At 58.6% G+C, this 56368-nt stretch carries 59 protein-coding genes, 1 other RNA gene and 1 pseudogene (2 of these 61 cut by a window edge); 31 read left to right on the forward strand and 30 right to left on the reverse strand.

What is annotated here, in order from left to right; translation table 11 throughout:
- The 4 genes in view from C7436_RS09710 to C7436_RS09725 are tightly spaced (at most 41 nt apart) and all read left to right on the forward strand, a layout consistent with a single transcriptional unit that may run on beyond the window.
- Window positions 1–837: the 3' portion of an ABC transporter substrate-binding protein gene (locus tag C7436_RS09710; RefSeq protein WP_121207689.1), read on the forward strand. The gene continues 336 nt to the left of window position 1, outside the view; only the last 837 of its 1173 coding nucleotides appear in the window; the start codon falls outside the window, past its left edge; the stop codon is at window positions 835–837.
- A gap of 41 nt (window positions 838–878) precedes the next feature.
- Window positions 879–1853 carry a YVTN family beta-propeller repeat protein gene (locus tag C7436_RS09715; protein WP_121207691.1) on the forward strand — a complete coding sequence of 325 codons (975 nt, stop codon included), beginning with the start codon at window positions 879–881 and terminating at the stop codon, window positions 1851–1853.
- On the forward strand, window positions 1850–2572 hold the full coding sequence (locus tag C7436_RS09720; RefSeq protein ID WP_121207692.1) for an ABC transporter ATP-binding protein: 723 nt from the start codon (window positions 1850–1852) through the stop codon (window positions 2570–2572). The genes C7436_RS09715 and C7436_RS09720 overlap by 4 nt, the downstream gene beginning before the upstream one ends.
- Window position 2573: 1 nt before the next feature.
- Window positions 2574–3377, forward strand: coding sequence for an ABC transporter permease (locus C7436_RS09725; RefSeq protein WP_121207693.1), 804 nt, complete (start codon window positions 2574–2576; stop codon window positions 3375–3377).
- Here C7436_RS09725 and C7436_RS09730 read toward each other — a convergent pair.
- The 5 genes from C7436_RS09730 to C7436_RS09750 form a co-directional block, all read right to left on the reverse strand.
- Entirely contained in the window at window positions 3315–4103 is a 789-nt protein-coding gene (locus C7436_RS09730; RefSeq protein WP_121207694.1) for a metal ABC transporter permease, read from the reverse strand. The genes C7436_RS09725 and C7436_RS09730 overlap by 63 nt on opposite strands.
- Window positions 4090–5010 (reverse strand): metal ABC transporter substrate-binding protein, encoded by a 921-nt coding sequence (locus tag C7436_RS09735; protein WP_121207695.1) that lies wholly within the window; start codon window positions 5008–5010, stop codon window positions 4090–4092. Before C7436_RS09735 ends, C7436_RS09730 begins: the two co-directional genes overlap by 14 nt.
- A 1-nt stretch (window position 5011) precedes the next feature.
- Window positions 5012–6127, reverse strand: a complete 1116-nt coding sequence (locus C7436_RS09740) for a hypothetical protein (RefSeq protein ID WP_121207696.1) — start codon at window positions 6125–6127, stop codon at window positions 5012–5014.
- Between the two features lie 85 nt (window positions 6128–6212).
- Window positions 6213–7532: a hypothetical protein gene (locus tag C7436_RS09745; RefSeq protein ID WP_228198090.1), complete on the reverse strand. Its 1320-nt coding sequence runs from the start codon at window positions 7530–7532 to the stop codon at window positions 6213–6215.
- Window positions 7533–7573: 41 nt separating this feature from the next.
- Window positions 7574–8209, reverse strand: coding sequence for a DUF1826 domain-containing protein (locus C7436_RS09750; protein WP_121207697.1), 636 nt, complete (start codon window positions 8207–8209; stop codon window positions 7574–7576).
- 140 nt (window positions 8210–8349) lie between these two features.
- On the opposite strand from C7436_RS09750, the gene zigA reads away from it, so the two are divergent.
- Both zigA and dksA read left to right on the forward strand, forming a co-directional pair.
- Entirely contained in the window at window positions 8350–9552 is a 1203-nt protein-coding gene (zigA, locus tag C7436_RS09755) for a zinc metallochaperone GTPase ZigA (protein ID WP_023009628.1), read from the forward strand.
- A gap of 6 nt (window positions 9553–9558) precedes the next feature.
- Window positions 9559–9966, forward strand: a complete 408-nt coding sequence (dksA, locus tag C7436_RS09760) for an RNA polymerase-binding protein DksA (RefSeq protein WP_211329866.1) — start codon at window positions 9559–9561, stop codon at window positions 9964–9966.
- A 73-nt stretch (window positions 9967–10039) separates the two neighbouring features.
- On the opposite strand, the gene hisI (C7436_RS09765) is transcribed toward dksA, so the two are convergent.
- The 6 genes from hisI (C7436_RS09765) to C7436_RS09790 form a co-directional block, all read right to left on the reverse strand.
- Window positions 10040–10555, reverse strand: coding sequence for a phosphoribosyl-AMP cyclohydrolase (gene hisI, locus C7436_RS09765; protein ID WP_121207698.1), 516 nt, complete (start codon window positions 10553–10555; stop codon window positions 10040–10042).
- A 30-nt stretch (window positions 10556–10585) separates the two neighbouring features.
- Window positions 10586–11962, reverse strand: coding sequence for a dihydroorotase (locus C7436_RS09770; RefSeq protein ID WP_121207699.1), 1377 nt, complete (start codon window positions 11960–11962; stop codon window positions 10586–10588).
- 87 nt (window positions 11963–12049) lie between these two features.
- Window positions 12050–13471 carry a cysteine--tRNA ligase gene (gene cysS, locus C7436_RS09775; protein ID WP_121207700.1) on the reverse strand — a complete coding sequence of 474 codons (1422 nt, stop codon included), beginning with the start codon at window positions 13469–13471 and terminating at the stop codon, window positions 12050–12052.
- Window positions 13471–14385, reverse strand: coding sequence for a GTP cyclohydrolase FolE2 (folE2, locus tag C7436_RS09780; protein WP_121207701.1), 915 nt, complete (start codon window positions 14383–14385; stop codon window positions 13471–13473). Before folE2 ends, cysS begins: the two co-directional genes overlap by 1 nt.
- Before the next feature lies 1 nt (window position 14386).
- Entirely contained in the window at window positions 14387–14809 is a 423-nt protein-coding gene (locus C7436_RS09785) for a Fur family transcriptional regulator (protein ID WP_023009622.1), read from the reverse strand.
- A 54-nt stretch (window positions 14810–14863) separates the two neighbouring features.
- Window positions 14864–15913, reverse strand: coding sequence for a zinc ABC transporter substrate-binding protein (locus C7436_RS09790; protein WP_023009621.1), 1050 nt, complete (start codon window positions 15911–15913; stop codon window positions 14864–14866).
- Between the two features lie 162 nt (window positions 15914–16075).
- On the opposite strand from C7436_RS09790, the gene C7436_RS09795 reads away from it, so the two are divergent.
- The 3 genes from C7436_RS09795 to C7436_RS09805 are packed head-to-tail and all read left to right on the forward strand — an operon-like array spanning window position 16076 to window position 18980.
- Window positions 16076–16807, forward strand: coding sequence for an ATP-binding cassette domain-containing protein (locus C7436_RS09795; protein WP_121207702.1), 732 nt, complete (start codon window positions 16076–16078; stop codon window positions 16805–16807).
- Entirely contained in the window at window positions 16807–17634 is an 828-nt protein-coding gene (locus tag C7436_RS09800; protein ID WP_023009619.1) for a metal ABC transporter permease, read from the forward strand. Before C7436_RS09795 ends, C7436_RS09800 begins: the two co-directional genes overlap by 1 nt.
- A 26-nt stretch (window positions 17635–17660) precedes the next feature.
- Window positions 17661–18980 carry a peptidoglycan DD-metalloendopeptidase family protein gene (locus C7436_RS09805; RefSeq protein WP_228198091.1) on the forward strand — a complete coding sequence of 440 codons (1320 nt, stop codon included), beginning with the start codon at window positions 17661–17663 and terminating at the stop codon, window positions 18978–18980.
- Between the two features lie 19 nt (window positions 18981–18999).
- Here the strand turns inward: C7436_RS09805 and C7436_RS09810 are convergent, their stop codons facing one another.
- The 3 genes from C7436_RS09810 to C7436_RS09820 are packed head-to-tail and all read right to left on the reverse strand — an operon-like array spanning window position 19000 to window position 21444.
- On the reverse strand, window positions 19000–19656 hold the full coding sequence (locus tag C7436_RS09810) for an ATP-binding cassette domain-containing protein (protein WP_121207703.1): 657 nt from the start codon (window positions 19654–19656) through the stop codon (window positions 19000–19002).
- Complete coding sequence (locus tag C7436_RS09815) at window positions 19649–20425, reverse strand: ABC transporter permease (protein WP_121207917.1); 777 nt, start codon at window positions 20423–20425, stop codon at window positions 19649–19651. Before C7436_RS09815 ends, C7436_RS09810 begins: the two co-directional genes overlap by 8 nt.
- Window positions 20422–21444 carry an ABC transporter substrate-binding protein gene (locus C7436_RS09820; protein ID WP_121207704.1) on the reverse strand — a complete coding sequence of 341 codons (1023 nt, stop codon included), beginning with the start codon at window positions 21442–21444 and terminating at the stop codon, window positions 20422–20424. The genes C7436_RS09815 and C7436_RS09820 overlap by 4 nt, the downstream gene beginning before the upstream one ends.
- Window positions 21445–21709: 265 nt before the next feature.
- Here C7436_RS09820 and C7436_RS09825 point away from each other — a divergent pair, with 265 nt between their 5' ends.
- Complete coding sequence (locus C7436_RS09825; RefSeq protein WP_031210333.1) at window positions 21710–22387, forward strand: response regulator; 678 nt, start codon at window positions 21710–21712, stop codon at window positions 22385–22387.
- Between the two features lie 54 nt (window positions 22388–22441).
- Here the strand turns inward: C7436_RS09825 and C7436_RS09830 are convergent.
- From C7436_RS09830 to C7436_RS09845, 4 genes and pseudogenes are all read right to left on the reverse strand, one after another.
- Window positions 22442–24722 (reverse strand): annotated as a pseudogene (locus tag C7436_RS09830) (NahK/ErcS family hybrid sensor histidine kinase/response regulator).
- A complete protein-coding gene (gene nosP, locus C7436_RS09835; protein ID WP_023009614.1) occupies window positions 24694–25857 on the reverse strand; it encodes a nitric oxide-sensing protein NosP in 1164 nt (387 codons plus the stop codon). Before nosP ends, C7436_RS09830 begins: the two are co-directional and overlap by 29 nt.
- A gap of 243 nt (window positions 25858–26100) precedes the next feature.
- Entirely contained in the window at window positions 26101–27204 is a 1104-nt protein-coding gene (locus C7436_RS09840; protein ID WP_121207706.1) for a porin, read from the reverse strand.
- Window positions 27205–27378: 174 nt separating this feature from the next.
- Entirely contained in the window at window positions 27379–28737 is a 1359-nt protein-coding gene (locus C7436_RS09845; RefSeq protein ID WP_121207707.1) for a WS/DGAT domain-containing protein, read from the reverse strand.
- Between the two features lie 347 nt (window positions 28738–29084).
- Here C7436_RS09845 and C7436_RS09850 point away from each other — a divergent pair, with 347 nt between their 5' ends.
- Window positions 29085–30008: a hypothetical protein gene (locus C7436_RS09850; protein WP_011786824.1), complete on the forward strand. Its 924-nt coding sequence runs from the start codon at window positions 29085–29087 to the stop codon at window positions 30006–30008.
- Between the two features lie 81 nt (window positions 30009–30089).
- On the forward strand, window positions 30090–30839 hold the full coding sequence (locus tag C7436_RS09855; protein ID WP_121207708.1) for an FFLEELY motif protein: 750 nt from the start codon (window positions 30090–30092) through the stop codon (window positions 30837–30839).
- Window positions 30840–30845: 6 nt separating this feature from the next.
- Here the strand turns inward: C7436_RS09855 and C7436_RS09860 are convergent, their stop codons facing one another.
- A complete protein-coding gene (locus C7436_RS09860; RefSeq protein WP_121207709.1) occupies window positions 30846–31124 on the reverse strand; it encodes a polyhydroxyalkanoic acid system family protein in 279 nt (92 codons plus the stop codon).
- Between the two features lie 116 nt (window positions 31125–31240).
- On the opposite strand from C7436_RS09860, the gene ubiE reads away from it, so the two are divergent.
- The 9 genes from ubiE (at window position 31241) to C7436_RS09905 (ending at window position 37369) form a co-directional block, all read left to right on the forward strand.
- A complete protein-coding gene (ubiE, locus tag C7436_RS09865) occupies window positions 31241–32023 on the forward strand; it encodes a bifunctional demethylmenaquinone methyltransferase/2-methoxy-6-polyprenyl-1,4-benzoquinol methylase UbiE (RefSeq protein ID WP_014422685.1) in 783 nt (260 codons plus the stop codon).
- Window positions 32023–32664, forward strand: coding sequence for a ubiquinone biosynthesis accessory factor UbiJ (locus C7436_RS09870; RefSeq protein WP_121207710.1), 642 nt, complete (start codon window positions 32023–32025; stop codon window positions 32662–32664). The genes ubiE and C7436_RS09870 overlap by 1 nt, the downstream gene beginning before the upstream one ends.
- Window positions 32661–34304: a ubiquinone biosynthesis regulatory protein kinase UbiB gene (gene ubiB, locus C7436_RS09875; RefSeq protein WP_121207711.1), complete on the forward strand. Its 1644-nt coding sequence runs from the start codon at window positions 32661–32663 to the stop codon at window positions 34302–34304. The genes C7436_RS09870 and ubiB overlap by 4 nt, the downstream gene beginning before the upstream one ends.
- Before the next feature lie 27 nt (window positions 34305–34331).
- Window positions 34332–34748: a phosphoribosyl-AMP cyclohydrolase gene (gene hisI, locus C7436_RS09880; RefSeq protein WP_121207712.1), complete on the forward strand. Its 417-nt coding sequence runs from the start codon at window positions 34332–34334 to the stop codon at window positions 34746–34748.
- 12 nt (window positions 34749–34760) lie between these two features.
- Entirely contained in the window at window positions 34761–35090 is a 330-nt protein-coding gene (locus tag C7436_RS09885) for a phosphoribosyl-ATP diphosphatase (RefSeq protein ID WP_022993078.1), read from the forward strand.
- Window positions 35091–35176: 86 nt separating this feature from the next.
- Entirely contained in the window at window positions 35177–35404 is a 228-nt protein-coding gene (gene tatA, locus C7436_RS09890; protein WP_014422690.1) for a Sec-independent protein translocase subunit TatA, read from the forward strand.
- An 11-nt stretch (window positions 35405–35415) separates the two neighbouring features.
- The gene (tatB, locus tag C7436_RS09895) at window positions 35416–35871 is read left to right on the forward strand and encodes a Sec-independent protein translocase protein TatB (protein ID WP_023011245.1); all 456 of its coding nucleotides are present in this window, start codon (window positions 35416–35418) and stop codon (window positions 35869–35871) included.
- Window positions 35868–36650, forward strand: a complete 783-nt coding sequence (gene tatC / locus C7436_RS09900) for a twin-arginine translocase subunit TatC (protein WP_023009606.1) — start codon at window positions 35868–35870, stop codon at window positions 36648–36650. Before tatB ends, tatC begins: the two co-directional genes overlap by 4 nt.
- On the forward strand, window positions 36650–37369 hold the full coding sequence (locus C7436_RS09905) for a 16S rRNA (uracil(1498)-N(3))-methyltransferase (RefSeq protein WP_121207713.1): 720 nt from the start codon (window positions 36650–36652) through the stop codon (window positions 37367–37369). The genes tatC and C7436_RS09905 overlap by 1 nt, the downstream gene beginning before the upstream one ends.
- 21 nt (window positions 37370–37390) lie before the next feature.
- Here C7436_RS09905 and C7436_RS09910 read toward each other — a convergent pair whose 3' ends face one another.
- The 5 genes from C7436_RS09910 to C7436_RS09930 all read right to left on the reverse strand — a co-directional run bounded on the left by C7436_RS09910 (window position 37391) and on the right by C7436_RS09930 (window position 42833).
- A complete protein-coding gene (locus C7436_RS09910) occupies window positions 37391–38305 on the reverse strand; it encodes a DUF808 domain-containing protein (RefSeq protein WP_121207714.1) in 915 nt (304 codons plus the stop codon).
- A 92-nt stretch (window positions 38306–38397) separates the two neighbouring features.
- Window positions 38398–39624, reverse strand: coding sequence for a UbiH/UbiF/VisC/COQ6 family ubiquinone biosynthesis hydroxylase (locus C7436_RS09915; protein ID WP_121207715.1), 1227 nt, complete (start codon window positions 39622–39624; stop codon window positions 38398–38400).
- Complete coding sequence (gene ubiH, locus C7436_RS09920; RefSeq protein ID WP_121207716.1) at window positions 39614–40900, reverse strand: 2-octaprenyl-6-methoxyphenyl hydroxylase; 1287 nt, start codon at window positions 40898–40900, stop codon at window positions 39614–39616. The genes C7436_RS09915 and ubiH overlap by 11 nt, the downstream gene beginning before the upstream one ends.
- A gap of 4 nt (window positions 40901–40904) precedes the next feature.
- Window positions 40905–42224, reverse strand: coding sequence for a Xaa-Pro aminopeptidase (pepP, locus tag C7436_RS09925; protein ID WP_121207717.1), 1320 nt, complete (start codon window positions 42222–42224; stop codon window positions 40905–40907).
- 12 nt (window positions 42225–42236) lie between these two features.
- Window positions 42237–42833: a UPF0149 family protein gene (locus C7436_RS09930; protein ID WP_121207718.1), complete on the reverse strand. Its 597-nt coding sequence runs from the start codon at window positions 42831–42833 to the stop codon at window positions 42237–42239.
- Window positions 42834–43017: 184 nt separating this feature from the next.
- Here C7436_RS09930 and C7436_RS09935 point away from each other — a divergent pair, with 184 nt between their 5' ends.
- Window positions 43018–43605 carry a ZrgA family zinc uptake protein gene (locus C7436_RS09935; protein WP_121207719.1) on the forward strand — a complete coding sequence of 196 codons (588 nt, stop codon included), beginning with the start codon at window positions 43018–43020 and terminating at the stop codon, window positions 43603–43605.
- A 4-nt stretch (window positions 43606–43609) separates the two neighbouring features.
- Here the strand turns inward: C7436_RS09935 and C7436_RS09940 are convergent, their stop codons facing one another.
- The gene (locus tag C7436_RS09940) at window positions 43610–44125 is read right to left on the reverse strand and encodes a DUF3299 domain-containing protein (RefSeq protein WP_114433951.1); all 516 of its coding nucleotides are present in this window, start codon (window positions 44123–44125) and stop codon (window positions 43610–43612) included.
- A gap of 69 nt (window positions 44126–44194) precedes the next feature.
- On the opposite strand from C7436_RS09940, the gene C7436_RS09945 reads away from it, so the two are divergent.
- The 5 genes from C7436_RS09945 (at window position 44195) to ssrS (ending at window position 47045) form a co-directional block, all read left to right on the forward strand.
- A complete protein-coding gene (locus C7436_RS09945) occupies window positions 44195–44908 on the forward strand; it encodes an ABC transporter ATP-binding protein (protein WP_121207720.1) in 714 nt (237 codons plus the stop codon).
- A complete protein-coding gene (locus C7436_RS09950; RefSeq protein WP_121207721.1) occupies window positions 44905–46182 on the forward strand; it encodes an ABC transporter permease in 1278 nt (425 codons plus the stop codon). The genes C7436_RS09945 and C7436_RS09950 overlap by 4 nt, the downstream gene beginning before the upstream one ends.
- A 118-nt stretch (window positions 46183–46300) precedes the next feature.
- Entirely contained in the window at window positions 46301–46507 is a 207-nt protein-coding gene (locus tag C7436_RS09955) for a TIGR02449 family protein (RefSeq protein WP_011786845.1), read from the forward strand.
- Entirely contained in the window at window positions 46507–46803 is a 297-nt protein-coding gene (locus tag C7436_RS09960; RefSeq protein WP_023009596.1) for a cell division protein ZapA, read from the forward strand. The genes C7436_RS09955 and C7436_RS09960 overlap by 1 nt, the downstream gene beginning before the upstream one ends.
- A 61-nt stretch (window positions 46804–46864) precedes the next feature.
- Window positions 46865–47045, forward strand: a non-coding RNA gene (gene ssrS, locus C7436_RS09965) — 6S RNA.
- Between the two features lie 7 nt (window positions 47046–47052).
- On the opposite strand, the gene C7436_RS09970 is transcribed toward ssrS, so the two are convergent.
- Window positions 47053–48837, reverse strand: a complete 1785-nt coding sequence (locus C7436_RS09970) for a tetratricopeptide repeat protein (RefSeq protein ID WP_121207722.1) — start codon at window positions 48835–48837, stop codon at window positions 47053–47055.
- A 118-nt stretch (window positions 48838–48955) separates the two neighbouring features.
- Here C7436_RS09970 and C7436_RS09975 point away from each other — a divergent pair, with 118 nt between their 5' ends.
- Window positions 48956–49591 carry a 5-formyltetrahydrofolate cyclo-ligase gene (locus C7436_RS09975; protein WP_121207723.1) on the forward strand — a complete coding sequence of 212 codons (636 nt, stop codon included), beginning with the start codon at window positions 48956–48958 and terminating at the stop codon, window positions 49589–49591.
- Here the strand turns inward: C7436_RS09975 and C7436_RS18830 are convergent.
- The gene (locus tag C7436_RS18830; RefSeq protein ID WP_022993092.1) at window positions 49573–49737 is read right to left on the reverse strand and encodes a hypothetical protein; all 165 of its coding nucleotides are present in this window, start codon (window positions 49735–49737) and stop codon (window positions 49573–49575) included. The two genes, C7436_RS09975 and C7436_RS18830, sit on opposite strands and share 19 nt — an antisense overlap.
- A gap of 150 nt (window positions 49738–49887) precedes the next feature.
- Window positions 49888–51423, reverse strand: coding sequence for a threonine ammonia-lyase, biosynthetic (gene ilvA / locus C7436_RS09980; RefSeq protein ID WP_121207724.1), 1536 nt, complete (start codon window positions 51421–51423; stop codon window positions 49888–49890).
- Between the two features lie 134 nt (window positions 51424–51557).
- Between ilvA and rpiA the strand changes: the two genes are divergently transcribed.
- From rpiA to ppa, 3 genes are all read left to right on the forward strand, one after another.
- Window positions 51558–52235, forward strand: coding sequence for a ribose-5-phosphate isomerase RpiA (gene rpiA / locus C7436_RS09985; RefSeq protein WP_023009592.1), 678 nt, complete (start codon window positions 51558–51560; stop codon window positions 52233–52235).
- Window positions 52236–52381: 146 nt separating this feature from the next.
- Window positions 52382–53521 (forward strand): acyl-CoA dehydrogenase family protein, encoded by a 1140-nt coding sequence (locus C7436_RS09990; protein ID WP_121207725.1) that lies wholly within the window; start codon window positions 52382–52384, stop codon window positions 53519–53521.
- Window positions 53522–53618: 97 nt separating this feature from the next.
- On the forward strand, window positions 53619–54146 hold the full coding sequence (gene ppa / locus C7436_RS09995; RefSeq protein ID WP_014422707.1) for an inorganic diphosphatase: 528 nt from the start codon (window positions 53619–53621) through the stop codon (window positions 54144–54146).
- A gap of 87 nt (window positions 54147–54233) precedes the next feature.
- On the opposite strand, the gene C7436_RS10000 is transcribed toward ppa, so the two are convergent.
- Together C7436_RS10000 and C7436_RS10005 are read right to left on the reverse strand one after the other, a co-directional pair.
- Window positions 54234–55286, reverse strand: a complete 1053-nt coding sequence (locus C7436_RS10000; RefSeq protein WP_014422709.1) for a DUF2333 family protein — start codon at window positions 55284–55286, stop codon at window positions 54234–54236.
- A gap of 22 nt (window positions 55287–55308) precedes the next feature.
- Window positions 55309–56368, reverse strand: the 3' portion of a protein-coding gene (locus C7436_RS10005) for a bifunctional diguanylate cyclase/phosphodiesterase (RefSeq protein WP_121207726.1). It continues 932 nt past the right edge of the window; 1060 of the gene's 1992 nt are visible here — the last part of the coding sequence; the start codon falls outside the window, past its right edge — the gene reads right to left on this strand; the stop codon is at window positions 55309–55311.

Genomic DNA, 56368 nt, shown 5'->3' on the forward strand with positions numbered 1-56368 from the left:
CTGAAGACCCTCACTGAGAAAGCCGGCGACAACACCCTGATTTTCAATGCCGGCGCCGAAGACGATGCCCTGCGCACCGGCCAGTGCCATGTAAACCTGATACACACCATACCCAGCTATTCCATGCTCACCGATGCGCTCGGCCAGTGGCTGAACCAGCGGCGGTGGGATGAGGTTTTTCTGATTACCGGCCCCACCGAGGCGGATAGGAACTGGGCCAATGCCTTCCGCCGTTCTGCCAGGCGCTTCGGGCTCGAGATTGTCGAGGACAAACCCTGGACCTTTGACGCTGATCTCCGCCGCACGGCCTCCAAAGAGCTGCCCCTGTTCACTCAGGCCAGAGATTACGACACGGTGGTGGTGGCCGATGTGCGGGGCGATTTTGGCGAGTACGTGCCATTCAATACCTGGCTGCCACGCCCGGTGGTGGGCACCCAGGGCATGTCGCCAGTTACCTGGCACCGGGTAGTGGAGAGCTGGGGCGCAGCGCAACTGCAGAACCGGTTCCACGAACTGGCCAATCGCGACATGAACAGCGAAGACTACGCCGCCTGGGCCGCCATTCGCGCCATTGGCACTGCCGTGACCGACCTGAACTCAGCCAATGCCACCGAGATCCGGAATTTTCTGTTCAGCGACAAGTTTCAGTTGGCGGCTTTCAAGGGCCGAAAAGTGACCTTTCGGGACTGGAATGGCCAGATGCGTCAACCCATTCCGATGGTTCACCCCAGAGGGCTGGTGGCCACCGCCCCGTTCGAAGGCTTTCTTCACCCGAATACCGAACTGGATACCCTCGGCTTCGACCAGCCCGAGAGCGAATGTCGGAACAACGGCTGAACCAAAGATTAGCCACTCATAAAACAATAAGGAGTACCAACATGAAATCCCTGTTAAAGCACACAGCCCTGGCGGCGATGATCGGCCTGTCGACACCGGCTCTGGCCAGCGTGGCCTATGTCTCCAACGAGAAAGACAATACTCTATCGGTGATTGATACCGAAACCCGGGAAGTGATCGAAACCATTGATGTTGGCCAGCGGCCCCGGGGCATCCTGCTCTCCAAGGACTACACCAAGCTGTACATCTGCGCCAGTGACGACGACACGGTGCAGGTACTGGACCTGGCCACCCGAAAAATCGTGGACACCCTGCCCTCGGGCGAAGATCCCGAGCAGTTTGCGCTGCACCCGAACAACAGGCACCTGTACATCGCCAACGAAGACGACGCCATCGTGACGGTGGTGGATGTGGACACCAAGGATGTTCTGGCCCAGATCGATGTGGGTATCGAACCGGAAGGCATGGCGGTGAGCCCGGACGGCAAGTGGGCGGTGAACACCTCCGAAACCACCAGCATGCTGCACTGGATCAATACCGAGACTTTCGAGATCGAGAAGAACATCGTCGTGGGCCAGCGCCCGCGCCACGTGGAGTTCTCCAAAGACAGCAAGATTGCCTGGGCGTCTGCCGAAATCGGCGGCACCGTGCACATCATCGACGTGGATAACCTGGAGCAGATCCATGAGATGTCCTTCAAGGTGCCCGGCGTAAATCAGGATCGGGTCCAGCCGGTGGGCATTGAACTGACCTCCGATGGCAAATACGCTTTTGTGGCACTGGGGCCCTCCAACCACGTGGCCGTCGTAGACGCCCAGACCTATGAGGTTCTGGACTATCTGCTGGTCGGCGCCCGGGTGTGGCAGTTGGATCTCGACAAGGACGAAAAACATCTCTACACCACCAACGGCGTGTCCGGCGATGTCTCCGTGATCGATGTGCAAGACCTGAAGGTGATTAAATCCATCAAGGTAGGCCGCTACCCCTGGGGTGTGGTCATCGACCCAACGTCATGACCATTGAAGCGAGCAACCTCAGCTTTCGTTACGGCGACAGGCCGGTGCTCCGGGAGGTCAGCTTTGCGCTGACCTCTGGCCGTTTTCATGCCCTGCTCGGGCCAAACGGCGCGGGGAAATCCACCCTGTTTGGCTTGCTCACTCGTCTGCTGGCCTTGCAGCAGGGAGAACTCCGGTTGGCCGGGCAGTCCCTGAAACACCAGCCGGCCGAGGCCATGCGCCAGATCGGCGTGGTGTTCCAGCAGAACGCGCTGGATCTGGACCTGACCGTTCGCCAGAACCTGCAATACCACGCCGCTCTTCACGGACTGTCCCGCAAAGAAGGCAGAGCCAGGGGTGATCGGGAACTGGAACGCTTCAACCTGCTGGAGCGCGCCAACGATGCCGTCCGCCAGCTTAACGGTGGCCATCGCCGGCGGGTGGAAATCGCCCGGGCTCTCCTGCATGAGCCCTCGCTGCTGTTGCTCGACGAACCCACGGTGGGCCTGGACGTTGCAAGCCGCAAGGCGCTCAACGAACACGTTCGGACCCTGTGCGAAGAGGACGGCCTGACCGTGCTCTGGGCCACTCACCTGATCGAAGAAGTCCGTGAAGAGGACCGGGTGCTGATCCTGCACCAGGGCCAGTTGCTGGCCGACGGCAATGGCCAGGCCATCTGCGACGCCGAAGGCACCCGCGATCTGGCCGAAACCTTCCACGCCCTGACCGGAGCCGGCTGATATGAAAGCAGCTCACTACTGGCATTGTTTTGTAGGTATCCAGACACGGGAATGGCTCCGGTTCTGGCAGCAGCGCACTCGCTTTGCCAGCGCTCTGGTCCGGCCACTGCTCTGGCTGGTGGTCTTCGCCGCCGGTTTCCGGGCTGTGCTGGGCATTTCCATCATTCCGCCCTACGACACCTACATCACCTATGAAACCTACATCGCGCCCGGTCTGTGCGGCATGATCATCCTGTTCAACAGCATGCAGGGCGCCCTGTCCATGGTGTATGACCGGGAGCTGGGCAGCATGCGGGTGCTCCTCATGAGCCCTCTGCCTCGCCCCTTCCTGCTGGTGACCAAACTGTTGGCCATGGGCGTGGTCTCCATCGGCCAGGTGTATGTATTCCTGCTGTTGGCCCTGCTGGTCGATGTCGAGCCGCCATTGTGGGGTTACCTGGCTGTGCTGCCGGCGTTGATTCTGACCAGCCTCATGCTGGGCGCTCTGGGCCTGCTGATCGCCACCTGGATAAAGCAACTGGAGAACTTTGCCGGGGTAATGAATTTCGTCATCTTCCCGATGTTCTTCATGTCCTCGGCGCTCTACCCGCTCTGGCGCATGAACGAGGCCAGCCCCTGGCTTTACTGGATTTGCCAGTTCAATCCCTTCACCCATGCGGTGGAAGCCATCCGGTTTTCCCTGTACCTGGAGTGGAACCCGATGGCTTTCGGTATTACCGCGGGCGTGACGGCGATGCTGGCGTTACTGGCCACGGCCGGCTTCCGGCCGCAACGCACCCGGGTTCTGGGCAGCAAGCCCGCGTAGGACGAGCAACCAGAGCAGTGACATGGCGAGGCTCGCCACCACGATGGCCGGGCCGACCGGTACATCGAACATTACGGAAACCACCACCGCACACAGGTGCCCGGCAATGCCACAGCAAGCGGCCAGGAAAGGCCCTTTACCGACAAGGGAGCCGAGGATCAGCGGTGTCATAATCAAGGTCGCAAACACCACGTAGATGCCAGCCAGGGAGACCGAATAGGTCACCGCCACCGCGAACACCGGCATGAAAACCGCACCCGTCATCCAGCCAGGGCGCCAAAGGCTTAGCAACCAGACCAGCGCGGAGAGCATGCCAACGGCACGCACCGCAGGCCAACTGGCCCATAGCAGGTCACCCGACGCGGCTCTCTGGAGCGCCTGGGCGCCGTGGGGATCGCCACTGACCAGCAGCACCGCGAGACTCGCCCCGACCACGTAGAGGATACCGATCCACGCCTCCTTCGCATGTGCCAGACGACGGAAGATCAGGTGAACCACCACGGCCGCCAGTAGCGCAAACATCAGGCTGCTGACCGGTGCGCCAGCCAGGGTGTGGTTAGGCGGAAAATACACGCCGGCCAGGGTGCCCAATGCCGCCCACTGGGCAATGGCCAGATCCGCAAAGATCACGCCTCGGGCAATCACCTGGTAACCCAACGGGACCAGCAGCAGGCAGAGCATGGCACTGCCTGCTGCTGGCAGGAGCAGCCATTCATACTCCGTCATGGGAGGCTCCGGCTGCAGCCGACTCAACCTGGCGGATAATCTCGCTGATCAGCCCACCCAGGGTGTCCGCCGGCGCCTCGCCCGTGACAGTGCCGGGCACCACAACCACCGGCAGTCCGGTTTGCTCCGCCAGCCATTCTCCCGGCTGCGGATCCTGGTAGCTGGCAATCAGAATGGCGTTGGCATCCTCCAGTTCTGGATTAGCCAGCAACTGGCTCAAATGGCTGGCGCTGGGGGGCAACCCCGGTTTTGGTTCCAGATCCGCTGCCGTTTCCACACCCAGCCATCGCAACAGATAGCCGAAGTTGGAGTGCTGAACCACCACAGATTGTCCTCTGAGTGCCTCTGCCCTGGCCCGCCACTCGGCACGCAGGCCATTCCAGTCGCCCCGCCAGCGAATGTAGCGGCCCTGTATGGCGACAGCCCTCTCCGGTTCAATCTCTCCCAGGCGCTTTGCCAGGGCACGGACAATCTCTGGCAACTGATCCGGCGACAGGTGCACATGAGGATTACCTTCGGGGTGCACATCGCCCATGCTCCGATCCACGTGATCGTGGGGGGCGTGCAGCTGGGCATGGTCGGCGGCAAAGAACAGGCCCGGGCGCCCGGCCTGAATGTCCGGGTTCGAGGCCCGTTGAAGCAGCATGGGCAACCAGCCGGCTTCCAGCGAGGCACCGGTGCAGACAGCAATATCCGCACGCCGCACCGCCGCAATCAGGCTTGGCCGAGCCTCGATGTAGTGAGGATCCTGAAGGTGACTGGTGGCGGTGGTGAGCTCAGCATCCGGCACCAGCGCCCGAACCAGGGCCGCCCATTCCGGTTCACAGGCGAACACCCGAAGCTGGGCCTGGGCCGGCACGGCTGTCACGATCAACAACAGTGCCGCAACGGCGTTACGAAGTGTCATATCAGTACCCATGGGCGCCGTGGGCACCGAGGGACATGACGTACTGCACCATCACGGTATTGTCGGCGTTGCTGAACCCGGCCGCTTCCTGATGGGTGTACTGCAGCCGTACCGTGGAGAAGTGAGAACGGGACCAGGACAGCATCACGTCGGTCTCTTCCAGGGTCTGGTTGTGGAAGTGATCGCCGTGGGCTTCCTGAAGATCCACCTCACCGTAACGAACGCCCGCCGACCACTGGGGCGCAAACTGGTAAACTCCGGAAACGTACCAGCCTTCATTGGTATCGTCAGACGCCGCAAACTGGTTCAGCTCATCCGCATAGAGGTATTCGCCGCTGAGCGTCAGCTGTTGTTCACGGTTGTTTCCGTCGGGGGACCACTTCCAGACCAGATCGGCGATATAGAGGTTTTCGCCGGTGTAGGCCGCACCGTGGCTGTGGTCGTGCCCTTCCTCATGATCGTGATCGTGGCTGCCGTCCCCGGTTTCCGCCGATTTCGCATGGCGGTTCCGCAGCCAGGAGAGCCCCAGCTGCCAGCTTTGTGACAGACTGATATCACCACCAAGCCGGGTATTGACGGTGTAAACACCAATGTCTTCCTCACCCTCAGTCAACTGGTCACCAGCAAAGGCTTCCGCACCGACCTGCCAGAAAAAAGGCGTTGGCAACAACACGTTCAGGCGTGCCCCGGTGTCGTAATAGTGGCTGCCAAGCATCGCGCGATAGGCGGCCGGGCGCTCGACAAAGTCGTCCTCATGCATATGGCGCCCATTCAGATAGCCCACCTGCGACAGGAACCGCCCTGCCCGCACATTCAGTGCGTACGGCAAACCGTTCGTTTGCAGATACGCCTCTTCAATCAGTACCTCACTATCACCGTCGTGCTCTTCGAATACAGCGGTGAGTCGGCCGGAGAACAGGTCATCAATCGGGGAAGACAGGGACAGTTCTGTGTGGCCGAGGCCGAAGCCCTGCTCGCGATGGGACAGAGCGGTCTCGTTCTGTTTGTAGTATCCGTCCAGCGTCACACTGACGTCAGGATTGAGTTCGTTGGCGGTTGCGCCGCCTGCGGCCGCGGCCAAAGGAAGAATGGCAAAAGATGCAAAGCGTTTAAGCATAGTGACTCCGGAGATAAAGCGACACGGCGCGCCAACGGGTGTCGACGCGCCCTGCCGAAATCAGAACAGGTTGGTAAGACTGTGGTTATTCGTGATCGTGGTCGTGATCTTCATGATCGTCATCGTGATCGTGGTCATGCCCCTCTTCAGCAAGGCCCAGCCAAACAAGGCCGGAAGCACTGAATCCAAGATCGATGGTCCGGACCACATCACCATCGGTGGCATCCACCTCATGCACAGACTGGTTGTGCAGTACGAACAGGCGCTCCTGAGCCGCAGACACGGCGACAGCGAGGGTGTCATCTTCACCCGGCGCGTCCATCAGCTCAGCCGTGGTAATCAGTTCCCAGTCATCGGCAGGATCAAACAGCCGCAGGCCGCCGTCATCGCCGAGCACATAGAAGACCTCACCGTGCGTCGTGAAGCCCTGTGCCAGGCGGCCCACGTCCTCACCAATTTCCAGTTCGTGGTAAAACTCGGTGGTTGATTCAGGATGGATCACGAAAAAACGGTCACCGGCAATGCCAACAAGTTCCTCAACATCATGATTGGCAACGAGGGTACCGATGCGAGAGCCATCCGCCAGACCGTCGGGGTTGCCCAGTTTGGTAGCCGGGTAACCAGCTTCGTGCAGATCGATTACCAGAACACCATCACTGCAGCCGAAGCCAAGGCTGTGGGCGTTGGCGGCGGCACCGTGGAGGTCGGGGCACTTTTCGTCGTAGACGATTTCCTGCTCAAAAGTGTTGCCCTCCAGGTGGTAGCGTTCTACCGCTGAAGGCAATCCGGAGGTCGCGCCATCCATATTGGTTACGAAAAGATGGCCATCAATGACCTTGCCAACACCATGCATACCGATACCGAGACCCTGGCTGGCAACAACCTTATTGCCTCCGAGACTTTCATCCGATATCACGTCAATTCTGGAATCCGCGTTGGCATCGCCATCAAAAAAGACCACACCGTAGGCACCATTCACCGAATAATGCGTGGGCTTACGTGCCTCCAGTGTGAAATTAAGCATTTCCGGCGTTTCTGCGTAATCATGCATGTGATCGCCGTGGTCCTCGGTATAAAGCCCACCGTCAACAAACGACACCAGATCGTCGCCCCGCTGAATGGCGACGGCATACCGGTTGCCGGGGGATGCATAGAGTCGCGGGGCCTCGCCATCCATCGCCATGGATGCGAGCACTTCACTGTTGTCTAGGTCCAGAACCTTAAGCTGCGAAGCGTCGGTATCGAACAGGGCCAGACGACCCGCCGTGTCGATATCGGTATGCTCGTGGGGCTCGTCGCCACCGCTGCTACCGCCACAGGCTGCAAGCAGAGTTGCCGCGGCTATCATCAGCGAAGCGGCCAACGGACGAATTCGAAAAGGGAAGGGTTGGGATTGATCAGACATCAAGAACTCCTTTTAATGTTATAACGTTGCTTTTATTCGCTTCAGGAAAGCCAGTCCAGTCCCAGAACCAGCCTTGGCGTATCACCCGGCGCAGGTGAGCGGTGAACAAGGCCGCGACCTTCGTTGCCAATCCAGGCTTCTCCCTTGAGAATCGCAACCGAGCCGGTTGGCATGACTTGGATGCGGCTCTCCGCTACTGGCTGCTCCGGCAACGGGCCCGGGGTTGCAGGGCGCAGAACATCGGATTCCGCTAGCCACTCGGTTCCCCGTCCCGAATAGGTCACCAGCAATCGAGCCGGAACCCGGTCGGTGTGAAACCGGGGACACATGGTGTCAGCCAGCACATGAACCCGAATTCCCACGGCAGCAGGCTCGAACAGGCATCGATACATGGCGATCAGTTCCCTGACATCCGCCAGCCACGCCCGGGCGCCAGACAGCTCCAGTGCCCAGCCGGGAAGAATCTCATCAACAGGTTCGTCTTTCTCCTGCGCCACAAAGCGCTCGAAGCTGGACATCTCTGAGGCGAAATGGCGGGCAAACTCAAGGCATTCCGTGCGCGGTTCCCGGCGCCAGACCGCGAGATTGACCTCATCCCGGAATATCTCTGTCAGACATTCAGGCTTGCTCCCGTGAACAGCCACAGGACCGGACACTGCATTGGACTCTACTGTCATGGACAACCTCCGTGCCTGCAGGCTATCGGAACGAACTTAAAAACAGGTAACGTTTCAGGGTCGAAAATGTTATGTTATAACATATCTAAAGTAAAGCGCCGTGGACGCGGCGCGTAGCGGAAAAACGCAGGAGTTTACGAATGAAGCAATCTGACTCGCGGTTACCGGTTACGGTGCTGTCCGGCTTTCTGGGCGCCGGCAAAACCACCGTTCTCAATCACATTCTCAACAACCGCGCGGGCAAACGCGTGGCGGTGATCGTGAACGACATGAGCGAGGTCAACATCGATGCCGCTCAGGTCCAGCAGGAGGTCACGCTCAACCGTTCGGAAGAGAAACTGGTGGAGATGAGCAATGGATGCATCTGCTGCACGCTCCGGGAGGATCTGCTGGTCGAGGTCCGGAAACTGGCATCCGAAGGGCGCTTTGACTGCCTGGTGATCGAGTCCACCGGTATTTCAGAACCCCTGCCGGTGGCGGAGACGTTTACCTTTGCCGACGAAGACGGCGTTAGCCTGTCTGATATCGCACGCCTGGACACCATGGTGACGGTGGTGGATGCGGTGAACTTCCTGAAGGACTATGACGAGGCCCAGTCACTCCAGGAAACCGGCGAGAGCCTTGGCGAGGAAGACGAGCGCAGCGTTGCGGATTTGCTGGTTGACCAGATCGAGTTCAGTGACATCCTGCTGATCAGCAAGACCGACCTGGCCAGCCCGGAAGATCTGGAACGACTCAAAGGAGTACTTCGCAGCCTAAACACAGAAGCGGAAATTATTCCGATCTCCCAGGGCGCAGTGCCGCTCGACAAGGTGCTGGAGACCGGCCGTTTCAGTTTCGAGCGTGCTCAGCAGGCACCCGGATGGCTCAAGGAAATGCGCGGCGAGCACATTCCTGAAACCGAAGAGTATGGCATTTCGAGCTTCGTGTATCGCGCACGCCGACCTTTCCATCCCGCCAAGTTCTACGACTTCCTGCACGAGGGGACTTCGAAAGGCAAACTGATCCGCTCCAAGGGTTATTTCTGGCTCGCAACCCGCCCCGAATTTGCAGGCAGCTGGAGTCAGGCCGGCGGTATTGCCCGCTATGGTTTTGCCGGCATGTTCTGGAAAGCCGTGCCGGAAAGTAACTGGCCAGAAGACCCGGAATACCGAACGGCCATTATGGAAAGCTGGGAGGAACCCTTCGGCGACATGCGCCAGGAGCTGGTGTTCATTGGCCAGAACCTGGATCGCGACGTCATAACCCGCCAGCTGGATGCATGCCTGCTGGATGACGAGCAGTTGCTCGCGGGCAAGGAATTCTGGCAGACCCTCAATGACCCCTTTCCCGCCTGGAGATAAGCCATCATGACAATGACGCGAGATGAGATTCTGCAGGCACCGGCCGACGACTACATGAACAAGGCGCAACTGGCATTCTTTCGAAAATTGCTTGAAGATTTGCGCACCGAAACGATGGACAGCATTGAGTCTGCCAAACGGCAGCTGGCGAGCCCGCCGGAAATGAACGACGAGGCGGATCGCGCCGCTTACGAAGAGGAATCGAGACTGGCGCTGCGCATTGTCGACCGGGAACGACGCCTGCTCCCGAAAATCGAGGCTGCGATCAAGCGAATATTAAACGGTGATTACGGCTACTGCCGGGAATCCGGGGAACCCATCGGGATTCCCCGGTTACTGGCACGCCCGACAGCAGAACTGTGCGCAGAGGTTAAAACCCTGAACGAGCGAAAGGAGCTCAATTACCGACAATAAGCACGCCTGCCGATACGTTAAATTGCCGCATGGCCGACGCTGGCCGACTGAGCATGCAATCGCCCATTCCTCCTTAGAGTCTAGTAGGGTTGGGCGCATCACCGTACACGTCCATGGGATCAAACTGTTTTTCATGCTCAACAAACACCAGATCACTGCCGTTGTTTCGTTCTGCCGCAACCGGCACCTTGCGATAGAAACAGGAGCGGTAACCGACATGGCAGCTGGCACCCGAGCCAGCCACGCGAACCCTTAACCAGACCGCGTCCTGGTCGTCATCGATGCGCATTTCAACCACCTCCTGAACCAGCCCACTGGTAGCGCCTTTGTGCCATAGAACTTCACGGCTACGGCTCCAGTAATGGGCTTCACCGGTGGTAATGGTTCTCGCCAATGCATCGGCGTTCATATACCCCAGCATAAGCACTTCCCCACTTTCTGCATCTGTGGTTACGCAGGTAATCAAGCCATCAGCGTCGAACTTGGGCGCCAACTCTGCCCCTTCTTCCACCTGCTCGATTGAGGTTCTGGCAGCGAGCTCGACAGTGCCTGGGCCGGAATCTCTGGTGTTACCGGAATCGGTCGTCATGATATATCGTTCCTTTCTGATCAAATTAATTCAATCGGAGACAGAGATTGCCCCGAACGTTTCGAGAAATTGAATAGTCTTGCCCCGGGGAGCGCCCTCAAGTTGTTCCTCACGCACAACCACATGACCCCGAATCACAGTGTGGATTGGCCAGCCGGTTATCTTCTTGCCATCGTATGGCGTCCATCCGCTGCGGCTGGCTATCCAATCGTTCGTTATCGTGCGCTGCGCAGACAGATCAACGATCGTCAGGTCGGCATCGTATCCGAGTGCGATGCGCCCCTTACCCTCCAGGCCAAAGATCCGCGCAGGGCCAGCACTGGTCAGATCCACCAACCGCTGCAACGTGAGACGCCCGTTATCTACGTGGTCCAGCATCACCGGCAACAGCGTCTGCACCCCGGTCATACCGCTGGGCGATTGCGGGTATGGTTTCGCTTTTTCTTCCAGGGTATGAGGGGCGTGATCGCTGCCGATCACATCCACGGTGCCCTCTCGGATCGCCTGCCACAAAGCGTCCTGATGGCGCTGTTCCCGGACCGGCGGGTTCATTTGGGCCAGACTTCCCAGGCGCTGATAACACTCGGGGGCCGCCATGGTGAGGTGATGCGGCGTCACTTCCACAGTCACGCGCCGTTTATGCCGGGCCAGGTATCGCATTTCCTCAGCTGTGGAAACGTGCAGGACGTGCAGCCGACGCCCCGCTTCCTCCGCCATGGCTACGATCCGCTTCGTCGCCAGAAGCGCAGACTCCACATCGCGCCAGTCCGGATGCTGGCAAACATCGCCACTGGCCTCGACAATCGACTTGCGCTGGCGCAAGCGGGCCTCGTCCTCGGCATGGACCGCCATCCGTCGGCGCCCATGGCGCAGAATGTTTCGTAGCACGGTGTCATCGTCCGCCAGCAGGTCGCCAAACGAACTGCCCATGAACACCTTCACACCCGCACAGCCCGGCAGAGTTTCAAGAATCTGAAGTTGTTCGGCATTGACGCCCGAGCCTCCGATGTAAAAGGCATAATCACACCAGGCCCGACCTTGAGCCGCATCCAGCTTCGCCTGTAAATCCTCATGCCAGAGGGTCAGTGGATTGGTGTTCGGCATTTCAAAAACGCCGGTCACCCCACCCAGCACCGCGCCGCGAGTCCCGGTTTCAAGATCTTCCTTATGGGTCAGCCCGGGCTCGCGGAAGTGCACCTGACTGTCGATCACACCGGGCAAGATATGCAGCCCCCGGGCATCAATGGTCGAAACAGCGTCCCACTGCCCCTGCAAACATCCGAGGGCGACAATTCGACCGTCACGACAGGCTAAATCCGCCTGTTCGGAACCATTGGGCGTGAGCACGGTGCCACCAACAACCAACAGATCCGCGTATTTTTCAGGGTGGTAGCCCTCTACAGTCATGCGACTTTCCTCCAGCTTGAATTCAGCACCTTATGGCGATGAAGCACCTGAAGAGTAAGGAAACACATCTCTCTCGACGAGAAGGTGTCAACGCTCTTTTCCCCAACGCCAATGCGAGCCCTGAGCCGTATCCTCAATCACCACTCCCTCTTGCCTCAGTTGCTCCCTGATCACGTCGGAACGCGCGAAATCCTTCTGATCACGGGCTTCCTGCCGTTCACGGAACATTGCCTCAATGCATTCGGGTGGCAATTCCTCACGACTACTGCTCGATTCCAAGCCAAGCAAATCAGCAAGCGCCAGCTCGCTAGGCGAGCGAAGAAGGCCTAGCATGCCGGCCGAGGCACGGAAGGTCCGCGCCGCTTCCCTCGCCCGCTCGCGTGTATCGGCCTGCTGCACCTGATGACACAGCTCATGCAGCCGTTTCAACGCCCGGGACACGTTAAGATCATCACGAAGGGCTGCCAGAACTTCTGCGTCTGGCTCGCACTCAGCACCGACCTGCTGCCACACGTCATCCTCCGCGACAGCTAGACACTTATACCAACGGGCCAAAATTTCGACTGATTGAGTCAGGCGGCGCTCATTCCAGTCGAGGGGGTTGCGATAATTGGTCGACAGCAGGGCCAGGCGAATAGCCTCACCGGGAGCCTTGGCAAGCAGATCCCGAATCAACAGCACATTGCCCTGTGACTTGGACATCTTCTGCCCATCCACGGTGACAAAGGAGTTGTGGACCCAGCTTCGACAATAGCGGGTGCCATTGGCACAGGTACCCTGGGCGATTTCGTTTTCATGGTGTGGGAATATCAGATCCTGCCCACCACCATGAATGTCGATCGTTGTGCCGAGGTGCTTGCCGATCATCGCCGAGCATTCAACGTGCCATCCTGGCCTGCCTCGGCCCCAGGGGCTTGCCCAGCCGGGCTGATCGCCGGTTGATGGTTTCCAGAGCACGAAATCCAGAGGGCTACGTTTGTAGGGGGCGACCTCTACCCGGGCACCGGCAAGCATGTCCTCGGGTTTGCGCCTGGACAAAGCCCCATAGTCGGAATAGGAGGGCACATGGAAGAGCACGTGCCCCGATGCTTCATAGGCGTGCCCCCGAATCATAAGAGCCTGAATCAACTCTATGATGTCCGGAATATGCTCGGTGACTCGGGGCTCCAAATCCGGAGCTTCAACTCCCAGGGCTTCGAGATCCTCATGATAGGCATCAATATACCGATCCGTAAGCGTCTTGATGCTCACCCCTTCGGCAGCCGCCGCGGCATTGATCTTGTCATCAACATCCGTGAAGTTGCGGGCATAGAGCACACAGGGATAGTCGTGGCGCAGCAGCCGGGCCAGTACATCGAAGATCACCGCCGGCCGCGCATTACCGATATGCGCATAGTTGTAGACCGTGGGCCCACATACGTACATGGTCACTCGCCCGGGGAGCTCCGTGCTCAGTGGCTCTTTTTGGCCCGCCAGCGTATTGAAAAGCTGGATTCCATCGGCGCCCATCAGATCACCCCCTGAAAATCCCCGCTGGCCGATGCAACGGCATCGTGTGAATGCAGGCTCTCCAGATGCCGAACATGGGTTCGCAGATTATCGTAACGCCCGGATAAAGCGCTCTGGATCCGCCGTGCCGCATCCTCGACATACATCAGGTTTTGACCGTTCAACCACGCAAATGCCTGCTCATCGGCCCGCTTGACGGCGGTCTGGACGGGCGTTGCCAGGACTGCCTCGATCTGATCAATAAGCGCCATCAGGCCAAAGCTTTCTGACGAGTCGGAGATATCTACACTCACCGTTGCTTCGCTCCGCTGGCTGTGAGGCGTAGCGAGCGAGGCATTCTGTTGAAGCCAGGCGGCCACTTCCTCGCTCGTCAGCCCGGATCGGTCTGGAAAGTGTTCTCTGAAACCGTCAGCCACCAGCTGACGAGCCAGTGCCGCCGAGCACGGACACGTCGATGAATACTCCACCTGAACCGACGCTTTAAGCGCGAACCAAGTATGGTCCAGTGTGGCCTCAAGCCGGACCGGATAAGACTTCCAGCCGGCCAATTCCGGCGTCCGAAGCGCCGGTCGTCTGGCGAGAAGACTGAAGTCCAGCGCCACCCGCGCGCCATCTGTGTAACAGTCTTTGTGACTTGCTACCATCTGTTGGAGAAGCTCTCTCAGGTCTCCGGGCGCCAATCCCTCCACTCGGGTTAGCTCGTCCAGCATCCGATACAAGCGGGACATGTGGATGCCTTTCACCGTCAACGCCGGCAGATTGACCTGAAGATCCGCAACAGCATGAATGGTTCCCGGACACCCGGGCTCGTCCAGTTGAACCGGTATGTCTATCCGGCTCATTCCCACCCACTCTAGCGGCGCACGGATAGCTGAGATTTCATTACTGGCGACATCGGGTAAATCCTGATTCATGCTAAACCTGTCTCGATCTGTTAGAGGTTGATACTTTTTCAGCGTGAGTTTTCCGGCCGGCACACGAAGAACATATACCGTGTAATTCCACAACCGCTCGAACAACCTGAAAGTCCGATTGGCCGAGAGATGCCTGCAACTCCGCAATCTCCCGGGCATCGACGAATTCCCGGATCCATCCGCACTGATCACAAATCAAGAAGGCGGCGGGGGAGGCCTTGCCTCGATCCGAGCACGCAATGAAGGAGTTAAGGCTTTCCAGCTTCCTGACAAATCCGAGATCGCCAAGCCGGTCCAATGCCCGATAGACCTGGGTTGCACCGCGAAAGCCTGTCTCCTTTAAAATGGCGTAAGCACCCAACGGGGCATCCGCCTGCTGCAGGACTTCCAAGACCCTTCTTTGATTTGCGGTCAGCTTGTCCATTGGGTTAACCGTCCGAGAAGCTCTGACTGAATTGCTGGAAACCGTTCATCGCTTTTATCGGCATTTCTCAAGGCTGTTCATCAACGCCTCAAGCAGTAGCGAATACTGACCGCCACCAATTTGGAGGTCAGCACCCAACGGATCCATAACCCCGACGGTTTTCACTTTAGAACCCTCGAAAACCGTTTTCACAAGTCCGGGGTCGTACTGTGGCTCGGTAAACGCGCAGGTCACGCCAAGCTCAGAGACCATCGACTGAATCTCACGGATTCGAGCCGGACTGGGATCTGACGCATCGGACACCGAAATTGCACCAGCTGCCAGCAACCCGAAGCGACGCTCGAAATACTGATAGGCATCATGAAAAACGATAAAACGGATCCCCTCGATTCGATCTGCCCGCTCTTGCAATGAAGCGATCAAGTTGTCCATCGACTGGGCAAAATCCTTGGCGTTGTTCTGATAGACGCTGGCATTCGCCGGATCAACTTCCGAGAGGGCCTGGGCAATTTTAGCGGACCAGATTTTCGCATTCATCGGATCCAGCCAGGCGTGAGGGTCATGCTCTCCATGGTGGTGGCCGTCATGCTCGGCGTGGTGGTCCTCGTGATGCTCATCTTGATGTTCATCATGCGCATCTTGGTGTTCATCATGCTCATCATGGTGCTGATCGTGACCATCCTGCCCCTCGCCGTGCGAATCGTGGCCGCCTTCTGCACCATGTTCACCATGAGCGTGCGCTTCGAACGTTGCCCCTTCCCGGAACCCGTATTTGACCGTCTCGGACAACTCCAGCATTTCGACCCTGGTTGCTGAACCTGCCAGGTTCTCCAGAGAGTTCTCCAGCCAGGGCGTCAGCTCACCACTGATCCAGAAAACCACCTGCGCTTCGGCAAGTGCTTCGGCCTCTGATGGACGGAGGGAATAACTGTGAGGTGACGCCTCAGGCTGAATCAGCAGCTCTGGTTCTCCGACCCCTTTCATCACTTGAGTCACAACGGAGTGCAGCGGGGCGATATCGACCGCGACTCTGGGAGCGGATGCCCAACTGTTGAAGGGCAGGAAACTGAGCGCGGCGCCAGCTAGAATTATCGGTCGTATCATTGAAATCTCCTGGACAGCTTGAGGTTGGTTGCAATCAATTTGCAGAAGGCGGAAAATGTTATGTTATAACATAGCTTTTGGATTGAAAACTCACAGCGCGCCAACACTCTACTTATTATGCAGACAGCGAAACTGGGAAAACACGCCCACAAGGATTCATCGATGCTGATTCAAGCTCACAACCTGTCGGTACAGATCGGCAAAAACCGGATATTGAAAAATATCGACCTGCAGGTTGATCGCGGCCAGATCGTCACCGTCATTGGTCCTAACGGATCCGGCAAGTCCACCCTGCTGAAAACGCTCATTGGCGCTCTGCAACCTTCAGAAGGCGAGATCATCCGCGCACCCGGTCTTTCAATCGGCTATGTACCGCAGCGACTCCACATTGATGAAACCCTGCCGATGACCGTGCAACGCTTTCTGCAACTCCCGAACCGTGCCTCAACGGATGCGATCCGGGAGACCATGGCACAGGCCGGTTTGCCAGAACTTCTGCGCCAACAGTTGATGTCTCTGTCGGGAGGCCAGCTTCAGCGAGTATTGCTGGCACGGGCGCTGCTTGAAAAACCCGATCTTCTGCTACTTGATGAGCCGACCCAGGGGCTTGACCGCCGTGGTACGGCGGACTTCTATCGACAGATCGAGCAAATTCGGCAGTCCCTGAACTGTGGCGTGATCATGGTCAGCCACGACCTTCAAGTCGTCATGCGCCGGTCCGAGTGGGTGATCTGCCTGAACGGGCACGTCTGCTGCGAAGGTAAACCGGAACTTGTCAGTAGCTCCGCGGAGTATCGCGCGCTGTTCGGCTTCGACGAGGATGATGAATCGCTGGCGCTCTATAGCCACAGGGGGCATTACCAAGGAAGTGGCGACATACGGGAGGCGGGCTGATGCTTGACGATTTCCTGATGAGGGCCGCACTGGCAGGCGTTGGTGTATCTCTGGCCGCGGCGCCTCTGGGCTGCTTTATCGTGTGGCGGCGCATGGCGTATTTTGGCGATGCCACCGCACACGCGGCGATGCTGGGTGTCGCCCTGTCACTGACTCTCTCCACACCGATTTTCGCCGGCGTGCTGATGATATCGCTCCTGATGGCGGTGACCGTCTCGACACTGAGCGGCCGGGGATATGCCATGGACACCTTGCTCGGCGTTATGGCTCACTCTGCGCTGGCGGTAGGGCTGGTCGCCGTCTCGTTTCTGTCGGGAGTAAGAATCGATCTGATGGCCTACCTGTTCGGAGATATCCTTGCCGTGGGCAAAACAGATCTGGCCGTTATCTGGGGCGGTGCTGCCCTGGTTCTTGTTATGATCGGATATCGATGGTCTGCTCTGCTATTATCAACCCTGAGTCCTGACTTGGCACTTGCCAGCGGAATATCGCCGCGCCGGGAGCAGCTGGTGCTGACGATCGCTCTTGCGATTGTGGTGGCAGTGGCAATCAAGGTGGTCGGTGTTCTGCTGATCGCCGCCATGCTCATCATCCCCGCAGCCACCGCGCGTCGATTCAGCCGGACGCCGGAAGCCATGGCGGTCATGGCTGCCATAATTGGTGTTTGCGCCAATATTGCAGGTCTGGCGTTATCCTATCACTTCGATTCGCCAACCGGGCCAACCATTGTGTGCGTTGTCGCCTTCCTGTTCGTGGCCTTGAATGTGGTAAACGCCGTATTCCGTCGGACGAACCGTCAATTGTCGAACGGTCAGAACGTGGCATAGAGACTCAGAAAATGAAGATCTTCTCAATGTTTTCAACCCTTCAGAAAATTGCGCTTGCCCTGGCGGCCGCCATTCTGTTGACGGCAAACCTGTTGCCACTCAAATCGTCGCCGGCAATGGCCGCTGTGCCATCGGAAACGCCGGAGCTCGGGAAACAAACAGCTTCAGCTCCGGCCGAGGCCGTTGAACCCGCCGGCACAGAAGACCGGCAGGCGGCGGAGCGCCCTAAGGGGAAAACCGTTGATTGGCGTGTGGAAACTGGAGACACATTGAGCCGGATTTTCCGGGCAAGTAACGCACCCATGGACGATCTTCAGGAAATTCTGGCAGCAGACGCCGAGTATCTGCATCTGGAAACCCTGAGACCTGGAACCCGACTCGGTCTGCACTTCGATGAGCAAGGCCAGTTTTCAGAACTGATTCTGTTTCTCGACCCGGCGCGCCACGTGACCTACTCGCGCCAACCCGATGGCGCCTTCGTGCATCAGGCCTTTGAGGAAGAAACGTTTTGGGTCTCCGAGGTACTCAGGGGCACCATCAATGGCAGTTTCTACGCCTCGGCTATGCAAGCAGGCATAACCCAGTCGCAGATCCTTCTGATCGACCAGCTTCTGGGAAGCCAACTCAATTTCCGCAGGGATCTACGGGCCGGCGATCGGTTCTCCGTCATTGTTGGCCACGAAATGACGGCCACCGAAAGCACTGGGAAGACCCGCATCGAAGCCCTGTCTCTGGAACGCAGTGCCAGAACCCATTACGCCTTTCTTTATGACGACGGTAATTATTACGACGAGAATGGCGAGAGTGTGACGCCCGCTTTTCTGCGACTGCCCACCCAAAAGCGTTACCGTGTGAGCTCCCATTTCAATCCCAGGCGATTGCACCCGGTGACCGGACGCATCTCCCCCCACAACGGTGTGGATCTTGCCACGCCAACAGGCACGCCCATTCTCAGCACCGGAGACGGTATTGTGGCCCGGATCGGCAATCACCCTTACGCTGGCAAGTACATCGACATTGATCATGGGGGCTCGCACACCACACGGTACCTGCATCTCCATAAAATCCTGGTTCGTAAAGGCGCTGCGATAGAGCGCGGACAGAAAATTGCCTTGTCAGGAAATACCGGGCGCAGCACCGGCCCGCACCTTCATTTTGAGTTCCACATCAATGGTCGCCCGGTTGATCCCCTGACAGCCGACATCCCGACCGCCGCAGCCATTCCGGAAACGGAGATTGCATCCTTCAAGAGAAAACTCCATGAACAAAGGACGGTCATGGAATATGCCGCAAGCCGGTCAGAGCTCGCGATGACCCAAGGGTTGCCGGAGTTCGACGAAACCTGACACCACGAGCGCGACGCGACTACCCATGTCGCAACCTTCTCAGCAGTTTTTCCAATCGTTGGGGATCGCCCACCGTGTCGGTCCATTGCAAACTGGCCGGCTTCCCATTCAGGTACCACAGACGGTTAGCCAGACTCACGACATCTTTGTCATCGTGAGTCACACAGATCATCGCCATATCCGGCTGCGCGTCCAGAATCCCGGAGACCAGCGCTTTGAGTTCGGCGACCATGATCGGATCCAGCGAGGCAAACGGCTCGTCCAGCAACAGCAGGTCCGGTTTAACAGCCAGGCATCGCGCCAAGGCCGCTCGCCTGGCCATTCCCAGGGATAACTGGTCTGGCAGATAGGCCCCGTAACCGGCGAGGCCAACCTGCATCAGCAATTCCTCGGCTTCCCGTTTGCTGGCGCCAACCAGCCTGAGGTTCGACATCAGGCTCTTCCAGGGCAGCAGGCGATGCTCCTGAAACAGGTACCCCACCCGAAGCACCTCACGCCCCAGCACGGCCGATTCCGGAATCGATTTATCAAGACCGGCAATGGCATTCAGCAGTGTGGTCTTGCCAATGCCCGAAGGGCCCATCAGACAGATACGGTCGCCCCGTTCAATACCCACAAAGATCTCACCCAGCACCGGCTGACCGAAATCCCGACCGGCGATCCGCAACTCAAGCATGGACCGACTCCGGTTGGCGCCATCTGCTGGAACGGTTTTCAAGTGGCTGCAGTATCGCGAGCTCGATCAGTTGCACCACGGCGATAAACGCCAGACTGTATGCCAGGATGGCGGACACATCGAACACCTGGAACGCCATGTGCAACTGAAATCCGACCCCATTCGATCGGCCGAGCAACTCGACGACCAGGACAATCTTCCAGATCAGCGCCAAACCTCCTCTGGTCGCCACCATCAGGTAGGGGAAAAGCTGGGGCATCCAGACGTCACGCAACCGCTGCCATAGGGAGAATCGGTACACGCTGGCCATTTGCTCAAGCCGGTAATCAAGGCTCCGGGCTCCTTCCCTCAACGTCACCGCGACATTGGGTATCTTGTTTACGACGACGGCCATCACAGCCGCAGCTTCCACCAGTCCGAACCAGACGTACATCAGAATGATGGTCACCAGAGCAGGCAGGTTAAGCATGAGCACCAGCAGAGGATCGAAAAGCGCATTGAAGGTGCGTGATCGCCCCAACACCAGGCCAATAGCGGTACCGAGCAGCATCGCCAGGGAAAACGCCAGGATAACGCGGGACAAGGTTGCCCCCAGGTGCATCCAGAGCTGGCCTGAGGAGGACTCTCTGACAAGGGTATCCAGTACCTCCATCGGACCCGGCAACAACGGGGAACCCAGATACCCAGCAGTCATCGCCCACACCATCATCAGGCCAGGCAGCACAATCCAGTAGCTCCAGACCGGCGGGCGCGCCGTCCCCACGTTCATGGCCGCCACCGATAGAACAGGTCGTCGGGCATTAACTGAGACGGGTCGGCGCCGGTCAGAATCAGCAACTGTTTCATATCAGCGATGCGCTGGTCGGTCTGAGAACCAGGAACACCCTGCACAAATCCCCGCCTGAGCGCCTCGAATACACCATCCGCAGGATGTCCCATTAATGGCCGGAGACGGTCCCAGTGCCCCGCTTCGCGGGCCAGTTCGGCTTTCGTGCCAGCCAGGGCGACGGCAAACCGATCAATGAGGTCAGCATGCTGCCGGGCCCAGTCTTCGGGGAACACATAACCGAGCACCGGCAGTTGGCGCTCAAGGCCAAGCTCTGACAGCAATTCGGCCATACTGAACGCCGACCGCCATCCACCCTCCCCCTGCATTCGTGCCGCAAAATGCCAATAGGTCACGATGACATCCAACTGCCCCCGCTTGAGGGACTGGCTGAGCAACGGAGGTGCGGCAAACTGGACTGACGCAGACGCCGACAAATCTATCCCTTGTCGGGCGGCTACACGATTCAGCAGAACCCAGCCTTTGCTGTCAGGTCCGCCAGCGACACCAATGCGTTTGCCCGGCAGGTCTGCCAGTGAGGATATTTCAGACGTCTCGGCCACCAGTATCTCGCCAATCCGGGAAGAAAACGGCAAATACAGGTAGGAGGCCCCCGCCTGATACCGGAGCTGAGTCCAGAGCAGATCGGCGACGGCACCGTTGACGGACCCCGCTGTCACTGCCAGCCTCGAGGCCGGCAGATTCGCCACCGGCAACAATTCAAGTCGGAATCCGTTGGCCCTGTCGAGGCCCCGATACTGCAGATGATCCAGTTCCCAATGGGCGGTGCCAAACTGGAGAACACTCAGAGACAAAACCGGTAGATCACTCCCATCGTCATCGCCCGCCGCGATCACCACCGGGCACCCCACGAGCAACAACAGCGCTGTGAGGGCGGTAAGCAACCAGTGGCGACCGACAGGGTGGCCGGGAGAGCGTGTTGTATGTATTGGCGCGTTCATGACTCAACGATACGAACCGCACCCCGGCGCAAGAATAGTACTTTGGTGCCTGTTTTTTGGTGCGATGGTCGCATTCAACCTCTGGCGCAGATCGCGTGTAATGAGAGAATCACAATAATAAGCAGGGAATCGAACCGGAAGCCGGCGATTCTCTCCACAGGAGGCCGCCATGCTGAACGAGCTCGATGCCGCACTCTCTTCCGAAAACCGCTATGATGATCCGGAATCCACCCCCGACAATGATCAACAACAGGCGGACGCACCCATGGACCCGGTCTACAAGATCCTGATCGCTGACGACCACCCTCTGTTCCGCGAAGCCATCAGTAGCGTCATCGCCTCCGGCTTTGCCGGCACTGAAATTCTGGAAACCGATGATCTGGACAGCGCCCTGGAGATAACCCGGGAGAACGACGATCTCGACCTGATTCTGCTGGATCTGAACATGCCGGGTATGCATGGTCTGAACGGACTGATTTCCTTGAGAAACGAAGCCCCAACCATCCCGGTCGTGATCGTTTCAGCGGAGGAAGACAAACAGGTCGTTCTCCAGGCCATCACCTACGGAGCTTGCGGCTTTATCACCAAGTCCTCACCACGAGCGCAGATGACCGATGCCATCCAGCAGATCCTGAACGGCAACGTCTATCTTCCCTCCGATATCATTCGCACCGGGAAAGAGAGCAGCCAGCGACGGGTTCGGAGCGATGAAAACCCGATCTCGCCGGAATTGCTGAACTCCCTTACCCGGCGACAGCTCCTGGTACTGGAGCGGATGGCGAAGGGCGAATCCAACAAGCAGATCGCCTACAACCTGAACATTGCCGAGACCACGGTCAAAGCTCATGTATCTGCAATACTCCGCAAACTCGGCGTGCACAACCGGGTCCAGGCCATCCTGTCGGCAGGTGATGTCGATTTCAATCAATACCTGAAACGCTGAAACCGACGCCTGGACAGCCGGCCGGGCGCGCTTTCCGGATGGACCAGCGGCTCCTCAGGTCCGGATCACATGAGTCAGCACACTGCGCAGCTTGAGCGGTTTCACCGGCTTGTTCATCAGCAGATAGCCGAGCTCCCTGATATGTTGCTTGAGTTCATTGGTGTAATTCGCGGTGATCATCAGAACTGGAGCAGGCCGGTGGCGCTGACGGTTGATGATGGCCACGGCATCCACACCATTCTCGTCATTGTCCAGATGATAATCCGCCAGGATTAAATCGACCCGAGCGTTGACGACATCGACCTTGGCCGCCAGGTCATCCGCAGAGATGGCCGTGACTACCTGACAATCCCACCCTTCGAGCAGGGTTTTCATACCCTGGCAAATGGCCAGATCGTTATCAATCACCCACACCCGGGCACCGGACAGCCCATGATCTGCTGACACGACCCCGGTATCTCTGGGGGCCGGCGGGGCTGGTCGAAGCTTCCCAAGCGGTACACGGACGCTGAACACTGACCCCCGGCCCTCCTCCGAAGAGACCGAAACCTCATGCCCCAGCATTCGCGCAATCTTGTCCACGATCGCCAGCCCGAGCCCCAGGCCCTTATCGCCCTGGCCTCCCATCGGTCGGATGCGTTTGAACTCCTGAAAGATCTCGGAGAGCTTGTCACCGGGAATACCCGCCCCGGTATCCCACACCTGCAGGAGCACATGGTTCGCTTGACGGCGGCAACCGAGGACAATTCGCCCCTGTTCCGTATAGCGGATGGCGTTGGTCAGGAAATTCCGCAGGATTCGGGCCAGCAACTGGGAATCAGAGTGAACAATCGCTGATGAGGGCACGAAATCAAGGCGCAACCCCTCGGCCAACGCCATTTGCCGGAACTCCCTGGCGATATTGTTGAGCAGGTCTCTGAGATCAAAGGCGGTCACATCGGGTGTAATCACCCCCGCGTCCAGCTTGGAGATGTCGACCAACGTGCCCAACAGGTTTTCGACATCGTCGAGCGAGGTGCTGACGGATCTCACCAGACCTTCGGCCTTCGGCCTTCGGCCCGAAACTCTGCTCCAGCAAAGCACTGGTGAAGAGACGAGCCGCATTCAGAGGCTGCAACAGATCGTGACTGACCGCGGCCAGAAATTTGGTTTTCGACAGGTTCGCCTGCTCCGCTTCACGCTTGGCCTCTCGGAGCCTGGACTCGGCAGCGGAACGCTCGGATATCTCCTGGCGCAACTGCTCGTTCAGGCCGGTCAGTGCGGCCGTGCGCTCCCGCACCCGATGTTCCAGATCGTCATAGGCCCGCTCCAGCGCAATCGCCGTTTTGCGACGCTCGGTGATATCGCGAATCAGTACAAAAAAACCAGTTACCTCACCGGTCTCATCGCGATTCGGCACGTAGGATCGCAGCATATAACGCTGGTCACCGTGCTCGCCGGTTTCTTCAAACTCAAAGTTAACGCTATGGCCGTCCAGGACTTCCAGTATCTGAGGCAGCAGACGCTGGTAAAAATCTTCGGAGTGCACCTCTTCCAGGTGTTTACCCAACGGCGAAACGCTGTTGCGGCCGTACCAGGACTGATAGACCTTGTTACAGAACTGGACTGTCAGATCCGCGCCGACATAGGCGATCAGCGCTGGCACATGATCCGTGACGACTCGAATCCAGCGCTCACTCTCTTCCAGCGCCTTGATCCGCCGTGCCATCTCACTGTTCTTGACGTCCGTAATGTCCGAGTAGAGCACAACCTGGCCGCCCTCCCGGGTAGAGCGCTCAGTCATTTGAACCCAGCGGCCGTTGGATAACAGAAAAACGGTGCCCTCGGCCTCCTCGTGACTGTGCTCCTCAACAATCAACCCCGAGCTCAGCGCCAACCTTTTCACTGCCTGAATATGGGTACCTGGCACCGGGACAGGCACACCAGCGTGCCGCCAGTAACTCCGAAAACGGCTGTTGGTCTGAATCAGGCGGTGTTCCCGATCGAACAACACAAAGCCGTCCGCAATACTCTCAATGGCATCGCTCAGGCGCTGCCGGGAGGTCTCCGCTTCCTCCCTTGCGCGGTTCAACGCCTTGTTGCTGACCTTGAGTTCTTCCATGGCGAGATTCAGCGCCTCGGTCCGTTCACGGACCTGCTCGGCGAGAATAACCGAGTGCTCAAACGCTGCGTAGGGTGCTGGCTTGTGGCTGGCACCGGACTCCACGCGGTCAATTAATGCGTCGCGAATGCTTCGGAGCCGACGATTCTCGTCCTCCAGTTGTGCAATTCTGGCGTCTTTCTCGGACGATGAGTGCAGAGTGGAGTCACTCGATACTGCATTCAGGCTGGCCAATGACCACCCCCGTGAAGGTCTGATTGATGTGCATGCCATTGAACTGCTCACCGTAGGTGTTAAAGCCCACCACCCGGTGCTCGGTCAGGAATTCGGAAACCGCATCCAGTTGCCCGGTCAGCTCGGCCTCCAGTCTCCGCAGGAAGCAGTCGCAGGCCAGAGTGACCAGAGGTTTACCCACCACTCGCTCAGACGCTTCAATCTGAGTCCGAACGCTCTCCAATAACGACCCGGGATTCATCGCCACCATCACAATGCCGGTTTCAACTGCGCAGTAGAAGGTGAGGCTGCCATCAGGGTTTACTCTCTGGATGGAGCGGACAAAATGGTTACCCCCGACCCGAACGCCGAGAGGATGAAGGGCAAACACACCTCGATCCAGCTCTGCCAGCGGCACACCCACCGTCCGGGCATAAACTTCGGCGGCGGGTTCAGCATTCAGCTCATAAACGGTGCGGCTTTCGGGACAGGCCATCGTCACCACCAGCTTTTCATCCTGAGCCTGCATGTGATGTGTTGAGAACACCCGGAAATCAAGAGGCGTATTGACCAGCATCACGGTGGCCGCAGCGCTGTGGAAGCGGCCATCAAAGAATACATGGGTATCAGCCAGGCGCTCATCGTCCCCGGCAGAGCCGCCAAACTGAGGAATGGTACCCAACGCGGCATTCAGGGTAGCCAGCACCAACTCCTCCCGGCTTGAAAGGCCATCCAGCATCGTTATCGCGAAGGTGTTGCCTTTCACCGGCGCAAGCCGGGCCTCCCGACAGGTCGACAGCAAACCGTCGATCACCTGCTGGGCATCCTGCAAAGTGAAACGCTCCAGCTCACTGATCAGGGCGCAGTCAATCGCGAAAAAACGGGCATCGAACCCCAAAGCACTGATGCACCCGCGTCCGTATCCCTGTTCGGTAATCTCCCCGGCCGAGGTACAGCCGTAAATCCGGGTTTGCGGAAAGGCAGCCTGCAGCGCTGGCCCCAGTTTTTCCAGATCGAATTCCACCGAACAGAAGAACAGAACACAACCCAGATGCTCATGCTGCAATTGCCGGGCGAGTTCGGCCGCGGCCAGTTCCGGGTCTCGGACGGTGGCACTGGCAACCCGGACCGCTACTGCGGATGCATCTGGATTCATGAAAACAGCTCTCGGAAGCTTCGACATCCCTGCCGATTCTACGCCGATGCTGGTAGAGGAAAATTCGACTTCGGTGCTTTTTATCGGTGTTCCGAATTCGGCGTAACTCATTGATTATAAAACTCCCGAATCAATGGCCAGCGATGATGCGCGATTTTTGCCGCAAGAAACCGGCACTTTAGTCTGAGACAGCCACTGCAGGACCGGAAAGCACCCTGGTCCTGCCGTGGCATCGGGGTGGGATCAGAACATGACAATCGCACCAATGGCGAGGGTATCTGTGTCCGCTGCTTCAGCGCCCGAAGATTTCACGTCCTGCTCAAACATGTTGTATTCCGCAACGAGTTTGAAGTTGCTGTTCACATCATGAAACACGGCAACGGAGGTGTTCTCGGTTTCAAAGTCTCCCTGGTCAGAGTCCGTTTCCCCGTACGACAACACGAACCGGTTTGCCCCAAGGGTGTAGGAACCCTGAATCAGATAACCATCCGCATCCTCTTCTGAGGCGAGGGCCGCATCGGTGATCAGAACCGGAACATCTCCCTCGGAAGTAAAGCCGGAGGCGGTCAGGGAAAGACCGGCCACCGAGGCCTTGACACCGTAGCCAATACCCTGGCTGTCGATCTCTGCGGTGGCATTCTCTGAGCTTTGATGACGCCCATTGAGCCAGCCTGTCAGCGAGACGCCCTGCAGCTCCGTCGCGTAGGTCAACTCTGCTTCAAGCCGCGGAGCGGATTGCTCGGACTCAGCGCCGGGCGTTGTATTGGCCGGCTCGAAAATACCCACAGCCACGTTCAGGCCTGACATATCTGGCGAGCGATAGGTAATCTGCGCAGAGGGATTCGGGTACGGATACCCTGTGCGGATGTTGCCAAAAGAGACCCCGGTGGCCGCACCCGGTGATCCAAAGCCCATCAGCAACTCGTCCAGGAAGATGTTGGATCGGGCATACAACCCGAAATCTTTCCCGATCAGCAGCTGGCCAAAGCTTCCGTCCACTGTGGCATACAGCTGTCGGACATCAATGCTGGTATCCGTAGGCGACTGGAGGCTGTCGTTGATGGTGGTCCAGAATGAAGAACGACCACCCAGCGTAAGTTCGCCCATGTCCTTGCTGAAATTGAATCCGATGGTGTTAGGCAGGAAACCCATCTTGACGTCAGAATTGCGAACATCGTTGACGCTGTCGTCACGGTTCACGTAAAACGCGTTGAAGTAGCCATCCACCGAAAAACTGGTTCCGTCCTGACTGTATACTTCAACCGCTGCCTGGGCACTGGCGCTGGCCCCCATCATCGCGGCCACGGCAATGGCCAACCCCGACTGTTTCAGTTTGTTGTTGTTCATACTTCCCCCGGTTTATTGTTCGAAATCTGGGATGAAAGAGCCGGCATCAGCACCGGCTCCATGGCGCGATAAGGCGCCTGAGGTTCATGGTCAGTGAATGACCGGAAGGGGAGTATTGGTCGTGAGAGCAGATTCCCTGCTCATTTAGGAGGCATCAGAGATCGGACTTTAGGACTAAGACTGGCTCGGGAAATGTCCGAGTTCCTGCAGGCAGTCATGGAGGAAATCTGCGGGATCGGCCATGAGGGCTTCATCCGCGACTACACCGAATTGCACCTGGCCAGCATAGCTGACGATGCTTACGCCCAGGCCAATATCGCCCGCCTGAGGTACCCAGAACATCTGTTCTGTGATGGCGCAACCAGCAAGGTAACGACGCTCTGGCGTGCCGGGAACGTTCGAGACCACGGCCGAAGCCTTCCTGAAAAACAGATCGGCCAGAGGACGACGTCCGGGCTCGGGCAGAAGCGCAGCCGAGGCGGTCAGCCCCCACGCGAGGCCCGGTTGCCAGCTTCGTTTCAGCTTCCGGGTTTCATGCTTAATCCGGAACAATCGTTCCAGAGCACTTTCACCATCGACAGGCAGGGGAACAAACACCGTGCCGAAACAATTACCCGGTTCCAGCGCGCCCGGCCGAATGCCTTCCGGCAAACGCGCCCGGATATCCACAGGCACAGCCGCATGCATCACCGCTTGGTCGAGGGCCTCGTCGCACAGGCCAAGGCGCGGTCTGACCGCAGCGGCCACGCAGGCAAGCAAGACATCATTGATGGTGGTACTGGTAAGCCTGGCGATCTCCCGGAAGCGGGCCAGGGGAACCGGCGTCGACCACCGACAAAGGCGCCGCCCCAGCAATGGACGCTTAAGGTCAGACGGAGAGTCCTCCGGTGTCGCCAGAAACTCACTGAGTTCGTGTACAAGCCGAACCCCCTTGCCCAGAACTCCGCTCTCGCCCTGCTTCTGAGTAGCTCCGGGGGCTTCCCGGGGCCCGGGCACTGGCATCAGCTCTGTAATCCGGCCTTCCAGCCAGGTCTGCGCTGCGTTCACCCAGCGACCGGCACGCGGCTCCTCTGGTGAACCATAGATAGCGGGATACTGACGCGGTGAAGGCGGACACAGATGATCAAATATGCCCAATAACGACAGACCGTCGGCATAACAATGGTGCAGACGAAGCAACAATGCCGCACCGCCCCTGGCGTTGGGGGCCAACCAGAATTTCCAGCGTGGACGATACAGCGGTAAGGGCTCGTTCAGGCGCTCCGAGACCCAGTCCTGCAACTGTTCCGGCTCGAACCGGTCCAGCGCCACGTCAAGATGCTGGGGCGCGGAGAAGGTCAGGTCTTTTTCCCAATACCAGGCGGGGGCACGCCATACCGGGCGACAACGGAACCGCTCCCAGGCCAGCCAGTATACCTCCAGAAACTCCCGGAAACGGGTCGGCGTCAGCCCGTCGACCCTCAGCATGATGGTGATGGTCATCGGGTTATCGGGCCGTTCCAGAGCCAGCCAGGCTGAATCCGAAGGCAGCATGAGATGCGATTGCTCCTGGCTCAAACCCGATTATCCCCGATCAATAGCGTGCCTGTATGAAAGAAAACCAATCCGGCATTGTGCCAGAGTCCGGATAGCGGCTCCATCCTCGGACGCCCCGCACGCAGTTACAAAAAATTACACGTGAGTAACTGTTCGGTCCTATACTGGTTATATGGCCCAGTGCCATGGTTATAAAACCGTGTCCCGGATCGGCCAATTGGCCCCAACACACCATTTTTTAAGGCACTGGCGCCACTAAACCCGTTCGGCATTCACGGTACAAATGTCATACCGGCTCAGCAAAACCAATAACACAACGAAAAGCGGCCGGAGGGAGAAGAATCATGAAAGCCAGTCATGTTCGCAAGCTGATCAAACCGATCGAAAGCGCCTATTCCGAAATGTTTTCCGGCCGGGTTTACCGCGTGGGCCGGGGTGCGGTGTCTGTTCGAAATCACAGTGGCACAGCAGCGCACACCGTGATTGGCGTACATGGTTTTCTAGAAAATCACTGTTACTTCACCCAGGCCTACGATGGCCCCACCACAGAACTGATTCTGCTCACCTGCAGCAACTATCACATCCCGGTGAACGGTGTGACACCTGAGAATCCGGCCTGGGAAGTGCCCATCAAGCACCTGGAAGGCACCATCGAATACGATGCCTGTATCCTGAATCAGTCGTTGCAGAACCTGCCCAGCACCGAGAATATCCGGATCCATGGCCACTCCCGGGGTGGTGCGGTTATTCTGGAGGCCATCCGGCAGTGGCCGGAGCTTTACGAAAACGTGGAAGTGGTACTGGAAGCGCCGGTTTTACCCCAGGGCAAACTGCATGCGCTGGTAACCACATTGCTGGAGCCGGTCAGCCATGGCATGTGGCCCTGGTTGATTCGTCTGATCAACAGCGCCCCCCAGTCGGCCTATGGTCAGACCTTCTTTGGCAAGATGAATCCGCGCAAACGCCAATTGTTGAGCAAACTGTTCTACGCCACCAAAGACCACCTGACCATTGTTCGCAACATCGAGAACATCATGGAGTGGATGGCGCGTACCGACACCTCGGTGTATCGCCATGTGCGCCATGGGACTTTCCTGATACCGGCCACCGACCGAATACTGGATCGCCAGGCCATGCTGGCCAGCGCTCGCACCAGCCCCACCACCATGCGCATTGTCGAAACCGAAGCCCCCAGCCACTTCATCACGCTGGACAGCAAGGAATGGGTGCCGGGCTTGGAAACCCTCGAGGCTGCGGCCCAAGGCTGAATTCAACGCAAACGGGCAGGTGCGTCACACCCAAGGCTTCGTTAAACTGGCGCTTTTCTGCCCGGTTGATTGGAGCCTTTAATGTATCGTGAGCGGCTGGTTGCCACGGATGTGCACACGGAGAACGCCCACCGCCTGAAACGCCTGCTGCTGGAATACCACGATTTCCGCCAACACAAGGCCGGGCACCCCCTGCGGGACGAGGCCCACCAAGTGGCAGACTGGCAGGCAGAGCGGCTGAAAAATACGCACCAGGATTTATACCGTCACCCGGGCTACCACACCGGCCTGGAATTTCTGCTGACCGACCTCTATGCCCCTGCCGGCATGACCCGCCGTGATGACAACATCGACCGGGTGTTCCCGAAAATGGTGAAATGGCTTCCCGACCACCTGCTGGCCACCTTTGCCGGCCTGGTCGAGCTCAACCTGATTACCCAGAGCCTCGATCTTGAGCTGGCAGAGATACTGGCGCAGCAGGGCTTTTCGGCAACAGGTCTTGATGATGAGCGTTACTGCGAGGCTTATCGCGCCAGCAAACAGCTTGCAATTCGCGAGCGACAACTGGCTCTGGTAGCGGAAACCGGACAGGAACTGGATCGCTACGTTCGCAACCGCACCCTCGGTTGGCTACTGTCCATGACCCGCGGTCCGGCCGAGATGGCCGACCTGGGTGATCTGCACAGCTTTCTACACCGGGGCTACAGCGCCTTTCGGAAAATGAATCGGGTCGACCTGCTGATTGATCGCCTGCTCAGCCGGGAACAACGAGTGATGGACAACATTCTGGCGGGCCACCCGACCCCTTTCTCCCTGCCGGATGACCTGTAGCGGGATTCAGGCCTGGATGATCTGATCCAGCTGGGAGTGAATCTCCTGCTCAATGCGGGATTTGAAGGGCCGAAGCATCAACCCCAGCTCCAGTCGGATATGCAGGTCGTGCTCGGAAATATCCAGTTGCCCTTTGACACCGCTGCGTTTGAACTTCAGCAGATCGCCTTCCCACTGGTAATTGACATCGAATTGTTTGGACAAATCCTTGGCCAGGGTTTCGGCCGCCTCGCGGGCGTGCTCCTTGTCCAGGGAATGGGCGCGATGGATATCGATAACAGACATGAATCAGTTTTCTCAGTGATTTGGAAACGGTTTTACAGTGTAAGCCGGCAATAAACTTGTAGCCAACCCCTCAAAGGTTAGAATACAGGGCTTAGATTCTGACAGGACCAACTTCCATGAGCGAGCAGCAAGCACCGGGCACCCAAGGCAACGGCCAGGACGACGTTACCCACTTCGGCTTTCGCAATGTGCCGAAAAGCCAGAAGGCCGGTCAGGTGGCCCAGGTTTTCCACAGTGTCGCCGGCAAGTACGACCTCATGAACGACCTGATGTCCATGGGCATTCATCGCCTGTGGAAGCGCTTTACTATTGAATTGAGCGGCGTACGCCCGGGCCATCAGGTGTTGGACATTGCCGGCGGTACCGGCGACCTGACCATGAAGTTTTCCGATCTGGTGGGCCCGTCCGGCAAAGTGGTGCTGGCCGATATCAACGCCTCCATGCTGCAGGTGGGTCGCAGCCGCCTGACCGACCGGGGTTACGCCGGCAACATCGAATACGTACAGGCCGATGCCGAACACCTGCCGTTCCCGGACAACAGTTTCCAGGCGGTGTCTATTGCTTTCGGCCTGCGCAATGTGACCGACAAGGATCAGGCCCTGCGGGATATGGCCCGGGTACTTAAGCCGGGCGGCAAGCTGATGGTGCTGGAATTCTCCAAGCCCACCAACCCGCTGCTGAGCAAGGCCTACGACACCTATTCTTTCACCGCCCTGCCCCTGATGGGCCAGTTGATTGCCGGGGACAGCGAGAGCTATAAGTACCTGGCCGAGTCCATCCGCATGCATCCGGATCAGGAAACCCTGAAGGGCATGATGGAAACTGCCGGCCTGGTGAACTGCAAGTACTACAACATGACCGGCGGCATCGTGGCCCTGCACGTGGGAATCAAGCCCTGATGTTCCCCGGCCCGACCCTGCTGTCTGCGACAGGCGCCATTATTGAGGGCGCCCTGAACCGGGCGCTGGCACTGGACCCGGCGGGCCAGCGTGCCTTGCTGGGCGCCTTGGGCGGGCCGGTTCAGTTCACCATTACGGCCCCGGTCACCATGCACTGGACCCTGAATCGCGTTGGCGAACGGGTACAGGTTCGCAGTCAGCCGGATCCGCAACCGGTGTTAATCATCACCGGGCGGCCGGTTGCCTTTGCCGCCCTGGCACTGGGCGATGACCGGGTATTTGCCGACGAACGCCTGACGGTGGAGGGCGACACGGCCCTGGCCCACCAGTTGCAGCGCGCTCTGAACCAGCTGCAACCGGATTGGGAAGCGGCCATGGCAAACCACCTGGGCGATGTGCCGGCCCATTTCATCGGCAAACGCATCCGCCAGGCAGTCAAGTGGAGCCGCCAGGCGTTCAGCACCATGAACGCCAATGTGGAGGAATATGTCCACGAAGAGAGCCGCACTCTGCCCTGCCGGCGGGAGCTGGAGGCCACCTTTCGGGATATCGATGAGCTGAGCCTGCGCACCGAACGCCTGGAGGCTCGGCTGAAGCAACTGCAAGCACCCGGCAGCGATAACAATACGGAGAACCTGTGACCCGCCTGCAACGCCTGTTCCGAATTGCCTGGGTATTCTGCCGCTACCGGCTGGACACGTTTCTGCCCTTGTCTGAACTGCCTACACCGCTGAAAATCTTTTTTCTGCTGGCACCCTGGCACCTGTTCCCGCAGCCCAAACTGAGCCGGGGTGACCGCCTGCGCCTGGCACTGGAAGAGCTGGGCCCGGTTTTCGTCAAATTCGGCCAGATTCTCTCCACCCGCCGGGACCTGTTACCGGATGACATGGCCGAATCCCTGAAACAGCTACAGGATCGGGTTCCACCGTTCCCCAGTGAACAGGCCCGAGGCATTATCGAGAAATCGTTGGGTGCGCCCGTCTCGGAACTGTTTGCCGAGTTCAGTCCAGACCCCATGGCCTCGGCGTCGGTGGCTCAAGTGCACGCCGCAACCCTACCCAACGGCCAGAAGGTGGTGGTCAAGGTTTTGCGCCCCGGCATCGAAAAAGTCATCCGCCAGGATCTGGGCCTGATGTACCTGATGGCCGGCCTGCTCGAAAAGTACTGGTCTGAGGGTAAGCGCCTGCACCCCGTGGAGGTGGTGGCAGACTATGACTCCACCATCCACGACGAACTGGATCTGCAACGGGAAGCCGCCAACGCCAGCCAGTTGCGCCGGAATTTCGAGAACTCCCCGTTGATCTACATACCCTTTATCGACTGGGACTACACCCGCAAATCGGTGCTGGTGATGGAACGCATTCACGGCATTCCCATTGCCGATGTACCCGCCCTTGAAAAGGCGGGCGTCAACATGAAGGTACTGGCGGAAAAAGGGGTGGAGATCTTCTTTACCCAGGTATTCCGTGACAGTTTTTTCCATGCTGACATGCATCCGGGCAATATCTTTGTCGATATCAGCAATCCCGCCGACCCGAAGTACATTGCCATCGACTTCGGTATCGTCGGCACTCTGGCCCCCGACGACCAGAGCTATCTCGCCCGTAACCTGTTGGCCTTCTTCCGCCGGGATTACCGCCAGGTAGCACAACTGCACATCCAGTCTGGCTGGGTGCCGCCGGAAACCCGCGTCAACGAGTTTGAGGCCGCCATTCGGACGGTGTGCGAGCCCATCTTCGAGCGCCCCCTGAAGGATATTTCCTTTGGTCACTTCCTGTTACGCCTGTTCCAGACCGCTCGGCGCTTCAACATGGAAGTGCAGCCACAACTTGTGCTGTTACAGAAAACCCTGCTCAATGTCGAAGGCCTTGGCCGCCAGCTCTATCCGGACCTGGATCTGTGGAGTACCGCCCAGCCGTTTCTGGAAGACTGGATGCGTAAACGCATCGGTCCGTCCGGCCTGATCAAGTCTCTGCAGAACCACCTCCCATCATGGCTCGAGCAATCGCCAGAGATGCCCCAGTTGGTTCACGACGCACTACTACAGATACGCTCCAGCGGCCCCACCGAAGCGCAAAACCGGGCAACCCTGGCGCTGATGAAAGAGCAGCAAATGCGCAGCGAACGCCGTTGGCGCCGGGGCTTCATCGCCCTGGTTCTGGCAGGCGCGGCCCTGGTGGGCAGCCAGCCCCACGCCGGGCAGTGGCTGGCCGATCTGCCGGTCTGGAGCTGGGTCTTGCTTGCCGGAGCGGCAGGCGTCATGCTCCGGGGCAGTCGCTGAACCATCAAAGATTCAGGATTCATAAAAATGCAAGATTCTCCCGCTAACGTCGTACAGCCTGACTGGCTCGACGAGATCCAATGGACAGAAGACGGCCTGGTGCCGGCCATTGCCCAGGACGCCAATAATGGCGATATCCTGATGATGGCCTGGATGAACCGGGAATCTCTCCGGCTCACGGTTGAGGAAGGACAGGCGGTGTACTGGTCCCGTTCCCGTGGCAAACTCTGGCGCAAGGGCGAGAGCTCCGGGCACCAGCAGGTGCTCCGGGATATCAGGCTCGATTGCGATGCCGATGTGGTGCTGCTGAAAGTGGAACAAAAAGGCGGCATTGCCTGCCATACTGGCCGGCGAAGCTGTTTTTACCGAACCCTGAAAGATGGTCAGTGGGTGAGCACCGATCCGGTTCTCAAAGACCCGAATACCATCTACGGCAGCAACTGAGGAGCAGACACCGTGAGTGATGTACTGGAACGACTGGCACAGGTACTGGAAGCCCGCAAAGACGCGGATCCCGACACGTCCTACGTCGCCAGCCTGCATGCCAAGGGGCTGAACAAGATTCTGGAGAAGGTGGGCGAAGAGTGCACCGAGACGCTGCTGGCCGCCAAGGATGCAGAGCATTCCGGCGAAACCCGGGACCTGGTGTACGAGACGGCCGACCTCTGGTTTCACAGCCTGGTGATGCTGTCACGGTTAGGCCTGGGCCCGAAAGATATTCTGGATGAACTGGCCAGCCGCTTCGACCTGTCAGGCCTGGAAGAAAAAGCCTCCCGGAATCCGTAAAGGAGTACCCCCAAGGGGTATTTCCGCAAGGGGTAGCGGTTGGCGTACAATGTCATGCAACAGCAACATTTGAACGAGGAACCCTCATGGGTATCAGCATCTGGCAACTTCTTATCGTACTTGGCATCGTCATCCTGTTATTCGGAACCAAGAAACTCCGGAACATCGGCAGCGATCTCGGCGGCGCCATCCGTGGATTCAAAAAATCCATGAACGACGAGGAAGAGAAGAACGCCGAACAGCAACCGCTGGAAAAACAGAACGCCGAGCAACAAGCCCAGGCGGAAGACAAGCCCAAAGAAAAGCAAGGCTGAGCACCCCCTGAATGTTCGACATCGGCTTTCTAGAGCTGCTGATCTGCGGCGTGATTGCATTGCTCGTGCTCGGCCCGGAGCGTTTGCCGACGGCGGCGCGGGCGGCTGGCCGCTGGATCGGTGGCGCCCGGCGCATGGTCAGCCAGTTCACCAGTGAACTGGACCGGCAGTTGAAGGCCGAAGAACTCCGGGAGGAGCTGCGCAAGGCGGGTGATGTGGGCCTGGACGATGTGGAGAAGACCGTGCGCGGCGCCCTGGATGAGGCGAAAAAGTACGAGCACATGATCCTGCCGGACGATCAGACCCGCAAGCCCAGGCCGGCACCGGCAACCCGGCGGGTTACGCCCCCCTCTCCGGAGGCGGGCGAACAGCCCGAACCTCCGCATGAACCCGTCAGGGATGAGACGGCGGCCAGCGATCAACCCAGTGAATCCTCACCGACCAGCCCCTCGGACAAGCATTCATGAGCGCCACCCAAGACGGCCAGCAGACATCGTCTGAACAGCAGGAAATGCCCCTGATCGAGCATTTGCTCGAGCTACGCAACCGGCTACTGAAAATGGTGTTGGCGGTGATTATCTGTTTCGCCGTCATCTATCCATTTGCCAACGAGCTCTACCTGCTGTTATCCCAGCCGTTGCGCGAACTTTTGCCGGTCGGCCAGACCATGATCGCCACCGACATCACCTCGCCTTTCTTTGCGCCCCTGAAGCTGGCGCTGGTTCTGGCGGTATTTGTCGCCATTCCGATCATTCTCTACCAGCTCTGGAGTTTTGTGGCGCCCGGGCTCTATGCCCATGAAAAGCGCCTGGCCTTCCCGCTGTTGTTTACTTCCGTGCTGTTGTTCTACGCTGGCGCGGCTTTCGCCTATTTCGTGGTCTTTCCGCTGGTGTTCGGTTTCTTTACCGCCATCGGCCCGGAGGGCATTGTCGAACTGCCTGACATCAGCAGTTATCTGAACTTCGTGCTCAAGATGTTTTTTGCCTTCGGTATTGCGTTTGAAATCCCCATTGCGACGGTACTGCTGATTCTGACCGGCGCCACCACGCCGCAAGACCTGGCCGCCAAGCGCCCCTATGTGGTCGTGGCCTGTTTCATCATCGGCATGCTGCTGACCCCACCAGACATCATCTCCCAGACGCTCCTGGCCGTGCCCATGTGGATTCTGTTCGAGTTCGGCATCATATTTGGTCGCCTCGCCTACCGGGAACGGGAAGAGGCCGACGGAGAAGAGCCCGAAGCCTGATGAATCTGGCCCTGCTGTTTGAGGAAGACTTCGTCGCCCCGGACCGGGTGCGTCTCCGCGGCCGTCGGCTGGAGCACCTGAAAACGGTGCTCAAAGCCGGCACCGGCCATCGCATACCGGCTGGCCGGGTAAACGGCCTGATGGGCCATGGTGAAGTGCTGTCAATGACAGAGACCGAGGCCGAATTGCTGGTAACCCTGAATCAGCAACCCCCTGCCCCCTTACCGCTCACGCTGATACTGGCTATGCCCCGGCCCAAGATGTTCCGACGGGTACTGCAGACCTGCGCTTCTCTGGGTGTGAAGGATCTCTGGCTGATTAACAGCTACAAGGTGGAAAAGAGTTTCTGGCAAACGCCCTGGCTCACCGAGGATCATCTGAGAGAGAACCTGGCCCTCGGCCTTGAACAGGCCAAAGACACGTTGATGCCTCAGGTCCATATCCGTAAGCTGTTCAAACCCTTTGTGGAGGATGAACTACCGACACTGCTAGGTGGCAAACAGGCACTGGTGGCGCATCCGGGCATGGCGGCCCCCTGCCCCACCCACCTCAATGAGCCGGCTGCCCTGTGCATTGGTCCGGAAGGGGGCTTTACCGATTACGAAGTCGGAAAGCTGGAGGAGGCCGGCTGCCGGAGCGTGCATCTGGGCCCGAGAATTCTTCGGGTTGAAACCGCTGTGCCAGTGCTGATCAGCCGGCTGTTTGACGCCTGCCTGTGAACGGGCCGGCCCCGCCACGGATTACGCCGCCCGGCGCTCCCAAAGCTTCGCAACGGGCGTAATAACAAAAACCAGAATAGCACCGGCCAGCAGGCCAAACAGGCCATCCCCGACCGTGGTGACCAGCACTTCCGGCACTGAAGAAATCATTCCGGCCACATGGTGAATGGCCCCGTACACCGCCGGTATACCATGGGTCAGAATACCTCCGCCCACCAGGAACATTGCAATGGTGCCCAGTACCGACAGGGTTTTCATCATCCAGGGCGCCAGCCACAGAATGCCCTGCCCCAGCTTCTGAGCGAAGGCACTGGCTTTCTGGCTCAGGTAAAGGCCGGCGTCGTCCAGCTTCACAATACCCGCCACCAGCCCATACACACCGACGGTCACCATCAACGCCACGACGGTCAGCACCGCAAACTGCATTCCGAAGCTCTTGTCGGCCACGGTTCCTAACGTGATGGCGATGATTTCGGCGGAGAGAATAAAGTCGGTCCTGACAGCGCCCTTGATCTTGTCTTTCTCAACCGCTTTAAGGTTCACCTCCGGCTTTTTCAGAGCCTCCCGCAGCTCTTGCCGGTGCTTTTCTTCCTGCTCTTTGTGCAGGAACCTGTGAACCAGCTTCTCGGCCCCCTCAAAGCACAGGAAAGCACCACCGAGCATCAACAGCGGGGTAATGAGCCAGGGTACAAAAAAGCTGATGGCCAGTGCCGCCGGCACCAGAATGGCCTTGTTAATAAGCGAACCCTTGGCGACCGCCCACACCACCGGGATTTCCCGGGCAGGTCGAACACCGGTGACCTGCTGCGCATTCAACGCCAGGTCATCGCCCAGCACACCGGCGGTTTTCTTGGTAGCAGCTTTGGTCATCACCGCCACGTCATCCAGTACGGCAGCAATGTCATCAAGTAATACGAGCAGGCTGGAGCCGGCCATAGACAGTTCCTTTGCAAATTGAACACGAAGGCGAGGAGTTTACGAAAACAGGCCGCCGGAAAACAGTTCCGGCGACTCAGAATGGACAACCGTTAGCGTTTTATACCCATAGCCTCGGCGGCAATGCGGTTCTTCAGCGGCGCCAGGTTGTCCAGCCAGCGCATACCGGTATTGCGCAACCACCGGATGGCCAGCTCATCCCGGGCAAACAACTGCTTGAAGCCCTCCATGGCCGCCATCATCGCCAGGTTCTCGCCTTTACGGCGGCGCTGATAACGAGCCAATACGGTCTGGTCTGCCGGCGAAAGTGCGAGTTCTTTGGCCCGTCCCAGCTCGTCCAGGAGGGCCGACACATCGCCATAGCCGAGGTTTGCACCCTGGCCGGCGAGCGGGTGAATGGTGTGGGCAGCATCGCCCACCAGTGCCAGGCCGTCGGCAACATACTCCTTGGCATGACGCTGACGCAGCGGAAACGCAAAGCGGCGTGAAACGGATTCGATAACCCCGAGCTGCTGCTCAATCGCCCACTCCAGCTCCAACCGGAATTGCTCGGCCTCCAACGCCATCAGGCGGCGGGCTTCCGCCGTATCCTGTGACCAGACGATAGAGCAATAGTGCTCGTCTCCAGACTCCGTCAACAACGGCAAAAACGCCAGCGGCCCGGTGGGCGAAAAACGCTGCCACGCAGTGTACTGGTGCGGCTGCCGGGTACGGACGGTGCACACAATCGCTTGCTGATCGTAATCCCATTCCCGGGTAGCCAGTCCCGACCACTGGCGCAGCCGCGACTGGGCACCATCGGCCCCGACCACCAGTTTGGCGGACTGCGTTCGGCCATCGTCCAACTGGATTCCGGCTCCGGCACTCCAGCCCTGCACACGCACACCATCCATCACCGTAACGTTACTGTCCGCCAGCTCGGTAAACAAAGCGCGGACAATCGACCGGTTCTCAACAATGGTACCCAGGGTATCAGCATGGAGTTCAGCCGCATCGAAGTGAATTCGACCGGTACCGTCGGCATCCCAGACCGTCATACCACGATAGCCGCAATGCCTGCCGGCCTGGACATGGCGCCAGGCCCCTAGACGATCCAGCAGCTGCTCACTGGCCAGGGAGATGGCGCTGACCCGGGGTTCGAAGTCATCGGTATGGCTGGCGGTCTCTCCCGGGGCCAACAGATCCTGAACCCGGGCTCCTTCCACCAGTCCGGTATTCCAGCCTTGCCGAGACAACCCCAGAGCCAGGGCCGAGCCGACCATTCCGCCACCAACCACCAGAATGTCAAAACACGCCGCACTCACCGATTCACCTGTCATGTTTTTCCGCCTCGAAAGATGACACTCCGGAGCCTACCAGCGGCTTGCGCCCACCGGTGCCCATGGCTTTGCGGGCGAACCAGCGCTTGGCCCCCGGCAACAGATCCAGCCCCACCAGCCCTGCATCCCGGGCCGCGGCAACGGGCGCCAGCGGCTGCCCAAATATCCGGATCAGGGAATCGGAGAACTGCACCGTCTGCTGCCAGTCCTGCCGATGCAGTTGCTGGTAACGCCCCAGTACCGAAAGTTCACCAATGGAAATCCCTTCATCAACCGCCCGACGAAACTGTTCCACCAGGGTCATCAATCCTCTGAGTGCCAGGTTAAAGCCCTGGCCAGCCACCGGGTGCAGGGCATGAGCGGCATTACCAACCAGCACAACCCCCGGGCGGGCGGGTTCATCTACCGTAGTCAGGTTCAGGGGATAATGATGGCACTGGCCAATGTGGGTAAAACGCCCAAGGCGCCAACCGAACCGTTCCTGTAGTTTCTGGCATTTCTGTTCATCCGGCAGTGACAGGATCTCGGCCAGTGCCTCGTCTTTCAGGGTCCAGACCAGGGCCGATTGATGCCCCGGCCGCTTAGGGGAACCATGGGGCAGCAAAGCCATGGGACCGGCCTCAGTAAAACGTTCATAAGCCGTAAACTGGTGGCTGTCGCTGGTGGAGACATTGGCAATCAGCGCGTTCTGACCATAGGCTTCGGTGCGGGCTACAAAGCCCAGCTTCTCCCGCAGCCCGGAACGCCCGCCATCGGCGATCACCAGACAACGAGCGGTCAGTTCCTTCTGTGCGCCATCCTTGCGGATGGCCACCCGGACACCGCCAGCCACAGGCTTCATGCCTTCCACCTGAGCCGGCGCCTGCCAGCTTACTCTGGTATCAAGCAAAGCCCGCATCAGGCACAGGCCCATCCAGCGGTTGTCTGCCACATAACCCAGGGCCTCCTGGCCGTGTTCGTTGGCATGCAGACGGGTAGCGCCAAAACGGCCCCGGTCAGAAACATGAATGTGGCGGATCGGGGTGGCGTGCTCAGACAACTGTGGCCACAGCCCCAACTGATCAAAGATCAGGTGCGAGCCCCAGGCCAGTGCCGTCGACCGGCTGTCATAGCTGGGCTGGTAATCCTCCGGCAACGCCTCTGGCGACAGCGGAAACGCCTCAACTACCGTTACCTTCAGTTCCGGCACCAGGCGCGCCAGGGCCAGGGCCAGAGTTGCCCCGGCCAGGCCGCCACCGGCAATGATCAGGTCAGTATCCACGCGCTCGGTATTCACTGAATCAGTCCGCCATCAGAGCTTCAATATCGGCAATGGTCTTCGGCACGCCCTCGGTCAGGTTTCGGCAACCCTCTTTGGTGACCACCACATCGTCTTCAATACGGATGCCAATACCCCGCCAGCGCGGCTCGACGTCGGTATTGTCGGGCGCAATATACAGCCCTGGCTCAACGGTCAACGCCATCCCCGGTTCCAGTACCCGCCAGGCATCGCCGACCTTGTAATCGCCAACGTCATGGACATCCAGCCCCAGCCAGTGGCCTGTGCGGTGCATAAAGAAAGGTTTGTAGGATTCGTTGGCCAGAGCATCGTCCAGGGTGCCTGCGAGCAGGCCCAGATCGATCAGGCCCTGGGTCAGCACCTTCAGCGCCGCTTCATGGGGCTGGTTCCAGTGATTGTCCGGCTTCACCGCATCGATCGCCGCGTACTGGGCCGCCAACACCACTTCGTAAAGCGCCTTCTGTTCCGGGCTGAACTTGCCGCTGACCGGGAAGGTGCGGGTGATGTCCGAGGCGTAGCATTCCAGCTCACAACCCGCGTCTATCAGTACCAGGTCGCCGTCTTTCAGCGGTGCCGCATTTTCGATGTAGTGCAGGATGCAGCCGTTGGCACCACCACCTACGATGGAGGGATAAGCGGTAGAGCGCGCACCATGCTCCATAAAGGTATGAATCAGTTCAGCTTCAAGATTGTACTCATACCCGCCCTGACGAGCCCGCTTCATGGCCCGGCAGTGGGCCTCGGCACTGATCTGGCCGGCCTTTGCCATCACCTTGATTTCGGCAGCACTCTTGTACAGCCGCATATCATGCAGCAGATGCTCCAGCGCCACCAGCTCCCCAGGGGGGTGCGCTCCGGAACGAACCTTGCTGCGAATCACCTTGAGCCAGTCCATCACCCGGTTATCGAATGCCGGATCCTTGCCCAGCGGATAGTAGACCCGGCTGCGGCCTTCAATCATGCCGGGCAGAATATCGTCGATATCTGCAATGGGGAAAGCATCGTCGAAGCCGTAACGTTCGATGGCGCCCTCAGGGCCCACCAGAAAGCCATCCCAGAGCTCTTTCTCCGGGTTCCGCTCCTTGCAGAACAGCACCGCCTCACCGTGCTCGCGGCCTGGAATCAGGGCCAACACCGCTTCGGGCTCGCCGAAGCCGGTCAGATACTGAAAATCGCTGTCCTGACGAAACGGGTGCAACACATCGCGGTTACGCACCCGCTCCGGCGCCGCTGGCAGAATAGCGATGCTGTCCGAGGCCATCCGGTCCATCAACTTGCGACGGCGCTCGGCAAACTCTTTCACGGGAATGGTCACAGCCATGATAGCTCCTGATCAGTGCAGGGTGGGCGAATCGCCTGCCGGCTTCTCCGGCTCGTTGAACTCGGTGAACACCGCCAGCGCGCCAAGGCGCACGTACTCGGTAATTTCAAGCAGTTGCTGTTCACTTTCGTCGTCGGATTCTTCGTCCTCCGACAGCTGGCTGATGGCCACCATATCCTCGATCAGCTCCCGGATCTCATCCGGAGCCTGGCCAAGGGAAGCGCCCGCCGCCAGCGCCATGCCTTCCAGAAATCCTCGAACCCAGGCCACCAGGGCTTCCAGTCGTTGATCGATGGCATAGTCGTCATCTGGCAATAACGGCTGAAAACTCATGTCGGTGGACTGCAATTGCTTGAGCGTTTTGCCGTAGGCGTTGTTCATAAAAGGGGCGAGGTCATCCGACTCTTCAGCCGCTTCATCAGCCAGCCCCATGTGTTCGCAAACCATGGCCAGCCACTCAGGCTCGTCAATACGGGAGCCTGCCGCCAGCCGGCCACAGAGCACGCCATGCAGCTCAGAGGGGTGGCTGAACGCCTTGTGTGCGGTAAACACGTTAGCCCAGCGTTCAAATTCAGCCGCTAGGGCGGCGGAGGTATCGGTTTCGGACATGAAGCTGCCGTTTCCTTAAATCGGTGGTGTACGTTCAGATACGCGCCGGGGCGGTGCCCCGACGAATACCGTATCCTAGCATTCTGGGGAAATCCTGGCACGAATACCCGGGCAGACGGGGTTGCTTTTATCTTCACGCCAGACAAAAATGTTATAACATATCAAATATGGACAGGATGACCCGATGCGCAGAAACGTTACGCCTCTCATGACCGTGGCACTGGCAAGCGCCGTACTGGCTCCGCTGACCGCGGGCGCGGCCAACAACCCCAGCGCCCATCAACATGGCCATGCGGAACTCCAGGTAGCCATAGACGCCAACACCGCCGATGTCTTTGTTCGCTCACCCGCATACAATCTGCTTGGCTTCGAGCACGAGCCACGCACAGAGCAACAGCATCGGCAACTGGCGGATCTGGAGCAGTGGCTGATGTCGACCCCTCTGATTAACACTGAGGATGGCAACTGCAACGTGGAAGATGCCAGCTTTCACAGCTCGTGGCCCGAGGCGCCCCGTCATCACAGTGACCATGCGCACGAACACCATGGCCACGATCACGATCACGATCACGGGCAAGCAAACGACCACAGCGATATCGAGATTACCCAATCACTGACCTGCGACGGACTTGCCGAACACCAGACACTGGCCACACCGCTGGTGAAGCACTTTCCGGCACTGGAACACCTGGATGTTCAGTGGATCGGCCCTGAAGGCCAGGGCGCCACAAGACTGGAAGTCGGCGACCAGCAATTCCGGATTGGCCGCTGAACCGTTACTCGGTGTAAGGTTCTACCGACTGCGCCACCATGGAATAGGAGGAGGTGCCGAGATCATTCTCGGTTCGCTCAATCACCAGCTCCCCCTCGATCCAGACCGGGTCGTATAGAGCCTCCAGGGTAAACCCTTCATGGTATTTTACGTGGATGATCTGGTTTGGGGGTGGTGGCGGCACATGGATGCAGGCGCCGTAGTAGGGCACCAGGAAGAACTCGAGAATGCGCATATCGTCCGTGGTTTTCAGCGGTACCACGAAGCCCGGAATCCGGCCCTCGACGTTGCCCATTTCCGGAACCACCCGCCCGGTCATGATTTCGTCCGGCAACAGGGGCGGGCCATCGCCCTCATGTTCGATTTCCGGCATAGTCTCGAGCAGCGCCAGATCTTCCGCAGGCATTAACTCAAGCCAGTCGATCTCCCGGGGCTCGGCACGGACCGCCAGGGAAACCAATAACAACAAGCCCAGTCCAAGGCAGGCAAGCGACTTGCGGAACAGAACATCAGTGAACATCAACACGGGCTCTCCAAAAAACCAGATCAGCAACCGGCGCCATCATACAACGGCGAGCACGATACGGATATGAACAACGAGACACGACAACCGCCGGACAGTTCCCGCCCGGACACTCTGGCCATCCGAACCCGGAATCTGCACTTCCGATGGCAAAACCAGGCTCGGGAACTGGCCTTCCCCGATATTCAGCTGACACGCGGTGAACACCTGTTCCTGCACGGCCCCAGTGGTACTGGTAAAAGTACGCTATTGGGACTGCTCGCAGGCATGCACCCGCCCAGTCGTGGCAGCCTTCAGCTGCTGAATCAGGAACTGACCACCATGAAGGCCGGCGCCCGGGATCGACTGCGCGCCGATCATATGGGCGTCATCTTCCAGCAGTTCAACCTGGTGCCCTATCTGAGCGCTATGACCAATGCACTTTTACCTTGCCGGCTATCAAATCTGCGCCATTCGCGCGCGTTACCCTCCGCCACCGAAGCTGCCCAACACCTGCTAACACAACTGGGCATTCCGCAAAGCCACTGGCACCAGGGAGTGACCCGGCTATCGATCGGCCAGCAGCAGAGGGTGGCTGCCGCCCGCGCGCTGATCGGTGCTCCGGAGATCATTCTTGCAGATGAGCCCACGTCTGCTCTGGATAGCGACAACCGGGACCGCTTTCTTGAACTACTGCTAACGCTGGCCGAGCGCAGTAACAGCTCGGTTGTATTTGTCAGCCATGATCAGTCACTGGCCGGGCACTTTCATCATCGCATGGCCCTGGAGGTGGCGCCATGAACAAGCTCAAGCTCACCATCTTCCTGTCCGCCGCCAGCCTGTGGTACCGGCGCCGTGTACTGGCCCTCGTTTGCCTGACCCTGACCCTGAGCGTAACCCTGCTGCTTGGCATCCAGTACCTGCGCACAGAAATCCGACAGTCATTCACCAGCACCATCAGCGGCACCGACCTTATCGTAGGGGCCCGCAGTGGCCAACTGAATCTGCTGCTTTACACGGTGTTCCACATCGGCGATGCCACCAACAACATTCGCTGGTCCACCTATCAGTCCATGACTGAGGACAGCCGCATCGACTGGCTGATCCCGATTTCCCTGGGCGACAGCTACCGCGGCTATCGGGTTGTCAGCACCAACGAGCAGTTCCTGGCCCACTTCCGCTATGGCAACGACCAACCGCTGACCCTGGCGAGCGGAGACTGGTTTTCTGACCTGTTTGACGTGGTGATCGGCGCCGGCGTGGCCCGGCAGCTTGATCATGAACTGAACGACGACCTGGTGCTTTCCCATGGCGGTGGCCGCACCAGCTTCTCGAATCACAAGGACCTGCCATTCCGGGTATCCGGCATTCTCGCGCCAACCGGCACGCCCGTCGACCAGGCGGTTTACATCAGCCTTGAAGCCATGGAAGCCATGCATGTGGGCTGGGAATCCGGTGTAGCCATCCCGGGGCGGACCCTGTCGGCCGACCAGGCACGCAACCGGGACTACACTCCGGATGCCATCACTGCGGTGCTCATTGGCCTCGACCGCCCGATCCTCACCTTTCAGGTTCAACGGGAGCTGAACCAGTCCCGCGAGGAACCTCTGTCAGCCATCCTGCCGGGCGTGGCCCTGAGCGAGCTCTGGCGGATGATGGGGCAATTTGAAAAAGCCCTGCTGGGCATCAGCGGCTTTGTCGTGATCACCAGCCTGGTGGGACTGATTGCGGTTTTGCTTACCCTGCAAGCCCAGCGGCAACGGGAGATTGCCGTTTTGCGAGCGACCGGAGCTTCACCGGGGCTGATTGCCGGCCTGTACAGCCTGGAGTGCGTCGGGCTTGCCCTGGCCAGTTGCCTGTTCGCCCTGCTGCTCGGCGCTGCCGCCATCGCCGGCCTCAGCCCCTGGCTACTGGAACACTACGGACTGCAAATCCGGCTTCGGCCGCTGGCCCGGGAGGAGTGGCTGTTACTGATGGCAGTGCCTCTTTTTGCCCTGCTAGTGTCCGCCCTTCCAGCACTGAACACCTGGCGAGCAGGCCGACAACAGGGGTTCGGGGCACCGGACTCCAGCTGAACTGACGCAAAAGGTGACAGGCCTCACGGCGAGCACGCCATGACAATGCGGTAAATTGACCGGTCTGGCGCGCGCACTTATAGTAACTCTCATCAAAATCACCGATGTTGGGCAGGTCATGGAACAGTCCGAAGTACAGGCATTAGCGGACAAGCTGGACAAGCTGATCGAGCGCTGCGACAAGCTGGAGAAAGACAACGCCCTGCTAAGGGAGCTGCAGGACGACTGGAACCGGGAACGGGCCCAGCTAATGCACAAAAACGATCTTGCCAAAAACAAGATTGAAGCCATGATCGGCCGTCTTCGGGCACTGGAGCACCACTGATGTCACAGACCCCAACCACCGTGGAAGTCAGGATTCTCGACAAGGAATACCTGGTGGCCTGTCCGCAGGAAGAGCAGGAAGCCCTGCTACGTGCAGCCCGGCATCTGGACACCAAAATGCGTGAAATCCGCTCCAGCGGCAAGGTATTCGGTACCGAGCGCATTGCCGTGATGGCCGCCCTGAACATCACCCATGAACTGCTGGAACGCGACACCATGTCAGACGCCACCAGCAGCATCCTGCGTGCCATGGATAACCGGCTTGATGAAGCGCTGGGAGAGCCTTCGGACAACTGATCCGGAAAGAATCCGGAAACGGGGTTGCAATCCTCCCCGGCCCTGCCCGTATAATGGAACCAACTTCCTGGGCTGTTCGCTGGTCGGGTACGTCCTCGAGCCGATGCGCATTACCCAGGTGGCTACTTCAGGGCATTGTGAGCATGTCCCCCAAGGGGGAAAGCCTAATATGTCACAGCGGCCACCGACCTTGAACTTCTGGGTTCAAGGGCTACATCCGATAACGGCAGCCCGGGAAGCTTTTCACCGTTACTCCGATTGCGACTTCCTGAATCTCAAGTGCAGCAAAGCGTCCTGAACCTCCTGGTTACCGAACCGCTCATCGAACAACAATCCAGACCACACTGATTCGTCCGACCTGGCCTGATCCTTTCGTTGCTGATACAGCGAATCCCAGCGTTCCAGGTACTGATAGGCCAGCTCATCATCCGGGGCCACCTGCTCACCCCGGTAGTACATCAGCCCGAGGTACGCCAGGGCGGCCATGTTCTCCTCCTCCGCCGCCATCTCCAGAAGCTGTCGAACTTCTTCTGCATGAACCTCAGCCTGACCGGCGTAATACATTGCCTGTTTATAGCGCGCATTTGAGACAGCTTGACGCAGATTATCCGGCACATCGGCAACCGGCATAAACACAAACCGCTCGCGAGCTTTCGCAGCGCTCTCATCCCGGCCATCCTGCTGCAACTCTCGCGCCAAAAGCAGCTGTGCGGGCAGGTGGCCCTTATCAGCGGCGCGCCTCAACCAACCTACAGCATCCACCAGACTGGGCGGAATACTGGCCAGCCCCTGACTGTAGATCGCACCAAGTTTGTAGGCCGCCTCCGCATCCCGGTAAGCCATGCTTTCCAACAGATCCAAGGCTCGGCGATGCTGTTCTTCGGCCATACCCGGCAGGCTCGAGAGATAGATATCGGCCAGCAAGTGCTTGGCCCGATCGTCTTCCCGTTCTATCTGTTCGAGACGCGCAACGGCCAGACCCACCTGCATCGAGCGCCCGTCTTCGGGATTCAGATACAGGTGAGCCAACCAGAGATTCGCCTCTTTCTCGCCCCGGTCGGCCGCACGCTCCAGCTGATCGAGCGCCTCAAGATAATCAGCCTCGGAACGCTGCTGTCCGCGAGCCAGCGCCACACCTCGGGCCAGCAGTGCTTTCGGGTAGTTCTGATCGGCCGACCGTTGCAGCCATTGCTCTGCTTCGGCAGGGTTAAACCAAGGTGAATCTGGCGCTCCGTATATTTGGGCCATCATGTACTGAGCGCGGGCGCTGCCTTTATCTCCGGCATACCGGTACCACGCCACCCGGCGTTGCGCACTGGGATCCACCAAGGCCGGATACAATGTAGCCAGGTAGCGCATGGTGCCTGCATCGGTGTCCGGACGACTTGCGCGCCATACCTCGTCTGCACTCTGGAGAATAAACTCGCCCTCCTCATCCAGACAGGCCCAGGCAGGTACCCTGTCCCAGGTGTCGGGGCCGCAGTATTCAGCCAAAGCCCGGTGATAAAACAGATTCGAAGCACTATCTACCTCACGGATTTCGGGAATCAGCGCCACCGCCTGTTTGCGATCCTGCTCGACCAGCTCCCCGGACCAATAGATCATCGCGAGATCAATCAAGGCTCGCGGATAGTCCGCCGCACGGAGAAGCACTAACGACCTGGACACATCACGGTTCTCTGCCTGCCCTCGCCGATAGATTTCGGCCAACAAATGCCGCGCTTCGCGCTCATAGACCGAAAACGGTTTCTGCAGCTCTCGCTCCAGCAACTCGGCAGCTGCCCGCTCATCCGCTGGCCCGCCCAGGCCAAGATACGTCAAGCGAGCCAGTTCATAGCGCGCCCGACTGCTTTCATAACTCTCGGTCTCACCGTCAAGGTAACTCTGGAGATGGTGGCGGGCACCGGAATATTCAGCAGAAGCCAACGCACGAACACCCACCTGGTAAACCTCGGGGGATCCGGTCGCGCAACCAGACAAAGCAACAATCAAAACCGCAGGAAGCAACAGACGAGCGTATCGGGGTAAATCCATGGCAGAATACAGCCTCTGAAAAAACAACGGACTGCAGACTAGCAGAATTTTAACGGGGCGTTATTGATGTGATACAACATAGGCCGAATTCACGACGCAGCAGCAGGTAATCGCCATCTTGAATCCGCATCATCAAGCAAGGACGTTTGACTCCGGGAATGATCGGGCCTCACGCCGCCAGCTCCGCCAATCTCTGCGCCAGAAACGGAGAAGCCTGTCGTTTGAAGAACAGCGGCAAGCTTCCGAACGTCTCGCCCTCAACCTGCTGAGGCACCCCGACCTGCACCGGGCACGCCACATTGGCATCTACCTCGCCAACGACGGCGAAATTGACCCGTCCCTGTATATTGATCTGGCTCGCAAAAAAGGCATCCGGTTCTACCTGCCCATTCTGCACCCGATCTACACGGGCAAGCTGGTTTTCAGCCCCTATTTTGATGGAGTGCAACTGACGGCAAACCGCTTCGGCATTCCAGAACCCCCGTTCCCGCGCTCAAGACGCAAGCCGGCCTGGGCACTGGATGCAGTGCTGTTTCCATTGGTAGGGTTTGACGAAACCGGAGGACGACTGGGTATGGGCGGCGGCTTCTACGACCGAACCTTCGCGTTCAGCCGAATCAGGCCCTGCATGGCACCAAAGCTGGTTGGCCTGGCCCACGATTTTCAGCGCGTGGAACAGTTGCCAATTGAGCCCTGGGATGTGCCTTTACACGGTGTGGTAACGGATAGGCGTTGTTACCGTTTCAGACCCTGATTGGCAGACAGAACATAGCCTACTGCAGATGCTTCGCGGTCGGCACGCTTGTCCTCAGACGCCTGAATGGACGTAAAACCCGTAATCACAAGGCCGACAGCAAAGATGAGCACAATGGCACGAATGATGTCAGGCTTGCTCCCCATTTCTTGGATTCCCGTTATTCTTTCATTCAATTGGCAGGAAAATCAGACAACTATTACTGATTCGCAGAATTAGACGAAAGACTAACACGTAACTTGATTTTTACAATTTTTGACAGATTACCGTTATGTAAGAGTTGTGGCGCTCCACCCTCAGGTGGAACGCCCGTTGCCTGCTCCCAAAAACAGCCGATAAGCCTCATTGTCAGTCATGTTTTCATAACGAAAGCCAACCTTGTCGAGCATCCTCTCAAAGTCCGCCACCTCATTGTCCTCAACCTGAGCGCCCAGTAGCACCCGGCTGTAGGCCGCACCATGATTGCGGTAGTGGAACATGGAAATATTCCAGCGCGTTCCCAGCGACATCAGAAACTTCAACAAAGCTCCCGGGCGCTCAGGGAATTCAAACTGGAACACCTTTTCGTTGGTAATCGTCGGCGCATGGCCCCCGACCATATGGCGAATATGCTGCTTGGCCAGGTCGCTGTCGGTAAGGTCGACCACCGAGTACCCGCTTTCCCGAAGATCCTGCACCAGTTCTTCCCGGCCATGTCCGCCAGCGGCAATCTGGATCCCCACGAAAATGGTGGCGTTCTGAGCATCCGCATAGCGGTAGTTGAACTCGGTGATGCTGCGCTTGTGCAGCGCATTGATGAACGTTTTGAACGCGCCCGGTTTCTCCGGGATCGTTACCGCCAGAATCGCCTCGCGCCTCTCTCCCACTTCGGTGCGCTCGGACACATAGCGCAGTCGGTCGAAGTTCATGTTGGCACCACTGAGGGTGGCGATCAGGTTTTCATCCTCGATCTTTTCCCTCTCGATGTACTTCTTGATACCCGCTACACCCAGAGCACCTGCCGGTTCGGCAATGGAACGAGTATCTTCAAACACATCCTTAATGGCCGCACAGATCTCATCCGTGGACACTGTGATCACTTCATCTACGTGATCCTTGCAGATTTCCCAGGGATACTTACCGATCTGTTTGACCGCCACGCCATCGGCGAAGATGCCCACCTCATCCAGCACCACACGCTCACCGGCCGTCATCGCCGCCTGCAGACAGTTGGAGTCTTCCGGCTCCACACCGATCACTTTGATTTCCGGGCGCAGATACTTGATATAGGCCGCCATGCCGGCAATCAGCCCGCCGCCACCGACACAGATGAAGATGGCATGAATCGGCTTGCTGAACTGCCACATGATTTCCATGGCTACAGTGCCCTGACCGGCAATCACATCCGGGTCGTCGTAGGGAGGGATGTAGGTGTAGCCGTGCTTCTGGATCAACTCCTGTGCGTGGGCCGCAGCCTCGTCAAAAGCATCCCCCTTGAGAACCACTCTGGCACCGTGGTCGCGAACTGAGCGTACCTTGATCTCCGGCGTCGTCTGCGGCATCACGATAACGGCTTTGATGCCCAGCTTCTTGGCGGCCAGAGCCACGCCCTGGGCATGATTGCCGGCGGAAGCGCAGATAACTCCCTTGGCCTTTTGCTCTTCCGACAGCTGAGCAATCCGGTTGTAGGCGCCGCGAATCTTGAAGGAAAACACCGGCTGAAGGTCTTCACGCTTGAGCATAATATTGTTGCCAAAGCGCTTGGAAAGACTACGGGCTTCAGTCAGGGGTGTTTCGATGGCCACGTCGTAGACGCGCGCATCGAGTATCTTCTTGATATAGCGTTGCGGCATGATGGTTCCGGTTGCTGGTGAGTGATCAGGAAAAACCCACAGTGTAGAAAGTTTGCACGCTTGCCGTCTATAAGCAGAGTTGCTGCAGGCGTATAATAGTGCCCAAATTCAACGCAAACCTCCGGGAGCCCCCCATGACCCAGGACGAACTGAAACAAGCCGTTGCCAAAGCTGCAGTGGATCACATCGCCCCTCACCTGGAACCGAGCAGCATTGTCGGGGTGGGCACCGGCAGCACCGCCAACTTTTTCATCGACTATCTGGCGGAATACCGCAACGACTTCGACGGCGCCGTCGCAAGCTCCGAGGCAACCGCCGAACGACTGAAAAAGCACGGCATCCCGGTATACGACCTCAACGCCGTCAACGAAATCGAGTTTTACGTCGACGGTGCCGACGAAACCAACGAGAGCCTGGAACTGATCAAAGGCGGTGGCGGCGCCCTGACCCGGGAAAAAATTGTAGCCGCCGTCGCCAAGACCTTTATCTGCATCGCCGATGAATCCAAGAAAGTCGGCATTCTGGGCGAATTCCCGCTGCCCGTGGAAGTCATCCCCATGGCCCGTAGCCATGTCGGCCGCGAGATCGTAAAACTCGGGGGCGATCCGGTTTACCGGGATGGTTTTATCACCGACAACGGCAACATCATCATCGACATCCACAACATGGATATCTCCCGCCCGCTGGTGGTGGAAGAAAAGCTCAATAACATTGTCGGCGTGGTCACCAACGGACTGTTCGCCCGCCGCCCGGCCGATCTGCTGCTACTCGGTACCCGTGACGGAGTGAAAAGCATCGCCCGCGGTGCATAAACCCCTGTAAGGCACTCCGCCTGACAAGCTGGCCATTCGGGCCAGCTTTTTTATTGCCTGAACAAATCCAAACCAAGCGCTTGCTTGGTAGGCAGGATTGCGCGACACTCACCTCATCGCAAAACAAGAACACAGGGAGCCAATCCGTGTCTGACTACTTCAACGAAACCCATGAACAGGTGCGCCAAACTGCCCGGAAATTCATCGAGACCCACGTGCGGCCCCATATTGACGACTGGGAAGAGGCCGGTGAATTCCCCCGTGAAATCTATAAACTCGCCGGCGATGCCGGACTCCTGGGCATCGGCTTCCCTGAAACTCTGGGCGGCATCGGTGAAGGCGATATTTTTATGAAAATCGCGGTTTCCGAGGAACTGATGCGATCCACCTCTGGCGGCTTCGTGGCCAGTATCGGCTCCCTGGATATCGGCCTGCCGCCGGTGGCCAAGTGGGCCAAACAAGGCATTCGGGAACAGATCGTGCCGCCCGTACTGCGCGGCGACAAAATAGCCGCCCTGGCCGTGACCGAACCCGGTGGCGGCTCCGACGTCGCCAACCTGAAAACCCGTGCCGTAAAAGACGGCGACCACTACATCGTCAACGGTAGCAAAACCTTCATCACCAGCGGCATCCGCGCCGACCATTACACCGTCGCCGTGCGCACCGGGGGCGAAGGCCACGGCGGCATCAGCCTGTTGCTGATCGACAAAGGCACACCAGGTTTCACCACCGGCAACAAACTCCGGAAAATGGGCTGGTGGGCCAGCGACACCGCAGAACTCTTCTTCGAGGACTGCCGGGTACCGGCCGACCGCCTGATCGGCGCCGAAAACGCCGGTTTTATCGCCATCATGAGCAACTTCCTGGCTGAACGCCTGAGCCTGTCCATCATGGCCTACATGACCGCCCAGATCGCCTACGAAGCCGCTCTGGACTACACCAGACAACGCCAGGCCTTCGGCCGCCCCGTTGCCGGCTTTCAGGTCACCCGCCACAAACTCGTTGACATGGCCACCCAGATCGACATCGCCCGGGAATACACCTACCGCTGTGCCGCACTGATGCAGGCCGGCAAAAACCCCATTAAACAGGTGGCTATGGCCAAGAACTTCGCCGTGGACGTGTGCGAAAAAGTCACCCGCGAGGCGGTACAGCTGTTTGGTGGTATGGGCTATATGCGGGAGTCAGTGGTGGAGCGGCTGTACCGGGATGCCAAGATTCTGTCCATTGGCGGCGGCACCACGGAAATCATGAAGGAGCTGATTGCCAAACAGATCAGGCTGTGACCAAGGTTTAGTTTCGAATGGCAAGAGACTTCCGTATAATTGCGCCCACTTTTTAAACGCAGTTAAACGAACCCTAACGTACCAGGAAGGATCGCACATGCAATTCGACAACATTCCCGCTGGCAAGAACCCGCCAGAAGACATCTACGTTGCCATCGAAATCCCGGCCAACAGCTCTCCGGTCAAGTACGAACTGGACAAGGACATGGGCGCCCTGCTGGTTGACCGTTTCATGGCCACTCCGATGTTCTACCCGGCCAACTACGGCTTCATCCCCCACACCCTGGCCGACGACGGCGACCCACTGGACGTCCTGGTGGTCACCCCGTACCCGGTGCAGGCTGGCTCGGTCATTCGTTGCCGCCCGGTAGGCGTACTGAACATGGAAGACGAAGCCGGTGGTGATGCCAAACTGGTGGCCGTGCCCCACGACAAGCTGACCCAGACCTACCACAACGTTCGTGAAATCGAAGACCTGCCGGAACTGCTGCGTGATCAGATCCGTCACTTCTTCGAGAACTACAAGACTCTGGAGCCCGGCAAGTGGGTGAAAGTGCAGGGCTGGGACAACGCTGCAGCCGCCAAGAAAGCTATCGAAGACGCCATCAACGCCTACAAGGGCTGATCACGCTTCGAACATAAAAAAGCCGGGCAAGTCTAACGACTGCCCGGCTTTTTTGTGCCTGAGCCAAAGCTCAGACAACGGCGCTTATCAGCCCCGCGACAACAGGTCCCGCATATCACTGATCGCAGCATTCGCCCGTGACAGATAAGCCGCCATGGTCAAGGAATGGTTGGCCAGCACACCGAAACCACTGCCATTGAGAATCACCGGGCTCCACATGGAAGCCTGGGTGCCCTCCAGTTCGATAATGATCTGCTTTACGCTCGCCATGGCGTTCTTGTCCTGCAACACCTTCCGGAAATCCACTTCCACCGCCCGGAAAATATGCAGCAACGCCCAGGCACTGCCTCGTGCCTCGTAAAAGACATCATCAATTTTGGTCCACGAGGTTTTGACATCCTCGCCACCGGTCTCTTCCGCCAGAGGATCATCCGGATTCAGATTAGCCACGGCATCCGACACCGACGCCTTGCCCACGCTTTCACTGAGCGTGCGGGACAGGCTACCCAACCGGGTTTCCAGATCCGCCAGCCAGTTGTTCAGGTTATCCGCCCGGGCAAAAAACTGGGCGTCCGCCTGGGCCGGATCGGACAGGCGATTCAGATAGCGCTTGAGCGCATTGATACCACGCCGGTACTCGTTCTCGGTCGATGGAATGGCCCAGCTTTCACTGTCGAAGTGGAACTGGGGCTCGGCAATGGTCAGATCCGGGTCTTCCGCTGACTGGCTCTGGGAACGACTGATATCCTTACGCATCGCCCGGGAAAGATCCCGCAACTGGACCAGCACGCCATATTCCCAGTTCGGCATATTGTCCATCCACAGACCGGGAGGCGCGATGTCGTTGGAAATATAACCGCCGGGCTTATCCAGCAGGGTCTCGGCAATGCGGATCATGGTGGCGGTGGTGGCAAAACCGGTCACCGGCTCCCTATCCATGGTGCTTGCCAGCGTACGGGTGTGATCACGTACAGAAAAGGTATCTGGCTCACTGCTCCAGTAGATACCCAGAACCATCGTAATCAGCAGGTAGACCACCAGCAAGGCAACCACCAACTTGCCAATAACACCGCTACCGCCGGTGTAATCCTGCACATCGTCTTTCTTGTCCCTGAAGTACTGTCTGATCTTGCCAGGCATAAGACTCCTGATCTCCTGTTGATTACGTGTCTGCGGCAAATGGTCTGCCAAGATGGTAGCCCATGGCGCCGTCAATACCCAGCCTACAGAGTACCGAGTATTCCGCCGCGGTCTCTACTCCCGTAGCGTACACCTTCACCCCCCGACTGTGGGCAATACCCACAACCGACTCCAGCCAGAACCGGTTTTCATCATGACGGTCCAGGTTATGGATGAAGCTGTGATCAATCCGAACGGCCCTGAACGGCAGCCGCTTGAGATAACTGAACGGCACGCCGCCCACTCCGAACCGGTCAACCAGCACCGGTACACCAAGCCGCGACAACTCTCTTACCAGAGAGCTGACGGCTTTGCGGTGATGCTGAATGGTCACTTCGGCAATACCAACCCACAAGCGCCCGGCTGTGCGCCCAGCCCGGGTAACCATGGTCAGCAGATCGTCACGGAAGCTATCAGACGCGATCGAATTACTACCCAGCGATACCGCCAGCCGCCGCTCCGGGTGGCGTTCAAGACACTCCAGCGCCCGGGTAAGCAGCATACGGTCGATATCGCTCACCAGCCCTAATCGCTCGGCCATGGGTACGAACAAACCGGCTTTCAGCGGCCCTTCTGCAGACTCAATACGGGAGAACACCTGATAATGGACCAGTGTCTGCCCCTCACCATGCACCATGGGCTGGAGCCAGAGAGACAGCTTATCTTCCCGAATCGCCTGGGTAATGATCGTGCGCCAGGTCTCCATATTGTGATGGTTCTCAACACCGGAATCGGGTAGCAGCAGGCTGCACGAGTCCCCCCTTTGCTGGGCGGCCCTGAGAGCTTCATCGGCGGCGGCCAACAAGACCCTGATGCCATCACCGGGCCTGGCCACCGCCAGGCCAGCATGAACATGAGCGTCCATCGGGGCAGAGAGGTCGGAGTAGATGCCATCCAGCTCCCGGACCAGCTGCTCGGCCCAGATTCGCACGTCCGCTGCCGAGGCACCGGGCACAAACACCGCAAATTCAGCACCGGTTCTGCGCCCGGCAAAGGATTCGGCATGTCGGGCGACAAACGCCCGGATGCCACCGGCCACCTGG

Origin of the sequence: Marinobacter nauticus, assembly GCF_003634635.1 — a bacterium.
GTDB lineage: Bacteria > Pseudomonadota > Gammaproteobacteria > Pseudomonadales > Oleiphilaceae > Marinobacter > Marinobacter nauticus.

Bases quoted from the DNA above. Each gene is read 5' to 3' on its own strand.
- C7436_RS09715 (WP_121207691.1), top strand. From the start codon at position 879: ATGAAATCCCTGTTAAAGCACACAGCCCTGGCGGCGATGATCGGCCTG.
- C7436_RS09720 (WP_121207692.1), top strand. From the start codon at position 1,850: ATGACCATTGAAGCGAGCAACCTCAGCTTTCGTTACGGCGACAGGCCG.
- C7436_RS09725 (WP_121207693.1), top strand. From the start codon at position 2,574: ATGAAAGCAGCTCACTACTGGCATTGTTTTGTAGGTATCCAGACACGG.
- C7436_RS09730 (WP_121207694.1), bottom strand. From the start codon at position 4,103: ATGACGGAGTATGAATGGCTGCTCCTGCCAGCAGCAGGCAGTGCCATG.
- C7436_RS09735 (WP_121207695.1), bottom strand. From the start codon at position 5,010: ATGACACTTCGTAACGCCGTTGCGGCACTGTTGTTGATCGTGACAGCC.
- C7436_RS09740 (WP_121207696.1), bottom strand. From the start codon at position 6,127: ATGCTTAAACGCTTTGCATCTTTTGCCATTCTTCCTTTGGCCGCGGCC.
- C7436_RS09745 (WP_228198090.1), bottom strand. From the start codon at position 7,532: ATGTCTGATCAATCCCAACCCTTCCCTTTTCGAATTCGTCCGTTGGCC.
- C7436_RS09750 (WP_121207697.1), bottom strand. From the start codon at position 8,209: ATGACAGTAGAGTCCAATGCAGTGTCCGGTCCTGTGGCTGTTCACGGG.
- zigA (WP_023009628.1), top strand. From the start codon at position 8,350: ATGAAGCAATCTGACTCGCGGTTACCGGTTACGGTGCTGTCCGGCTTT.
- dksA (WP_211329866.1), top strand. From the start codon at position 9,559: ATGACAATGACGCGAGATGAGATTCTGCAGGCACCGGCCGACGACTAC.
- hisI (WP_121207698.1), bottom strand. From the start codon at position 10,555: ATGACGACCGATTCCGGTAACACCAGAGATTCCGGCCCAGGCACTGTC.
- C7436_RS09770 (WP_121207699.1), bottom strand. From the start codon at position 11,962: ATGACTGTAGAGGGCTACCACCCTGAAAAATACGCGGATCTGTTGGTT.
- cysS (WP_121207700.1), bottom strand. From the start codon at position 13,471: ATGGGCGCCGATGGAATCCAGCTTTTCAATACGCTGGCGGGCCAAAAA.
- folE2 (WP_121207701.1), bottom strand. From the start codon at position 14,385: ATGAATCAGGATTTACCCGATGTCGCCAGTAATGAAATCTCAGCTATC.
- C7436_RS09785 (WP_023009622.1), bottom strand. From the start codon at position 14,809: ATGGACAAGCTGACCGCAAATCAAAGAAGGGTCTTGGAAGTCCTGCAG.
- C7436_RS09790 (WP_023009621.1), bottom strand. From the start codon at position 15,913: ATGATACGACCGATAATTCTAGCTGGCGCCGCGCTCAGTTTCCTGCCC.
- C7436_RS09795 (WP_121207702.1), top strand. From the start codon at position 16,076: ATGCTGATTCAAGCTCACAACCTGTCGGTACAGATCGGCAAAAACCGG.
- C7436_RS09800 (WP_023009619.1), top strand. From the start codon at position 16,807: ATGCTTGACGATTTCCTGATGAGGGCCGCACTGGCAGGCGTTGGTGTA.
- C7436_RS09805 (WP_228198091.1), top strand. From the start codon at position 17,661: ATGTTTTCAACCCTTCAGAAAATTGCGCTTGCCCTGGCGGCCGCCATT.
- C7436_RS09810 (WP_121207703.1), bottom strand. From the start codon at position 19,656: ATGCTTGAGTTGCGGATCGCCGGTCGGGATTTCGGTCAGCCGGTGCTG.
- C7436_RS09815 (WP_121207917.1), bottom strand. From the start codon at position 20,425: ATGAACGTGGGGACGGCGCGCCCGCCGGTCTGGAGCTACTGGATTGTG.
- C7436_RS09820 (WP_121207704.1), bottom strand. From the start codon at position 21,444: ATGAACGCGCCAATACATACAACACGCTCTCCCGGCCACCCTGTCGGT.
- C7436_RS09825 (WP_031210333.1), top strand. From the start codon at position 21,710: ATGGACCCGGTCTACAAGATCCTGATCGCTGACGACCACCCTCTGTTC.
- nosP (WP_023009614.1), bottom strand. From the start codon at position 25,857: ATGAATCCAGATGCATCCGCAGTAGCGGTCCGGGTTGCCAGTGCCACC.
- C7436_RS09840 (WP_121207706.1), bottom strand. From the start codon at position 27,204: ATGAACAACAACAAACTGAAACAGTCGGGGTTGGCCATTGCCGTGGCC.
- C7436_RS09845 (WP_121207707.1), bottom strand. From the start codon at position 28,737: ATGCTGCCTTCGGATTCAGCCTGGCTGGCTCTGGAACGGCCCGATAAC.
- C7436_RS09850 (WP_011786824.1), top strand. From the start codon at position 29,085: ATGAAAGCCAGTCATGTTCGCAAGCTGATCAAACCGATCGAAAGCGCC.
- C7436_RS09855 (WP_121207708.1), top strand. From the start codon at position 30,090: ATGTATCGTGAGCGGCTGGTTGCCACGGATGTGCACACGGAGAACGCC.
- C7436_RS09860 (WP_121207709.1), bottom strand. From the start codon at position 31,124: ATGTCTGTTATCGATATCCATCGCGCCCATTCCCTGGACAAGGAGCAC.
- ubiE (WP_014422685.1), top strand. From the start codon at position 31,241: ATGAGCGAGCAGCAAGCACCGGGCACCCAAGGCAACGGCCAGGACGAC.
- C7436_RS09870 (WP_121207710.1), top strand. From the start codon at position 32,023: ATGTTCCCCGGCCCGACCCTGCTGTCTGCGACAGGCGCCATTATTGAG.
- hisI (WP_121207712.1), top strand. From the start codon at position 34,332: ATGCAAGATTCTCCCGCTAACGTCGTACAGCCTGACTGGCTCGACGAG.
- tatA (WP_014422690.1), top strand. From the start codon at position 35,177: ATGGGTATCAGCATCTGGCAACTTCTTATCGTACTTGGCATCGTCATC.
- tatB (WP_023011245.1), top strand. From the start codon at position 35,416: ATGTTCGACATCGGCTTTCTAGAGCTGCTGATCTGCGGCGTGATTGCA.
- tatC (WP_023009606.1), top strand. From the start codon at position 35,868: ATGAGCGCCACCCAAGACGGCCAGCAGACATCGTCTGAACAGCAGGAA.
- C7436_RS09905 (WP_121207713.1), top strand. From the start codon at position 36,650: ATGAATCTGGCCCTGCTGTTTGAGGAAGACTTCGTCGCCCCGGACCGG.
- C7436_RS09910 (WP_121207714.1), bottom strand. From the start codon at position 38,305: ATGGCCGGCTCCAGCCTGCTCGTATTACTTGATGACATTGCTGCCGTA.
- C7436_RS09915 (WP_121207715.1), bottom strand. From the start codon at position 39,624: ATGACAGGTGAATCGGTGAGTGCGGCGTGTTTTGACATTCTGGTGGTT.
- pepP (WP_121207717.1), bottom strand. From the start codon at position 42,224: ATGGCTGTGACCATTCCCGTGAAAGAGTTTGCCGAGCGCCGTCGCAAG.
- C7436_RS09930 (WP_121207718.1), bottom strand. From the start codon at position 42,833: ATGTCCGAAACCGATACCTCCGCCGCCCTAGCGGCTGAATTTGAACGC.
- C7436_RS09935 (WP_121207719.1), top strand. From the start codon at position 43,018: ATGCGCAGAAACGTTACGCCTCTCATGACCGTGGCACTGGCAAGCGCC.
- C7436_RS09940 (WP_114433951.1), bottom strand. From the start codon at position 44,125: ATGTTCACTGATGTTCTGTTCCGCAAGTCGCTTGCCTGCCTTGGACTG.
- C7436_RS09945 (WP_121207720.1), top strand. From the start codon at position 44,195: ATGAACAACGAGACACGACAACCGCCGGACAGTTCCCGCCCGGACACT.
- C7436_RS09950 (WP_121207721.1), top strand. From the start codon at position 44,905: ATGAACAAGCTCAAGCTCACCATCTTCCTGTCCGCCGCCAGCCTGTGG.
- C7436_RS09955 (WP_011786845.1), top strand. From the start codon at position 46,301: ATGGAACAGTCCGAAGTACAGGCATTAGCGGACAAGCTGGACAAGCTG.
- C7436_RS09960 (WP_023009596.1), top strand. From the start codon at position 46,507: ATGTCACAGACCCCAACCACCGTGGAAGTCAGGATTCTCGACAAGGAA.
- C7436_RS09970 (WP_121207722.1), bottom strand. From the start codon at position 48,837: ATGGATTTACCCCGATACGCTCGTCTGTTGCTTCCTGCGGTTTTGATT.
- C7436_RS18830 (WP_022993092.1), bottom strand. From the start codon at position 49,737: ATGGGGAGCAAGCCTGACATCATTCGTGCCATTGTGCTCATCTTTGCT.
- ilvA (WP_121207724.1), bottom strand. From the start codon at position 51,423: ATGCCGCAACGCTATATCAAGAAGATACTCGATGCGCGCGTCTACGAC.
- rpiA (WP_023009592.1), top strand. From the start codon at position 51,558: ATGACCCAGGACGAACTGAAACAAGCCGTTGCCAAAGCTGCAGTGGAT.
- ppa (WP_014422707.1), top strand. From the start codon at position 53,619: ATGCAATTCGACAACATTCCCGCTGGCAAGAACCCGCCAGAAGACATC.
- C7436_RS10000 (WP_014422709.1), bottom strand. From the start codon at position 55,286: ATGCCTGGCAAGATCAGACAGTACTTCAGGGACAAGAAAGACGATGTG.